This is a genomic window from Nonomuraea sp. B12E4, from assembly GCF_039871825.1.
In the GTDB taxonomy this organism is placed as follows: domain Bacteria; phylum Actinomycetota; class Actinomycetes; order Streptosporangiales; family Streptosporangiaceae; genus Nonomuraea.
The window spans coordinates 1-44,314 of sequence record NZ_JBDPME010000047.1; the positions used below are offsets into that span (position 1 = coordinate 1).

General features: G+C 70.5%; 51 protein-coding genes and 3 pseudogenes. 26 read left to right on the forward strand and 28 right to left on the reverse strand.

The genetic code is table 11. The annotated features are described in order from the left end of the window. The first annotated feature begins 175 nt into the window (after positions 1–175). Positions 176–1,474, forward strand: coding sequence for a Na+/H+ antiporter NhaA (nhaA, locus tag ABGB18_RS46500; RefSeq protein ID WP_347702128.1), 1,299 nt, complete (start codon positions 176–178; stop codon positions 1,472–1,474). 92 nt (positions 1,475–1,566) lie between these two features. Here the strand turns inward: nhaA and ABGB18_RS46505 are convergent, their stop codons facing one another. Further along, positions 1,567–2,085, reverse strand: a complete 519-nt coding sequence (locus tag ABGB18_RS46505) for an ABC transporter permease (protein ID WP_347702129.1) — start codon at positions 2,083–2,085, stop codon at positions 1,567–1,569. A gap of 18 nt (positions 2,086–2,103) precedes the next feature. Between ABGB18_RS46505 and ABGB18_RS46510 the strand changes: the two are divergent. Then, positions 2,104–2,211, forward strand: a pseudogene (locus ABGB18_RS46510) (IS5/IS1182 family transposase); the annotation flags it as partial. An 89-nt stretch (positions 2,212–2,300) separates the two neighbouring features. On the opposite strand, the gene ABGB18_RS46515 reads toward ABGB18_RS46510, so the two are convergent. The 5 genes from ABGB18_RS46515 to ABGB18_RS46535 form a co-directional block, all read right to left on the reverse strand. After that, positions 2,301–3,050, reverse strand: coding sequence for a fluoroquinolone transporter permease (locus ABGB18_RS46515; RefSeq protein ID WP_347702130.1), 750 nt, complete (start codon positions 3,048–3,050; stop codon positions 2,301–2,303). Continuing rightward, positions 3,047–3,907 carry an ABC transporter ATP-binding protein gene (locus ABGB18_RS46520; protein WP_347702131.1) on the reverse strand — a complete coding sequence of 287 codons (861 nt, stop codon included), beginning with the start codon at positions 3,905–3,907 and terminating at the stop codon, positions 3,047–3,049. The genes ABGB18_RS46515 and ABGB18_RS46520 overlap by 4 nt, the downstream gene beginning before the upstream one ends. Then, positions 3,880–4,413, reverse strand: coding sequence for a transcriptional regulator (locus ABGB18_RS46525; protein WP_347702132.1), 534 nt, complete (start codon positions 4,411–4,413; stop codon positions 3,880–3,882). The genes ABGB18_RS46520 and ABGB18_RS46525 overlap by 28 nt, the downstream gene beginning before the upstream one ends. Before the next feature lie 877 nt (positions 4,414–5,290). Next, complete coding sequence (locus ABGB18_RS46530; RefSeq protein WP_347702133.1) at positions 5,291–6,100, reverse strand: SAM-dependent methyltransferase; 810 nt, start codon at positions 6,098–6,100, stop codon at positions 5,291–5,293. Between the two features lie 3 nt (positions 6,101–6,103). Beyond that, the gene (locus ABGB18_RS46535) at positions 6,104–6,604 is read right to left on the reverse strand and encodes a transcriptional regulator (protein ID WP_347702134.1); all 501 of its coding nucleotides are present in this window, start codon (positions 6,602–6,604) and stop codon (positions 6,104–6,106) included. A gap of 155 nt (positions 6,605–6,759) precedes the next feature. On the opposite strand from ABGB18_RS46535, the gene ABGB18_RS46540 reads away from it, so the two are divergent. Next, complete coding sequence (locus ABGB18_RS46540) at positions 6,760–7,470, forward strand: DUF998 domain-containing protein (protein ID WP_347702135.1); 711 nt, start codon at positions 6,760–6,762, stop codon at positions 7,468–7,470. Positions 7,471–7,579: 109 nt separating this feature from the next. Here ABGB18_RS46540 and ABGB18_RS46545 read toward each other — a convergent pair whose 3' ends face one another. Then, the gene (locus ABGB18_RS46545; protein WP_347702136.1) at positions 7,580–8,062 is read right to left on the reverse strand and encodes a MarR family transcriptional regulator; all 483 of its coding nucleotides are present in this window, start codon (positions 8,060–8,062) and stop codon (positions 7,580–7,582) included. Between the two features lie 122 nt (positions 8,063–8,184). Here ABGB18_RS46545 and ABGB18_RS46550 point away from each other — a divergent pair, with 122 nt between their 5' ends. Further along, complete coding sequence (locus tag ABGB18_RS46550) at positions 8,185–8,658, forward strand: DUF6653 family protein (RefSeq protein ID WP_347702137.1); 474 nt, start codon at positions 8,185–8,187, stop codon at positions 8,656–8,658. A gap of 71 nt (positions 8,659–8,729) precedes the next feature. Continuing rightward, complete coding sequence (locus ABGB18_RS46555) at positions 8,730–10,238, forward strand: MFS transporter (protein ID WP_347702138.1); 1,509 nt, start codon at positions 8,730–8,732, stop codon at positions 10,236–10,238. 84 nt (positions 10,239–10,322) lie between these two features. Here the strand turns inward: ABGB18_RS46555 and ABGB18_RS46560 are convergent. Both ABGB18_RS46560 and ABGB18_RS46565 read right to left on the reverse strand, forming a co-directional pair. Beyond that, a pseudogene (locus ABGB18_RS46560) lies at positions 10,323–10,654 on the reverse strand (transposase); the annotation flags it as partial. A 73-nt stretch (positions 10,655–10,727) separates the two neighbouring features. Next, on the reverse strand, positions 10,728–13,205 hold the full coding sequence (locus tag ABGB18_RS46565) for a hypothetical protein (protein ID WP_347702139.1): 2,478 nt from the start codon (positions 13,203–13,205) through the stop codon (positions 10,728–10,730). Positions 13,206–13,571: 366 nt separating this feature from the next. Between ABGB18_RS46565 and ABGB18_RS46570 the strand changes: the two genes are divergently transcribed. Beyond that, a complete protein-coding gene (locus tag ABGB18_RS46570; RefSeq protein ID WP_347702177.1) occupies positions 13,572–14,690 on the forward strand; it encodes a winged helix DNA-binding domain-containing protein in 1,119 nt (372 codons plus the stop codon). Positions 14,691–14,777: 87 nt separating this feature from the next. Here the strand turns inward: ABGB18_RS46570 and ABGB18_RS46575 are convergent, their stop codons facing one another. The 3 genes from ABGB18_RS46575 to ABGB18_RS46585 all read right to left on the reverse strand — a co-directional run bounded on the left by ABGB18_RS46575 (position 14,778) and on the right by ABGB18_RS46585 (position 17,001). Beyond that, positions 14,778–15,167: a hypothetical protein gene (locus tag ABGB18_RS46575; protein ID WP_347702140.1), complete on the reverse strand. Its 390-nt coding sequence runs from the start codon at positions 15,165–15,167 to the stop codon at positions 14,778–14,780. A 159-nt stretch (positions 15,168–15,326) separates the two neighbouring features. Beyond that, complete coding sequence (locus tag ABGB18_RS46580) at positions 15,327–16,115, reverse strand: TetR/AcrR family transcriptional regulator C-terminal domain-containing protein (RefSeq protein WP_347702141.1); 789 nt, start codon at positions 16,113–16,115, stop codon at positions 15,327–15,329. Positions 16,116–16,158: 43 nt separating this feature from the next. Further along, entirely contained in the window at positions 16,159–17,001 is an 843-nt protein-coding gene (locus ABGB18_RS46585; protein WP_347702142.1) for an LLM class flavin-dependent oxidoreductase, read from the reverse strand. A 210-nt stretch (positions 17,002–17,211) separates the two neighbouring features. Between ABGB18_RS46585 and ABGB18_RS46590 the strand changes: the two genes are divergently transcribed. Then, on the forward strand, positions 17,212–17,469 hold the full coding sequence (locus ABGB18_RS46590; RefSeq protein WP_347702143.1) for a hypothetical protein: 258 nt from the start codon (positions 17,212–17,214) through the stop codon (positions 17,467–17,469). Between the two features lie 12 nt (positions 17,470–17,481). On the opposite strand, the gene ABGB18_RS46595 is transcribed toward ABGB18_RS46590, so the two are convergent. Beyond that, entirely contained in the window at positions 17,482–18,606 is a 1,125-nt protein-coding gene (locus ABGB18_RS46595) for a serine hydrolase domain-containing protein (RefSeq protein ID WP_347702144.1), read from the reverse strand. 216 nt (positions 18,607–18,822) lie between these two features. Here ABGB18_RS46595 and pdhA point away from each other — a divergent pair, with 216 nt between their 5' ends. Then, positions 18,823–19,902 carry a pyruvate dehydrogenase (acetyl-transferring) E1 component subunit alpha gene (pdhA, locus tag ABGB18_RS46600; protein ID WP_347702145.1) on the forward strand — a complete coding sequence of 360 codons (1,080 nt, stop codon included), beginning with the start codon at positions 18,823–18,825 and terminating at the stop codon, positions 19,900–19,902. Continuing rightward, complete coding sequence (locus ABGB18_RS46605; RefSeq protein WP_347702146.1) at positions 19,899–20,555, forward strand: 4'-phosphopantetheinyl transferase superfamily protein; 657 nt, start codon at positions 19,899–19,901, stop codon at positions 20,553–20,555. Before pdhA ends, ABGB18_RS46605 begins: the two co-directional genes overlap by 4 nt. 194 nt (positions 20,556–20,749) lie before the next feature. Here the strand turns inward: ABGB18_RS46605 and ABGB18_RS46610 are convergent, their stop codons facing one another. The 3 genes from ABGB18_RS46610 to ABGB18_RS46620 form a co-directional block, all read right to left on the reverse strand. Next, positions 20,750–21,442, reverse strand: coding sequence for a hypothetical protein (locus tag ABGB18_RS46610; protein ID WP_347702147.1), 693 nt, complete (start codon positions 21,440–21,442; stop codon positions 20,750–20,752). A 140-nt stretch (positions 21,443–21,582) separates the two neighbouring features. Next, positions 21,583–22,170 carry a hypothetical protein gene (locus ABGB18_RS46615; protein WP_347702148.1) on the reverse strand — a complete coding sequence of 196 codons (588 nt, stop codon included), beginning with the start codon at positions 22,168–22,170 and terminating at the stop codon, positions 21,583–21,585. A gap of 141 nt (positions 22,171–22,311) precedes the next feature. Beyond that, entirely contained in the window at positions 22,312–22,995 is a 684-nt protein-coding gene (locus tag ABGB18_RS46620) for a winged helix-turn-helix transcriptional regulator (protein WP_347702149.1), read from the reverse strand. A gap of 128 nt (positions 22,996–23,123) precedes the next feature. Between ABGB18_RS46620 and ABGB18_RS46625 the strand changes: the two genes are divergently transcribed. Continuing rightward, complete coding sequence (locus ABGB18_RS46625; RefSeq protein WP_347702150.1) at positions 23,124–23,531, forward strand: hypothetical protein; 408 nt, start codon at positions 23,124–23,126, stop codon at positions 23,529–23,531. Between the two features lie 80 nt (positions 23,532–23,611). On the opposite strand, the gene ABGB18_RS46630 is transcribed toward ABGB18_RS46625, so the two are convergent. Then, complete coding sequence (locus ABGB18_RS46630) at positions 23,612–24,262, reverse strand: SRPBCC family protein (protein WP_347702151.1); 651 nt, start codon at positions 24,260–24,262, stop codon at positions 23,612–23,614. Continuing rightward, positions 24,259–24,384: a hypothetical protein gene (locus tag ABGB18_RS46635; RefSeq protein ID WP_347702152.1), complete on the reverse strand. Its 126-nt coding sequence runs from the start codon at positions 24,382–24,384 to the stop codon at positions 24,259–24,261. Before ABGB18_RS46635 ends, ABGB18_RS46630 begins: the two co-directional genes overlap by 4 nt. 309 nt (positions 24,385–24,693) lie before the next feature. Between ABGB18_RS46635 and ABGB18_RS46640 the strand changes: the two genes are divergently transcribed. Next, positions 24,694–25,452 (forward strand): intradiol ring-cleavage dioxygenase, encoded by a 759-nt coding sequence (locus ABGB18_RS46640; RefSeq protein WP_347702153.1) that lies wholly within the window; start codon positions 24,694–24,696, stop codon positions 25,450–25,452. A gap of 7 nt (positions 25,453–25,459) precedes the next feature. Here the strand turns inward: ABGB18_RS46640 and ABGB18_RS46645 are convergent, their stop codons facing one another. Further along, positions 25,460–25,849: a nuclear transport factor 2 family protein gene (locus ABGB18_RS46645; protein WP_347702154.1), complete on the reverse strand. Its 390-nt coding sequence runs from the start codon at positions 25,847–25,849 to the stop codon at positions 25,460–25,462. 110 nt (positions 25,850–25,959) lie between these two features. On the opposite strand from ABGB18_RS46645, the gene ABGB18_RS46650 reads away from it, so the two are divergent. From ABGB18_RS46650 to ABGB18_RS46660, 3 genes are all read left to right on the forward strand, one after another. Beyond that, positions 25,960–26,361, forward strand: a complete 402-nt coding sequence (locus tag ABGB18_RS46650) for a hypothetical protein (RefSeq protein WP_347702155.1) — start codon at positions 25,960–25,962, stop codon at positions 26,359–26,361. Positions 26,362–26,505: 144 nt separating this feature from the next. Beyond that, the gene (locus ABGB18_RS46655; RefSeq protein ID WP_347702156.1) at positions 26,506–27,444 is read left to right on the forward strand and encodes a CHRD domain-containing protein; all 939 of its coding nucleotides are present in this window, start codon (positions 26,506–26,508) and stop codon (positions 27,442–27,444) included. A gap of 288 nt (positions 27,445–27,732) precedes the next feature. Further along, positions 27,733–28,995, forward strand: coding sequence for an AAA family ATPase (locus tag ABGB18_RS46660; protein WP_347702157.1), 1,263 nt, complete (start codon positions 27,733–27,735; stop codon positions 28,993–28,995). A gap of 43 nt (positions 28,996–29,038) precedes the next feature. Here ABGB18_RS46660 and ABGB18_RS46665 read toward each other — a convergent pair whose 3' ends face one another. Then, positions 29,039–30,145, reverse strand: a complete 1,107-nt coding sequence (locus tag ABGB18_RS46665) for an epoxide hydrolase family protein (protein ID WP_347702158.1) — start codon at positions 30,143–30,145, stop codon at positions 29,039–29,041. 87 nt (positions 30,146–30,232) lie between these two features. On the opposite strand from ABGB18_RS46665, the pseudogene ABGB18_RS46670 reads away from it, so the two are divergent. Further along, positions 30,233–30,372, forward strand: a pseudogene (locus ABGB18_RS46670) (helix-turn-helix domain-containing protein); the annotation flags it as partial. Positions 30,373–30,648: 276 nt separating this feature from the next. Continuing rightward, positions 30,649–31,539, forward strand: coding sequence for an oxidoreductase (locus ABGB18_RS46675; protein ID WP_347702159.1), 891 nt, complete (start codon positions 30,649–30,651; stop codon positions 31,537–31,539). Between the two features lie 24 nt (positions 31,540–31,563). Here the strand turns inward: ABGB18_RS46675 and ABGB18_RS46680 are convergent, their stop codons facing one another. The 3 genes from ABGB18_RS46680 to ABGB18_RS46690 all read right to left on the reverse strand — a co-directional run bounded on the left by ABGB18_RS46680 (position 31,564) and on the right by ABGB18_RS46690 (position 34,250). Then, positions 31,564–31,812 (reverse strand): DsrE family protein, encoded by a 249-nt coding sequence (locus ABGB18_RS46680; protein ID WP_347702160.1) that lies wholly within the window; start codon positions 31,810–31,812, stop codon positions 31,564–31,566. A gap of 164 nt (positions 31,813–31,976) precedes the next feature. Continuing rightward, positions 31,977–33,449, reverse strand: coding sequence for a protein kinase (locus tag ABGB18_RS46685; protein ID WP_347702161.1), 1,473 nt, complete (start codon positions 33,447–33,449; stop codon positions 31,977–31,979). 78 nt (positions 33,450–33,527) lie between these two features. Continuing rightward, complete coding sequence (locus tag ABGB18_RS46690) at positions 33,528–34,250, reverse strand: ABATE domain-containing protein (RefSeq protein WP_347702178.1); 723 nt, start codon at positions 34,248–34,250, stop codon at positions 33,528–33,530. Here ABGB18_RS46690 and ABGB18_RS46695 point away from each other — a divergent pair. The 3 genes from ABGB18_RS46695 to ABGB18_RS46705 all read left to right on the forward strand — a co-directional run bounded on the left by ABGB18_RS46695 (position 34,167) and on the right by ABGB18_RS46705 (position 35,425). Then, on the forward strand, positions 34,167–34,592 hold the full coding sequence (locus tag ABGB18_RS46695) for a VOC family protein (RefSeq protein WP_347702162.1): 426 nt from the start codon (positions 34,167–34,169) through the stop codon (positions 34,590–34,592). The genes ABGB18_RS46690 and ABGB18_RS46695 overlap by 84 nt on opposite strands. 26 nt (positions 34,593–34,618) lie before the next feature. Next, a complete protein-coding gene (locus ABGB18_RS46700) occupies positions 34,619–34,882 on the forward strand; it encodes a ferredoxin (protein WP_347702163.1) in 264 nt (87 codons plus the stop codon). A 177-nt stretch (positions 34,883–35,059) separates the two neighbouring features. Then, complete coding sequence (locus tag ABGB18_RS46705) at positions 35,060–35,425, forward strand: hypothetical protein (protein ID WP_347702164.1); 366 nt, start codon at positions 35,060–35,062, stop codon at positions 35,423–35,425. Here ABGB18_RS46705 and ABGB18_RS46710 read toward each other — a convergent pair. Beyond that, entirely contained in the window at positions 35,371–35,940 is a 570-nt protein-coding gene (locus tag ABGB18_RS46710; protein ID WP_347702165.1) for a TetR/AcrR family transcriptional regulator, read from the reverse strand. The two genes, ABGB18_RS46705 and ABGB18_RS46710, sit on opposite strands and share 55 nt — an antisense overlap. A gap of 80 nt (positions 35,941–36,020) precedes the next feature. Between ABGB18_RS46710 and ABGB18_RS46715 the strand changes: the two genes are divergently transcribed. From ABGB18_RS46715 to ABGB18_RS46735, 5 genes are all read left to right on the forward strand, one after another. Next, positions 36,021–37,220: an MFS transporter gene (locus ABGB18_RS46715; protein ID WP_347702166.1), complete on the forward strand. Its 1,200-nt coding sequence runs from the start codon at positions 36,021–36,023 to the stop codon at positions 37,218–37,220. Between the two features lie 54 nt (positions 37,221–37,274). Further along, positions 37,275–37,649: a nuclear transport factor 2 family protein gene (locus ABGB18_RS46720; RefSeq protein WP_347702167.1), complete on the forward strand. Its 375-nt coding sequence runs from the start codon at positions 37,275–37,277 to the stop codon at positions 37,647–37,649. A gap of 614 nt (positions 37,650–38,263) precedes the next feature. Further along, entirely contained in the window at positions 38,264–38,413 is a 150-nt protein-coding gene (locus tag ABGB18_RS46725; RefSeq protein WP_347702168.1) for a hypothetical protein, read from the forward strand. Positions 38,414–38,631: 218 nt separating this feature from the next. Next, positions 38,632–38,841 (forward strand): hypothetical protein, encoded by a 210-nt coding sequence (locus ABGB18_RS46730; protein WP_347702169.1) that lies wholly within the window; start codon positions 38,632–38,634, stop codon positions 38,839–38,841. Positions 38,842–38,893: 52 nt separating this feature from the next. Continuing rightward, positions 38,894–39,880: an alpha/beta hydrolase gene (locus ABGB18_RS46735; RefSeq protein ID WP_347702170.1), complete on the forward strand. Its 987-nt coding sequence runs from the start codon at positions 38,894–38,896 to the stop codon at positions 39,878–39,880. 131 nt (positions 39,881–40,011) lie between these two features. Here the strand turns inward: ABGB18_RS46735 and ABGB18_RS46740 are convergent, their stop codons facing one another. Both ABGB18_RS46740 and ABGB18_RS46745 read right to left on the reverse strand, forming a co-directional pair. After that, the gene (locus ABGB18_RS46740) at positions 40,012–40,143 is read right to left on the reverse strand and encodes a hypothetical protein (protein ID WP_347702171.1); all 132 of its coding nucleotides are present in this window, start codon (positions 40,141–40,143) and stop codon (positions 40,012–40,014) included. A 249-nt stretch (positions 40,144–40,392) separates the two neighbouring features. Further along, positions 40,393–40,836 carry a DUF2000 domain-containing protein gene (locus ABGB18_RS46745; protein WP_347702172.1) on the reverse strand — a complete coding sequence of 148 codons (444 nt, stop codon included), beginning with the start codon at positions 40,834–40,836 and terminating at the stop codon, positions 40,393–40,395. Between the two features lie 117 nt (positions 40,837–40,953). Between ABGB18_RS46745 and ABGB18_RS46750 the strand changes: the two genes are divergently transcribed. Beyond that, positions 40,954–41,448 carry an Lrp/AsnC family transcriptional regulator gene (locus tag ABGB18_RS46750; protein ID WP_347702173.1) on the forward strand — a complete coding sequence of 165 codons (495 nt, stop codon included), beginning with the start codon at positions 40,954–40,956 and terminating at the stop codon, positions 41,446–41,448. A gap of 333 nt (positions 41,449–41,781) precedes the next feature. On the opposite strand, the gene ABGB18_RS46755 is transcribed toward ABGB18_RS46750, so the two are convergent. After that, positions 41,782–42,195 (reverse strand): alpha/beta fold hydrolase, encoded by a 414-nt coding sequence (locus tag ABGB18_RS46755; RefSeq protein ID WP_347702174.1) that lies wholly within the window; start codon positions 42,193–42,195, stop codon positions 41,782–41,784. Positions 42,196–42,350: 155 nt separating this feature from the next. Next, on the reverse strand, positions 42,351–43,226 hold the full coding sequence (locus ABGB18_RS46760; protein ID WP_347702175.1) for an NAD(P)-binding domain-containing protein: 876 nt from the start codon (positions 43,224–43,226) through the stop codon (positions 42,351–42,353). Between the two features lie 111 nt (positions 43,227–43,337). Here ABGB18_RS46760 and ABGB18_RS46765 point away from each other — a divergent pair, with 111 nt between their 5' ends. Continuing rightward, positions 43,338–43,943: a TetR/AcrR family transcriptional regulator gene (locus ABGB18_RS46765; RefSeq protein WP_347702176.1), complete on the forward strand. Its 606-nt coding sequence runs from the start codon at positions 43,338–43,340 to the stop codon at positions 43,941–43,943. Positions 43,944–44,314: the final 371 nt, after the last annotated feature.

The window sequence follows — 44,314 nt, forward strand, 5'->3', positions numbered from 1 at the left end:
AGATCGCACAGGCGGGTTCCGGGCCGCCCGCTGCGTGCTCGCCCCGATCCGCCGACGCTGCCCGCGTTAAAATGCGTATGTTCGCTTGACACCGTTGCTGTTAGGGTGGCCGCGGTGCGCCGGGAAGCCTGGTCGGCAGGTGAGCGACCCGATCCCTGCCATAGAGCGGAGTTTCATGCCCGGCACCACCTTCCACCGCCGTCCTCGCCTGCTCAGCAGGGGTACCTGGCCAGAAGCGCGGCGGATCGCCGCCATCTTGCGCAAGGAGACCATCGGCGGGGCGTTGCTGCTGGTGGCCGCGCTCGCCGCGCTGGTGTGGGCCAACTCGCCGTGGGCGTACGCCTATGCCGACCTGCGGGCGATCCGGATCGGGCCCGCCGCGTTGCATCTGGATCTCGACTTGGCTACCTGGGCCGCCGACGGCCTGCTGGCCATCTTCTTCTTTGTCGCCGGGCTAGAGCTGAAACGCGAGTTCATCGCCGGGGACCTGCGTGATGTCCGGCAGGCGGCGGTGCCGGTGGCGGCAGCGGTCGGCGGGGTTATCGCGCCCGCCCTGCTGTATTTGGCGATCGCCGGCGGCGCGGGCGCAGCGCGAGGGTGGGCGATCCCCACCGCCACCGACATCGCCTTCGCCCTGGCCGTACTGGCCGTGATCGGCCGGTTCCTGCCCGCCGCGTTGCGGACGTTCCTGCTGACGCTGGCGGTGGTGGACGACTTGATCGCCATCGTCATCATCGCGGTCTTCTACACCACCCACCTTTCGGTGCTGCCGCTGCTCGGCGCCCTTGTACCACTGGTGGTCTTCGCGATGCTGGTCCGGCGGCGGGTGCGCTCGTGGTGGCTGCTGCTGCCGCTGGCCTTCGCCACCTGGGCGCTGGTGCACGCCTCGGGTGTGCACGCCACCGTGGCCGGGGTGGCGCTGGCCCTGACCGTGCCGGTGCTGCGCAGCCGGCGAGCGGGCGGACCCGAGGCCGGGGCGGGGCTGGCCGAGCATTTCGAGCACCGGTTCCGGCCGATCTCCGCCGGCCTCGCCGTCCCGGTCTTCGCCTTCTTCGCCGCCGGAGTGAGCATCGGCGGACCGGGCGGGCTGTCCGAAGCCCTGACAGACCCGGTCACGGTGGGCATCGTGATCGGCCTGCTGGCCGGCAAGCCGATCGGCATCCTGGCCGCGACCTGGCTGGTGGCCCGCTTCACCCGCGCCACGTTGGATGAAGGGCTGGCCTGGATCGACATGGCCGGGCTGTCGATCCTGGCCGGGATCGGGTTCACCGTCTCCCTGCTGATCGGGGAACTGGCTTTCGGCGCGGGCAGCGACGCCGATGCCCGGGTAAAGGTCGCCGTCCTGGCCGGCTCCCTGGCCGCCGCCGTGGTGGCCACGGTGATCCTGCGGCTGCGCGCCCGCCTCTACCGGCGCATCCACGAGGCCGAAGCCGCTGACCTTGACCGCGACGACATCCCCGACCTGTACCGGTAGCCGCCATCGGCCGATCATGGGCACCAGCCCCCGGTCCACACCCCTGCCCGCCGGGCAGGAAGACCCGCGTCTGCCCAGCGGGAGGCGTGTGGTCAGCGGCTCATGCGCCGGACCAAGACTCTGATCAGGCTGAGGGCGAGGACGGCGTTGTAGGCCACGCCGCCGGCGATGTAGGGCCAGAAGACGTCGCCGTCCATGGCCGACCAGAACGCGCGTACCGGCCAGTAGGGCGGCAAGATGCCGAAGGCGAGTTGCCAGGGCGAGCCGGGGATGAAGAACGGGATCATCGGCAGGATGAAAACGGCCAGGCCGATGACGCGCATGACCGCGAGCCCTTCGATCTTGTTGCGGCCGGCCGAGGCCATCACCAGTCCCAGGACCGGGGCCAGGAGTCCGGCGACGACGGCGACCGCGACGCTCAACGCCAGCGTGCGCGGGGGCACTTGTGCGGATAGGGCCAGGGAGGCGATCACCGTGATGGTGGTGAGGGCGGCGGTCACCGCCGCGCGGTAGGCGGGATAGGACGCCGGTGGCACCGGGGTGACGCGCAGCGCGGTCAGGGTGTGCTGGTCCTTGTCGTCCAGTAGTTGCAGCGCCATGACGGCGCCCATCAACAGCGGCGGGCCCAGCACGCAGAACCCGCTGATGATCGCCGAGTAGTAGGGCGTCAGGTCGAACCTCCACGCGGTGGCGGCGTAGCGGGTGAGCGGGGGCAGGAACCACAGGGACGCCGCGTACAGGAACGGCCCCAGCAGCACGACGATGAGCATGGTGTCCCGGCGGACGGTGATCAGGTCGTGGCGGCCGAACGCGGCCCAGGCGCCTTTCACTGTCCTCCTTCCCGGGTGATGACGTAGCGGTGGAAGACTCGCCGGGCCAGCAGGCAGCCCGCCGCGATCCAAAGGCTCGGGTAGCCGATGGCGTAGGCGATCTGCCAGCCGGGCAGATCCACCTGGTGGAAGGCCGAGCCCAGCAGCAGCAGCGGCCCCTCGGTGGGGACGAGGGAGAACAGCGGATGCCGATATAGGCCGGAATAGTCGACCAGCGGCACGTTGGCCACCGCGAGCAGCAGGGTGGAGGGCAGCAGCCATTCGCTGATTGAGGGGAACAGCGGTGCGGTGATGAACCCGGCCAGCACCATCAGCAGTGCCATGAACACCACGCCGCCCAGCAGGGCCGGGGGGTTGAAGCGCGGCCCGTAGTCGACCGCGACGACGACCGCGCAGGTGACCACGGCCAGCGCCGACATGGTGACCAGCTTGGCGGTCAGGTAGTGGCCGAACCGCAGCGGGGTGGTGGCCAGCGCGAACAACGTGCGCTCGTCCTTCTCGAAGAACACCGCGCCGGCGATGAAGAAGAGAAAGAATTGCAGGTCCGCCATCAGCAGGTAGGGCATCGCGGCACCCAGCAGGCTCTCCGGCACCAGCCGCAGCACGCCGATCCACAACACGATCACGAACGCGGTGGCGTACCAGAAGCCGTAGCGGCGCTGCAGGCGGAAATCCATCGCGATCGCGGCCCGCAACACCCCGTAGTGCGCTCCCGGTGCTGTGGCTCGGGCGCCGAGGGGGCTCATGCCAGGGACCTGCCGGTCACGTCGATGAAAACGTCTTCCAGGCTGGCTTCCTGGCTGTGCAGGGCCTCGATGTGGTGTTCGCGGGCCAGGGCGCGGAAGGTCTCGTCGTCGGCCAGGCCGTCCAGCGGGAAGTCCTTGGACTGCAAGGCGCTGGCGGTGCGGTAGGTGACCTTGACCACCCGCTGGCTGCGGCTCACTTTGTGCTCGGCCGGGGTGTCCAACGCGGCGATCTTCCCGTCGACGACGAACGCGACCCGGTCGCACAGTTCCTCGGCGGTGGCCATGTCGTGCGTGGTCAAGAAGACGGTCCGGCCCTCCTCGCGCATGCCGCGGATCCGGTCCTTGACCCGCCGGGCGTTGACCGGGTCCATGCCCGAGGTCGGCTCGTCCAGGAACAGCAGCTCCGGCCGGTGCGCCAGCGCCCGGACGAAGACCAGGCGCATCTGCATGCCCTTGGAGAACTTGCCCACCCGGGTGTGGGCGTCGCCGTCCAGGCCGACGGCCTCCAGCAGGGTCATCGGGTCCTCGGTGGGACCGGCGTACAGGGAGGCGAAGAACTGCAGGTTCTCCAGGGCGGTGAGCTTGTGATACAGGTTCGGCAGCTCGAACGACACGCCGATCCGCTGGTAGTAGGAGCTGCCCCACTCGGCCGGGTCCTTGCCCCATACGCCGACCCGGCCGCCGTGCCCGGTGAGCAGGCCGGTGAGGATCTTCTGGGTGGTGGACTTGCCGGCCCCGCTGGGCCCCAGGAACCCGAACACCTCGCCCCGGGCGACGGCGAAACTCATCCCCTTGACCGCGGGCTGGGCGGTCTTGGGGTAGGTGAACGTCAGGTCCTCGACCTCGACAACGCCCATGTCTCCTGCTTCTGTTGCATCGTGGCTTGCCGCTGCAGCCAGCGGTCCTTGATCTGGCTGTACTCCTGCTCCAGGAAGGCGTACATGTCGTGTGCCTCCTGCACCCGGCCGCGGGCCTGCTCGCTGTGGCCACTCATCAGTTCCAGGCCGCGTTCGGTGAGCTTGCGCCACTCGCGCGCCACCCGCGCCTTCTCCTCGGCCTCCCGCAGCCAAAACCCCGGGCGCAGCCGGTAGTAGACCCGGCGCGTGCCGGGGACCGTGTACCGCTCCACCGCGCCGTTGGCCTGCAGCATCCGCACTGCCATGCTGATCGCGCCGCGGCTGGCCTGCACCGCCCCGGCCAACTCGTCGGCCGACTGATGAGGTGGCTCGCACACCATCAGCCAGCCCAGGATCCGGCCGGGCATGCGCGGCAGCCCGTGATCCTCGAAGAACAAGCCGATCTCATCGGCGTACTCGTGCAGCACCGTCCTGTCCACGAACGGGAAGCCTACGCCCACCTTCATGATCTTTCAATACTTTCTGAAAGTACATGCTGCGATGGATGTGACCTCCCGAAGGTGGGCGCCGAGAGTGGCCATGCCACCGCCCGGGCGCGTGGAGGGTTGATGACGAGGCGGCCCGCCGGAGAGGTCCTGGCAGCCTTTCCGGCCGCCGGACGCGGCAGGTTGAGCGGACTGTTCGGGCTGATGCGTTCGGGCCGCGGTTTTGTCGCCGACATCCTGCCCGTGCCCCGACTGCGCTGCGCAGCTCAGCCAGCCGGCCCTGGTCATCGCCACCCACAACGACCGTTCGGTGTCTTTTGCCCACGCCGAGTCCCTGGCCGCGGCGATGCCGCTGGCCGAGTTGGTGGAAAGCCGCGCCGACAGCCACCTGATCTGGTTCGGCCGGACTATCCCGAGATCGCAGCAAAGATCAACGCTTTTCTCATCGCCGGATCGAACGCACCGCCCCCAGGCGGGCCGGGCATGACAGACGACTGGGGCTGCTGAATGTCATCACCACCGCTGTCGATGCGGTGGTGCCCGCGAGTCGGCGTCTCGCAGTGCTGTTGTTGCTCTTGCCGCCGAGGATGGTGTACGTTCGCGCGATCCGGGTCACCGGCACGCCCCCCGGGGACTCAGGTTGAACGCGTCGGCCCGCCATGTCCTCCTACCATCTGCCGCCGTGGTTGCTGCTGATCGGAGAGTTGGTTAGGCGCCGACGCAACGGTGAAAGTGCCATGTTTAGCGGTTCGCTGGCCGCCGTATGGTGGCCACGGTGATCTTGCGGCTGCGCGCCCGCGTCTACCGGCTGGTCTACCTGGCGAGACCGCCGACTCCGGCCAGACGGCATCCCCGACGCCTACCAAACCTGCTGACCTTCCCTCCTTCGCCCGCTGGGTTACTGTTTCTCGGCGTAGGCGAAGCGTTCCAGGTCCGACACCGGCAAGTCGCGGCCGGCCGGCCGCAGGTAACGGGACCGGTAGTCTTCGGCGCCGACCTGCTCCCGCTCCGTCCAGCCGTACTGTGCGAGCAGGGTGCCGACCTCGGCGGGCGCCAGCCCGAAGCGCCACACCCGCCGCTTGACCACGAAGTCCGGTACCCGCCCACCTCGGCGAGGAAGTCCTTGAGCAGGTAGGTGAACAGCAACCTGCTGCCCGCAGCGGCCCCGGACAAGAACGCCATGGTGGCGTGAACACCGTCGTCGGTCAGGTACTGGGTGACGGCCTCCCACACGAACATGGCCGGCTGGCCGGGCTGGAACCCGTGCCCGGCCAGCGCCGTGGCCAGGTCGTCGGGTCTCGAAGTCAATGCTGATCAGCCGTACCTGGCCCGGAACGGCGCTGTCCGGTGTCCGCAGCCGCCGCTGCTTGTCGGCGATGTTCGCCGACAGATCCAGCTCAAACGCCCGCGCCTCAGGCGGAGTCAGCCGATAGGCGCGGGTGTCCAGCCCCGCGCCCAACACCACCAGTTGCCTGATCCCGGCCTGGAAGGCTTCGGTGACCTTGTCGTCGGCGTACCGTTTGCGGCACAGCACCCCGCCCCAGATCCCCGGCGCTCGCTGCTCCGACGCGCTGATCATCCATGCGCGTACGGCTGGCCACCGGCATGCCTGGGTGGTATAGCGCAGGGCGGGAGGTAGGTGCCGCTCGATGGCGGCGATCGCCATGGGGCCGAGCGCGGTCTGCGCCGCCGGGGGCCGTCGCGTCATGCTTCATCCCTCCGATCGGGCCGGTGCCCGCGATGACGGCGTTTGTGGTGGTGGCGTTTGTGGTGGTGGCGGGGCGTCGTCGAACACCTTGGCCATCCATTCGAACGTGGTATGCGCCTGACCGAGCCGCTCGGCACGGCCCTCGTCCTGGCCTGCCAGCGCCAGCCCGTCCCGGGTGATGTCCAAGAACGCGGCGATGGAGGCGATCTGCCGGCGCACCACGACCGCCCAGGCGTCCTCGGCCATCCGGTAGTAGACCGTTCGCTCACCCGGCCGGGTCCGCCAGGCCAAGAAGCCCATGCCGGTCAGCAGTCGCAGGTTCGAGGTCAGCGACGCCCGACTGGCGCCGATGGCCTCGCTGATCTGCCCAGCCGACTGCTCGGGCGGGTCGCAGATCATCAGCCAGCCCAGCACTCGCCCGGCGATCGGTGGCACCCCATCGCGTGCCAGGTACATGGCGACCCGCTCGACCCACTCCACCAGCTGATCCTGCTCATTCGTCACCCACGGCTCCCTCTTGCAGTTGATTCAGTATGAGCTAAAGTCAATGTATCGATCAAGGATGCGCCTCACTGTTGCAGGCGCGCTACTGGGGAGCCGGGAAGTCTGGTCGGCCCGCGACGCCAGCCGTCACCGGAGAAACAGGAGGATTCCCCTCGATGACCACCCGCCTCCTCACGATGCTGCTCGGCAGCGGCGTCCTCGCTGGCGTACTGATGCCGGTCCTGCTGTGGGCCGATGGTGCCACCCGGCCTGGCTACAGCCTGTGGCACCACGGCGCCAGCCAGCTCGGCACTGGCGAGCGCGCCTGGCTGCAGACGCTCAACTTCGTGGTCGGCGGGCTGCTGCTGCTGGCCTTCGCGGCCGGGCTGCGCCAGGCCTTGCCCTCCGGCCGTGGCGCCACCTGGGGGCCGATCCTGCTCGGAACCGCCGCGGCCGGCCTGGTCGTGGCCGGGCTGGTGCCCACCGACCCCGCGCTGGGCTACCCGCCCGGGCAGCCGGCCGGCGTCACCACGAGCGGCCTCATCCACCAGGTGGCCGGCTTCGCGCTATTCGCCGGGCTCAGCGCCGCCGCGTTCGTCCTGGCCCGGCGGCTGGGAGCGGCAAGCCGCGGCTGGGCCGTCTCTTCCCGCCTGTCCGGCACTCTGATCATCGTCTTCGCGTTCGCCGCCGGCATCGCCTACCGCCTCGACACCCTCGGCCTCTGGCGGCCGGCCCCCGCCGGTCTGCTCGAACACCTCTCCCTGCTGACCGGCTTCTGCTGGCTCATCGCCGTAGGCGTACGTCTGCTGCGCGGGCACGTCCCGGAGGACTTGAGCACGGCGGCGGATGGCCAAGATTCCGGATCTGCCGCTCCTCAGGCGAGATAGCACGACACTGTGCCCCCGGGGCCCGCATCACAGGGTGGGCGCCACCGGCGGGGCCTCCACCCGTCCCGGTCACCTGTGTTCCAGGGCGGCGCGTGGTCGCCGCGGGCCCCTACCGGGACGTGCCAGCGTGCTGGGCGGCGTATCGCTCGCGCCAGCTGTCGATGAGGGGAATCAACTGCTCGGTCATGTAGGCGTAGAAGTCCTTCATCTCGTGTAGGCGCCGGCCGGTGACGCTGTCCTGACCCGCCGCGTCGAGTCCTTCCTGGGCGGCCGCGCCCATGGTGGCCAGCATCGCGTTCTGTTGTGACATCAGACTCGCCCAAGCGCCCTGACGGAAGCGGTAGTGGTCGCGGCGGCTGCCGGGGGCGGGGACCCGTTCGATCAGGCCGAGCGGGATCAGTTGTTTGACCGCGGTGGACACCGCTCCCGAGCTGATGGACAACTGCGCGCACAGGTCGGCGGCGGTCATCGCGTCTTGCCGCGTGTAGAGCAGGGCTGTCATCACCCGGGCGGTCGTCTTCTGCATGCCGCCCTGCGCCAGGGTCAGCGCCAGCTTCTCGGCGGCCTCGCGCAGCCGCTGGTCGGTGTCCATGCGGTGGAGGATACCAAAGACTTCAAGTTCTCAGAGAATTTACATATCTCTGAAGGCTCTATACGGTTTGAGGCGTCGAGATCGCGTTCCGGCGACCTCCCCGACGCCAAGGAGACCCAGCAATGAAGCCCACCAACGTGGTGGCCGGCGCCCACGGCATGACCGGCCAGGCCTGGAAGAAGCACGCCAACCCATGGAGCGTCTGGACCCGCTTCGCCGCGATCCCCGCCTTCGAACTGGCCGTCTGGAGCCGCGAGTGGATCGGCTGGTGGTCCCTGGCCGGCGTGGCCGCCGTCGCCGTGTGGCTGTGGCTGAACGTGCACCTATTCAGCCCGGTCGAACCGACCAGCTGGGCCGCGCGAGGCATCTACGGCGAGCAACTCCACGTCGAAGGCAAGGCACCGGCGGCGCACAAGACGGTGCTGCGGCTGCTCATCGTGGCCGGTCTGATCGGCTTCGCCTTCATCGCCTGGGGGCTCACCACCCTGCAGATCTGGCCCCTCGTGCTCGGCACCACGCTGACGGTGCTGGCCCAGTTGTGGCGAATCGACCGCTACGGACTGCTCTACGAACAGCACCAGAGCGACAACCTGTGACCCGGTACGGCCGGCGCACGACAGCGCCGGCCGTACCAGCACCAACACCGACCCCTGTCCCGGAGAGCCCTATGCACACCCCCGGCACCTCGCACCCGCGCCGCTGGTGGATCCTGGCAGCGCTCTGCCTGAGCCTGCTCGTCCTGGTGATCGACAACACCATCCTCAACCTGGCCATCCCCGCGCTGATGCGCGGACTCGGCGCCACCCCCGCCGACATCCAATGGATCATCAGCGCCTACACGCTCGCCTACGCCGGCCTGCTGCTGACCGCGGGCGGCCTGTCCGACCGCTATGGCCGCAAGCGGATACTGATCATCGGCTTGATGCTGTTCGGGGTTGCGTCGCTGGCCGCCGTCTTCGCCACCTCGCCGGAACAGCTGATCGCCGGGCGTGCGCTGATGGGCGTCGGTGGCTGCCTGGTCATGCCCAGCACCATGTCCCTCCTGATCACCGTCTTCGACGAGAGCGAGCGCCGCACCGCAATAGCCGCCTGGAGCAGCGTCTCCATCGCCGGAATCCTGGCCGGGCCGTCACTGGGCGGCTTTCTCCTGGATCACTTCTGGTGGGGGTCGGTCTTCCTGGTCAACGTGCCCGTCGCGGCCGTCGCGATCATCGCCGCCGTCGTGCTGATGCCGGATTCGAAGGCGCCGGCCAGACGCCCGGATGTGCCCGGCGCCATGCTGTGCACCCTCGGCATGGTGGCCCTGGTCTGGTCGATTATCACGGCGCCGCAGCGCGGCTGGGACAATCTCTGGACCGGCGGCGCCCTTGCCGCCGGTGTGGTGCTCCTGGCGGTGTTCGTGATCTGGGAGCTGCGCACCGCGCATCCCATGCTTCCGCTGCGCGTGTTCGCCGACCGCAACTTCTCCGGCGGCACCTTCTCGGTCATGCTGCTGGCCTTCGCCGCGGCCGGCATGATGCTGGCGCTCACCCAATACGTCCAGCTCGTCCTCGGCTACGGCGTCCTTCAGGCCGGGATGGCCCTGCTGCCGTTCGCCACCTCCTCCGCGCTGTTCAACATCCTGGGGGCGACGCTGGCCAAACGCCTCAGCAATCGCACCATGGTGACCGCCGGCATGCTGATCACCGCCACCGGATTCCTGCTGCTGTGGTCCATCGCGCCCAGCGACGGCTACCCGCTGCTGGCCACCGCGCTGGTGCTCATGGGCATGGGCAGCGGGCTGGCCGCCCCGGCCGCGGTCACCGCCCTGATGGGCGCCATCCCGCCCGAGCACGCCGGCGCTGGATCGGCCATGAACAGCACCATCTCCCAGGCGGGCAGCGCGCTCGGCATCGCCGCCCTGGGTAGCGTCCTGGCCGCCGGATACACCTCCCGCCTGCCTGGCGACGTGCCGGCCCAGGCCAAGCAGTCATTGACCGACGCCATCACCCTCAACGACCCAGGCGTAACGACGATCGCCCGTGCCGCCTTCGTCGACGCGATGGCCTTCGGCATGATCACTGGCGCCGTCCTGTCCACCGCGGCCGCCCTGCTGGCGTTCGCTCTGCTTCGCCCCAGACCGAACACGACCACGCCCAACACGCCCAGCGCGAATCCGATGGAAGTCGGCACGTAGCGGTCTCTGGCCCCACCGCGCTGATCACGCTCGCGGTCCAGCGCGGCCGCCATGGCCACCTTGTCATGGTCCACCGTTGGCCTTAGAGACGCCCAGCAGGTAGCTGGTCGCCACCACCGAGGTCAGCGCACGCTCGGCCCGGCGGCGCTTGTCCAGCAAGAGGCCCGGGAAGTAGCTGCCCTGGCGCAGCCGCGGAACGGCCGGCTCGATCGTCCCGGTCCGGGTGTCCCACTCGCGCTGCCGGTAGCCGTTGCGGGAGTTGACCCGCTCGCTGCTGACCTCGCCATAGCCGGCCCCGCACAGCTGCTCGACCTCGGCGTCATCCGCTGAGCGAACTCGCGGATCATCGTCCGGAGCAGGTCCGGGCTCGCCGCGGTCAGGGTCTCCTCGACGTGGGCGCCGACGGCGGGCACAATGTCGTTGACGGCCACTTCGTCCCCTTCGTGTCTGAATGTGCGAATCGAAGGATTGCGAAGTGGCCGTCTCTTGTCACATGGATCTCTCCCGCCACACCAGGGGGAAGATCACCCGTACACCACTTCCGTGGACGCCAACTCGCGTGTGTGCGTCGTCATCGCCCCGTTTCAGGCGATGATGCGCCAGGAGTCCTCTTCCTCCGCGGGCTCGTACACGCCCGAGGAGCAGCCCTTCACCCCGGTCAGGGGAGGAGACGCCCCGCTTTTTCATCGCCTTCTTCGGCTCCACCATGGAGTAGCCGGAGGAGTTGGTGGACAGCTTCGGCGCCGAAAGCTGAGCGGCCGTCATCTCGTCCACCCGCAGCCGCAACCGGGTCACGCCGTACTCGTCCGGCCGCAGCATCGCTCGGCCCGCGAGCCACATCTCATCCCTTTTCAGGTACGGGCGCAGCGTCGCCTCGTCCGGCTCGCGCTTCGGCGACTCCGACACGAGCACGGACACGATCTCCGCGCCGTGGATGCCCTCCCGCCCCCAGGCGGCGAGCCGCCCCGCCACGCCCCACCCGATGCCGTTGCCGTCGATCTTCACCCGCACCGGGTGGGTGCTGCCGAGGGCCTGCGCGAGCGCTTCGGCGCGGTGGATCTCCTTCAGGATGACACCGGCGACCGCGACCGGGTCGGCGTTCTCCGGCCCGCTGGAGGTGTGCTCGACCGTGGCCAGGTCCCCGAGGATGCGGGCGACCACGAGCTCATCACCACCATCGGCGGCGACGTCGACGCCGAGCCTCACCCACGCGCCCGGCGTGACCGCCCACTCGGCGTGCTCCCCTTCCAGGCAGAGGTCCCGCAGCCGGATCACCCCGCCGACAAGGTCGGGCTCATCCACGTCCACGGCGGCCTGCACCCAGTCCGCGGGGATGACCACGTTCGCGAGCCCCTTCGGGAACAGGGCGTGGATCTTCGCGCGGACGTAGTTGCTGTTCGGACCGTGGACGCGCGTCGTGCGGTCGATCCACTGCTTGTCCACCATGTGCTTGGCCGGGCTGTGCCCGCCGCCGGGGCACGACTGGCACTCGCCGAAATACTCCTTGGTCAGGTTCGGGGTGTCGAACGCGCTGATGGGGATCGTCTTGACGTCCTCGTCGCGGCACAGCTTCTCGAACCACGTGTTCACCTCATCGGTGGGCGGGTTCCCGATGGCGATCATCTTCGCGCCGTCACCCACGAGCAGACCGGCGAGGTTGTCGCCGATGGTGTGGGCGATGCCGCCCGCCTCCTCCACCACCAGGAGAAGCTGATTTGAGTGGATACCCTGGACGGCCGCCTCGTTATGGGGCGCGGCGGCGATCCCATAGGCGACCACCGTGTCCAGGCCGTTGGCGTCCGGGAGCTTGTACTGGGCCATGTCAATCACCCCGGGCAAGCCCGCCCGCGAATGGGCGCCGCGCACCTCTCGCCAGAGCTGCCGGACGACCAGGCGCCACAGCGGGGCGAGGCTGACCGTCACGCCCGTCCCGACTGGGTGCACGAGGCTGTGCCAGAGCACGAGCTGACCCGCCGAAAAGGTCTTGGAGCTGCTGAAACAGCTCGGAACAGCGACTTGCTTGTGCTCGGTGAGGGCGGTCATGAACTGGCGCGGCACCGACCACACCACCGCGCCCAGCACCTGCTCCACGAACCCGACCGGATCATCCGACCACAAGGCGAAGCTGGTGCCAGCGACGCGGTACGCGGCCGCGTACACCTGACGGGCCTTGGTTTCGGTTAGGTCCTCCAGGACCAGTCGCCGATCCTCCGGCGGGAGCGTCATCAGCTCGATGAACATGTCGTTCGCGAGGATCGAGCGGGCGTCCCCGGGCGGGTTGATCAGCACCAGCACGTCACCGTCGTAGTCGAGCAGCTCCCGCGAGGCCCCGGCCAGCACTCTCGGCAGGCCGAGCCGGCGCAGCGCCGGGAAGAGGGCGAGCGAGGCCCGCAGGACGAAGGCCGCCGCCTTGCTGAGCGCCAGCGGCCGGTCGCTGAGGCCGTCCAGCAGGTAGCGGCGGTGCCGGCGGGTCAGCCGCAGCCAGGCCCGCAACTCCCGCGTCACCTCCCGGGTCCCGAACTGCTGCAAATCCGCCTCGTGCAGCAACTCCGCCACGTCCCGGCAGGCCAGCCGCCGCATCCCGGTCAGCCCGGCGGCCACTTCGTCGGGCACCCGTCCCGGGTGGTAGTCGCCGCGGTTGGCGCCCCGCGCGCGTACGGCCGCCGTCGTGAAGGGCGTCTCGTACGGCCGCCCGGCCCGGTGCAGGAAGCCGACCCGCAGCGGCCCTGGGTCGGGGCGGAACCCGATGTGCAGGCCCGCGTCCGCGCACACGATCAGGCAGCACTCCACGAGCGCCCCCAGGCTGAGGCGCAGGTCGCGGCCCGTGGGGTCGCTGACGGGCAGCGACCTGGCCGGATCCCAGCCGACGGCGGCCTCCGTGGCGGTGTACCTGAGGGTCCACGGCTGGGTGTTGTGCGCGCTGGGCGCGCGCCAGAAGTCGGGCTCCAGCGCCCGTAACTCGTTCACGCGAGATCCTCGGCGTCCACGATCACACCGGATCGGGGGTGCCGGTCCTCCCGGCAGCGGCTCGCCTCGTCGTACGCACTGGTCAAGGACCAGCAGCGGCGGCCCCGGCACGGGCGTTGACGGACAGCGAGCAGACTGGGGGAAGGGTTGAGGGGGATCATGAAAGTCAGGATAGTAAACCCGATAAAGGCTCACTTTACGCCCGCTTTCATCCTCCCATCGCCCTCCCCCCGGGACCGGCCCCGGGACGGGCGGTCGTCGTGACGTTCCCTCGGACCGGCCCGGAGGCGTGTCAATGCGGCACCATCCTTTCCGCAATGCCCCCTACCGTGGGGTGGGCCGGATGAAGGAGAGCATGTGATTGAAATGTCGTGGCCACAGGTCAGTGCCAGGCGGCTGGAGCGGGCCGGGCTCGGGCGCCGGCCGGCGGACGGAGGGCCGGAGGAGGTCGTGGCGGCGATGTGCGGGGCGCACGCCCAGGTGATGGCGGCGGGCGAGGCGTCCGTCGCGTTACGGCTCGGCGGCCTCACCCGGACGCACGTACGGGAGGCGTTGTGGGGCGAGCGCAGCCTGGTCAAGACGCATGGCCCGCGGGGCACCGTGCACCTGCTGCCCGCCCGTGACCTGCCGATGTGGGTGAGCGCGATGTCGTCGCTGCCGCCCGGGCGGCGCGCCGGCGCCGTGTCCGCCCGGTTGACGCCCGAGCAGGATGAGCAGGTGGTGGCGGCGATCCGGGAGGTGCTGGCCGGGGCCGAGATGACGATCGACGAGCTGAGCGAGGCCGTGATCGCGGCCACCGGGCCGTGGGCGGGTGACCTGGTCATGCCCGCCTTCCAGGGCATGTGGCCGCGTTGGCGGCAGGCGATGGCGCTGGCCGCGCACCGGGGCGCGTTCGTGTTCGGGCCGGTCAGGGGCCGCAAGGTCACCTACACCGCCGCGCCGGCCGCCCCGCCCGTGCGGGACGGGCTGTCCGGCCTGGTCAGGAGCTATCTGAGGGCGTACGGGCCGGCCACGCCCGAGCAGTTCGCCCGGTGGGCCGGGGGACCCGTGCGGTGGGCGGCCGAGGCGTTCCGGGGAGTGCCGCTGGAGGAGGTGCTGCTGGAGGGGCGGCCCGCCTGGGTGCTCGCGGGCGACACGGCGGTGCCCGGGGACCCGCCGCGCGGGGTGCGGCTGTTGCCGTACTTCGACGCGTACGTGGTGGCGGGGCAGCCGCGTGAGCTGCTCTACCCGGGGCAGGCGGCAGGCCGGGCGCTGGCCGGCGGGCAGGCGGGGAACTTCCCGGTGCTGCTGGTGGACGGAGAGGTGAGCGGGGTGTGGCACCAGCGGCGGTCCGGCAACAAGATCGACGTCACGGTCGAGCCGCTCCATGACCTCACCCCGACCCGGTTGCGGGAGCTGGACGAGCAGGTGCAGCGGGTGGGAGAGGTGCTGGAAGGCCGCCCGCGACTGACGATCGGCACGGTGAAGGTGGGAGCGCACGCCTGAGTCGCGGTGACCTCACCGCCCGTACGGGTCCTGTGACGGGCGGGGGCATCCCCGTCGTCGAGGGAGCGGGTGAGCAGCCGGGCGAACCTACTCGGTGATCAGTGCGTTGACGGTGAGCGTCTCCTCGCCCGCGGGGCCGTCGAAACGGATCGACAGCTCCCAGACCCCCGGCATCGGGAACAGCCGGCCCTCGGCGACGAAGCGGCCGGGCTCCGGCTCGCGGGCGACGACCTCCGGCATGGCGTGGCCCATGTCCGGCATCACCGCCGCGAGCGCCACGCTGCCCGGATCGCCCGACCTCATCCGGACCTCCACCACGACGGGTTCCGTCGTCGGCCGGTCGATGAGGACGGTGGCCGCGTAGCGGGTGCCGGTGGTGGTCAGCTCAAGCGGCTCGGCCGCCGCGCCGCGGCCCACCACGAACAGCGCCACCGCGGCCGCCGCGAGGGCGACGGCGATCAGGACCCGGCGCCTCATCGGACGGACTCCTGGCCAGAACGGCCGGAATCCGGGGAGGCGACCAGCCCCACTGTCTATGGGGGGTTTAACCCCACCGTCCCCACCGCTCCCTTGCCGCCGTGCGCGAGGGCACCGTTGAGCAGGCTGCGGACCTCCTGGGCGCGCAGGTGCTGCGCATTATCGACCGGCCAGTACGGCCGCCTCGACCCCGTCGAGCAGCACCGACAGCCCCACCGTGAACGCCTCGCCCGGCGGGCGCCCGGAGGACGACCCCTCGGCGGCCGCCGCCGAGGGGTCGTCCTCCGACTCCACCCAGGTCACCATCGGGAACCGGGCGGCGAACCCCGGCGCCACCTCCTCCAGCAGCGACGAGCGCGCCTGCCACCATTCCTCGTCCGACACCCCCGTCGCCGAGGGCGCCAGCCGCGACTCCGCGACCGACGTGGCCGCCCCGCGCACGAAGTCGAACAGCAGCGACACCACACCCCGCAACCGGCCCGGCCGCAGCCCCGTCTCCCGCAGGATCGCGACCACGCTCTCCAGCACCGCGAACTCGTTGGGCCCCAGCACCGGCCGCGCCCGCGACACCTGCGGCACCCACGGGTGCCGCAGGTAGCAGGCCAGCGTGCGCTCGGCCCAGGAGGAGACCGCCGCCCGCCAGCCGGCGCTCGTGTCGTAGCCGGCGGGCAGCTCGCCGAGGGCCCGGTCGTACATCAGGTCGACGAGCTCGCCCTTGCTGGGCACGTATGTGTAGAGCGCCATCCCCGTGCGGCCGAGCCGCTGCCCGACCTTGCGCATGGACAGGGCCGCCATGCCCTCGCGGTCGGCCACCGCGATGGCGGCGTCGACGATGGCATCCACGCTCAGCCCCGGTTTGGGCCCCGGCCGCACCGCGTCCGGCTCGCCGGTGCGCCACAGCAGCGCCATCGAACGGCGAGCGTCACCCTGACCGGCGAAGACCACCACCGCGGAGACTCCCTACGACCTAACTCTTTACGGCATAAGGGTATCAGCGGGCGTTCCGGCGGCCGGCCACGGCGGCGAGCATCTCCCAGGACGACTCCGGGTGCAGGGTCTGGTCCGGGTCCTCGAGGAACGGGTCCAGCAGGACGCTCTCCGCGCCCATCAGGCGGAGCTGTTCGAGGTCGTCCATGATCTGGTCGAGGGTGCCCTCACCGGCCCGCCGGTCCGGCCCTGTCAGGGGTTCGTCGGTGACGTTCAGCACGATCCTGGGCGCGAGGGCGGGCGTGGGCCGGCCCTGCTCCTCGGCGAGGGCCGCGAGCAGCGGCATCGTCTCACGCATCCAGGCGACGGTGTGCCGGAGCGGATGCCACGCCTGCCCGAAGCGCGCCGCCCTGCGCAGCGCCGCGTCGCTGCTGCCGCCCACCCAGATCGGTACGCCGCCGGAGCGGTAGTCGCGCTCGTCGGCCCAGGCGTCGAGCATGGCGGCCAGGTGCTCGTCTGTCAGCCGCCCGCGCTGGTCGTGCGGCACCCCGAGGGCCTCGAACTCCTGCCGTGCCCAGCCGACCCCGACGCCCAGCACCAGCCGGCCGCCGCTGAGATCGTTGAGGTTGGCCGCCATGCGGGCGATGAGCAGCGGGTGCCGGTAGGGCACGACGACCACGGTGGTGCCGAGGCCGATCCGGGTGGTGACCCCGGCGAGCCAGGCCAGCGTGGTGAACGGCTCGAAGAACGGCGCGGGGTACTTCTCGGCGACGTCAGGGGTGATCGCCACGTGGTCGGAGACCATCAGCAGGTCGTAGCCGAGACCTTCGATCGTCAGCGCCCAGCGGCGCAGCATGTCGGGGTCCGTGCCGGGGCCGAAGTTGGGGACGTTCACGCCAAGTCGCATTGGATCATGCTATCCAGCGATCCTTTCGCGAACCGAGAGCGGCCTCGCACAGCGCGGTCCCGGCACCCGAACGCGGGCACCGGGACCGGACAGGTGGGAGATCAGCCGCCGACGCCGATGCCCGCGCGCGACGGCGTCAGGAAAGCGCTCCGGGCAGGAATGCGAAGAGTTTTTACATTTCCGGGAAATCGCTCTATGAAAAGAGGGTTCGTGGTTCCGGGACGTGCCGGAGAGGACGATTGTGCCCAGGCTTTCGCGAAGCGACTGGTACGACCTTTCGCGCGAGAGGCCGACAAGCACGACGAGCACCTCGACCCCGCCTGGGTGGCCGTGCTGGCCCGCCTCTACCTGCCGGCCCGCTTCGCCTTCCACGTCCTGCAGATGACGGCACCGGCCATCCCGCCGACGCCGGCGGTCGCCGCCGCGACCGGCGCCGCCGAGCGGTTCCGCGCGACCATCCTGGCCTGAAGAGCGGCCGGTTCACTTCTTGGGGCAGAGGACCGCTTCGGCCGCCTTCTTGATCTTCGAGTCGACGGCCGGGTCGCCGTTCCGGACGCCCAGGGTGGCGGACACGACGAACTGCAGCCGGCCGTCCCGCGAGCTGTAGGTGAGCGCGTTGAAGCCGGTCGAGCCGCCCTTCACCGGCGAGTACTCACCGCACGCGCGGGGGTCGGGCCGGGACGGTCCCGGTTCGGGATCCGGCTGGCCGGCGTTCAGCGCGTCCTTCTCCTCCTGCGACAGCAGCTCCTCCCCGTCCAGCGCCCGGTGGAAGGCGCTCAGGTCGTCCGTGGTGGAGATCACGCCGCCGGCGGCGTACCCGTAGCTCATGTTGAGGCGGTCGAAGTCGTGCAGCTCGCCGTCCTCATCGGGGTGGTAGCCGTGGCCGTGCGGGCCCTTGATCGCTCCGGGGAACTCGACCGGCAGGTACGTGTCGTCCATGTGCAGCGGCTCGAAGATGCGCCGCTCGAACTCGTCGGCGACCGAGTGGGTCGTGAGGTCCTCGACGATGAGCCCGAGAAGGAAGTAGTTCGTGTTGGAGTAGGAGAACTTCTCGCCGGGTTCCTGGGTGCGCGCGACGCCGCGGGACTTCGCCACCAGCTCCATGGGCGGGTAGTACGTGGTGAAGTCGAAGAAGTCGACCAGGTCGGCGGTGTACCAGTTGGGGATGCCGGAGGTGTGGTGGATGAGCTGCTCGACGGTGATCTCGTCGGCCCGCTCGACCAGGTCCTTCTCCACCACCTCGGGCAGCAGGTCGCTGAGCTTGTCGTCCAGGCTGAGCTTGTTCTCCCTGACCAGTTGCATGATGACCACCTGGGTCATGGACTTGGTCTGGGAGCCGATCCGGAAGCGGGCACCGGCCGGGATCCTGCCGCCCCCGTTCAGCAGGCGCGTGCCGGCCGAGCCCCGGTCGACCCGCTCGCCGTCCACGTAGACGGCGCCGATCGCGCCCACCACTTCGGGGCCTCTGGCCAGCTCGGTGAGGGCCTTCTGCACGCTCCCCAGCCGGTGCGCGTCCGTGGTGGCCGCGGCCGCGGGGGCCGTGACGCTCAGCGCGAGCACGGCGGAGGTCAGGGTGGCGACGCCGGTCACTTTCGAGAGATTCACGAAGAGGTCCCTTTCTCATCGCGGGAACGCCGGACGCGCGTCAAAGGCGTTGATCCGGCCATTGCCGACATGTCTAGACCCGTGGGGGTTTCCTGCCTGTTTCTGTGATCGATGTGGCAGCGGGGACCTGGCACCGCATTCGCCGGGGTGTTCCCGTACGATCACCTCGGTCTTCTTCTGTGCCCGCCCGGGCACGGCGGCAGAGAGGAGAAAGAGGTGCGGCACCAGGCCGGCGACGATGAGGTCGTCCAGCTTCTGACCCCGGACGGGGTGCGGGTGCGTCATCCGGAGTTCGACGTGGATCTGTCCAAGGGGCAGTATCGGGGCCTGTATCGCGACATGGCGCTCGTGCGCCGGATCGACCGCGAGGGGTTCAGCCTGCAACGACTCGGGGAGCTGGGCATGTGGATCCCGTGCCTGGGCCAGGAGGCCGCGCAGATCGGGTCAGGGCGCGCGCTGGAGCCGGCGGACCACGTGTTCCCCTCCTACCGCGAGCACGGGGTGGCCTGGTGCCGCGGGATCCCGCCGCTGGACTTGATGGGGATGGTCCGGGGCACCACCAACGGCGGCTGGGACCCCCGGGAGACGGGCTTCCACCTCTACACCATCGTGATCGGCTCGCAGACCCTGCACGCGGTGGGGTACGCGATGGGCATGCGCATGGACGGCGCCGAGTCCGCCGTCGTCGCCTACTTCGGCGACGGGGCGGCCAGCCAGGGAGACGTCAACGAGGCGCTCAACTTCGCGGCCGTGAACGACGCCCCGGTCGTGTTCTTCTGCCAGAACAACCAGTGGGCCATCTCCCAGCCGTCGGCCCGGCAGAGCGGGGCACCCCTCTACCGGCGCGCCCACGGGTTCGGCCTGCCCGGGATCCGGGTGGACGGCAACGACGTGCTGGCCTGCCTGGCGGTGACGCGGGCCGCGCTGGCCCACGCCAGGAGCGGGGCCGGACCGTACTTCATCGAGGCCGTCACCTACCGGATGGGACCGCACACCAGCTCCGACGATCCGGACCGCTACCGGCCGGTCGGCGAGCTGGACGCCTGGCGGCGCAAGGACCCCATCACGCGGATGGAGACCTACCTCCGCGACGAGGGCATGGCGGACGACGCCTTCTTCGCCGAGATCGAGGAGGAGGGGGACCGGCTCGTCGTCGAGCTGCGCCAGGGCGTCGCCGCCATGCCGGACCCTCCGGTCGACCATCTCTTCCGCCACGTCTACGCCGAGGAGCACGCGCCGCTGGAGCGGGAGCGGGCCTGGTACGCGGCCTACCTCGACCGGTTCGAGACCGCATGATCGAGGCCATCCTGCCCCCGTACGTCGTGGCCGCCGAGTGCCTCGGCGGGGAGCTCGACGGCCCTCTTCACCCCGAGGAGGAGGCGGCGATCGCGCGGGCGGTCAGCAAGCGGCGCAAGGAGTTCACCACCGGGCGGGTCTGCGCCAGGCAGGCTCTCGCCCGGCTCGGCCTCCCTCCCGGGCCCATCGCGTCGGGAGAGCGCGGCGAACCCCTGTGGCCGGACGGCGTTCTGGGCAGCATCACCCACTGCGCCGGTTACCGGGCCGCCGTGGTCGGCCGTGCCTCCGCCGCCGCGGTGATCGGCATCGACGCCGAGCCCGGCGCGCCCCTGCCGGACGGCGTGCTGGAGGTGGTCAGCCTGCCCGCCGAACGGCTCATGCTGGAACGGCTGCTACGGGATCATCCGGGCGTGTGCTGGGACCGGCTGCTCTTCTGCGCCAAGGAGGCCGTCTACAAGGCGTGGTATCCCCTGGAGGGCCGCTGGCTCGACTTCCACGAGGCCCAGGTCGTCCTCGACCCCACCGGTGCCTTCACGGCGCGGCTGCTCGTCCCCGCGCCGGGAATGGCCGCCCGGGGGCTGGACGGCTTCTCCGGCCGCTGGCTGGCGCGCCACGACCTGCTGCTCGCCTCCATCATCGCCCCCGCGCCATGACCCGCTGCTCGCCTCCATCGTCAGCCCCGCGCCCTGACCGGCTCAGATGGGGCTTGATCAATTGGGGTGGAGACTAGATCACCGCGGCGACAGAAAACCTGCTGCCCGCTCAGCGGGGTGTCCGGCCCATGCCCGCGCCAGGTCAGGAGACCGGCCGGACCTGGGGGAGCTCCGGCCGGTCCCCGCCGCGGCGGCTACGCCCGCCGCAGGTCGAACGAGACCGTGGCCCCGGCCGAGGACGTGTTGTGCACGCACGCCGACACCGCGAAGACCTCCGGCGGCAGCGTGACCGCCTGGTCGAAGGCCGTGCCGGTCACATCGAGAACCGTGCGGGACTGGTCGTCCTGGTCGACCCCGGTGATCTGGAACCGTACGGGCACGTCGGAGCTCGCCACGAACCGCAGCGGACCGGACATGAGCCCGCCGCAGAAGTTCCCGCCGCTCTCATGCCGTGTGAGCACCGCCCTGTGCGGCCCGATCCCGGCCTGCCCCGCCGGATCCCTGGTGACCATGTTGAACTTGACGACCATCCGGAACCGGTCGGTACGGGGATTCGTCGCGCACATCCGGTAGTAGCGGAAGCCCGGATTCGGATGCGTGATCGTCGGATGGTTGTCGATGTCGGCGGTGACCCGCCGGAAGATCTCCGTTTCCGCGCCGTCGGCTGTGGCGGCGGCCCGCACCGTCCACACCGCCGGCCCGTTGTTGTTGGTCGCGGAAATGACCACTCCGGTGCCCGATCCCGCCTGATCCGTGCAGACGGTGCTGCCCGGGGGGATCCAGCCCGCGTCGGCCTTCGCCGGCACGGCCAGCAGGGCCGCGCCGAAGAGCCCGGCCACCAGGGCCGGCGCCAGAGTCGTGATGCGCCTTCTCGCTGTTGTTCTCACTGTCGCTCCTCCTCGCACTCAAGAAGGGTCCAGCCACAGCGTCACGGGCGGGGCGGGGCACGCGGTAGATAAGCGCGACCAATCCAGCGGACCGGCGCCGGGGGCCGGACTGATCGCCTGCGGCGGGGCCCCCGAGCGGGTCATTCAGGCGCGGGCAGATCGACCGGCGGGCCGACCGGCGGGCCGACCGGGGGGCCGGCCGGGGGGTCGGTGGCCACGTTGAGCGCGGCGGCGAGGATGGTGAGGATCGGGATCACGGCCTGGGGCGAGACCTCGTAGTCGCCGCGCCGCCGCTGTATGACCAGCCTGGCGCTCTGCAGCGCCCGCAGGTGGTGGTAGAGCTGGCCGCTGGTGCTCTGCTCGCCGTCTCCGCCGAGGGCCTCCTGGAGGTCGGCGCGGGAGCACCGGCCCCGCCGGATGAGCGTGCGGAGCAGTGCCAGCCGCGGCAGGCTGCCGAGGGACTCCAGGAGGCCGATCACCGGCGCCCAGTCGGCCGACAGCAGGTCGCCGAGGGAATTCTCCCTGGCGTGGAGGTAGTCGCCGTGCAACAGCAGGGCTCCGGCATAGCCCACCGCCCCGAGCTCGTCCTTCTTCGCCGCTTCGCGGCGCATACCGGCGAGCACCCCCATGAGGGTGTGCGGGTCGGGTCGCGGCGGGTCGGCGGGGCCGATCCGCTCCTCCAGGCGGGCGATCCTGCGCTCGAGTTCGGCGAGTCTGTCCTCGCTCATCGCACTCTCCTACGCTATTCCGGAATTACGAAATAGCGTAGATCTCTCGGCAAGGAGGTGGCAACGCCATCAGCGAGGCCGCGCGGAAACGCGCGTCCGCCCCTCGTACGGGCGTCTGGCGGTCTCCTCGCGGAGTGGCGGTCACCCCGTTTTCGCGGCCGGGGGGAGAGGGGCCGGGTCAGGGCGGGGGAAGAGGCCGAGGAAGCGCCGGGCGGTGTCCAGGCTGCCGGTGACGTGCAGGTCGCCGGCCGCCGCCGCTTCGGCGAGGGGACGCTCGCCGCTCAGCAGTGCGGCGAGCGTGGCCGGGTCGGTGTCGATGACCAGGTCGGGGTGCTCGGCCGCGCCACGGGCGAGGTCGATCTCGCCGCCCGCCACCGTGACGCGGAACTCCTCGCCGGCCAGCCGCAGCCCGGCCGTGATCGTGACGTCGCCGGCCTGCCCGGGGTCGAACAGCGCTTTCAAGGACAGCATCAGCGAGTCGGCGCCGATCGGGGCGTGGCGCGGCAGCGAGGGGGAACTGCCCGCCCAGCGGCCGAGCCCGTTGACGATGGGTTCGAGCCGCATGCCCCAGTCGGTCAGCTCGTAGACCTGGGCACCGGCCGGCGGGGGAAGCCTGCGGTGGCGGACGATGCCGCTCTCCTGGAGCTGGCGCAGCCGCTGGGACAGCACGTCCGGGCTGGCGCCGGGCAGCCCGGCACGCAGGTCGGTGAACCGCTTGGGGCCGAGCAGCAACTCGCGCACGACCAGCAGAGCCCAGCGCTCCCCGACCAGGTCGAGACCGTGCGCCACCGCGCACCCGTCGTCGTACTTCCGCCTGCCCACCATGCGGTCGATTCTAGCCGCGCTGATCCGACAGTCCACTCGTTAAGTTGTTTTTTCCAATCATCTGGTTGTAGTTTCCAGCTCAACAGTCCTCGGCAAGTGAGGGCGCTGGACACGAAAGGTGGCTTGTCATGCCCCTGGTCTTTCTCGAAGGCCCGCAAGGAATCCGGCCCGACGCCAAGCAGAAGCTGATGCGGGAGGTCACCGACGCGCTCTCCGCCGCCTACCATTTCCCGGACGTGCGGATCTTCGTGCGCGAGTATCCGGCCGGCGACGTCGCCCAGGACGGGGTCGCCGGGGCCGAGCCCATCCGGCCGGTCTGCTTCCTGGAGGTGCCGGAACTGCGCGACCTCGACGTCAGGAGGACGCTCGTCGGGCGGGTCCAGGACGCCATCGCGACGGCGTACCAGGGCCTCGCCAACACCGACGAAACCCTCGTCATGGTCAACCATTACCCGCTGGAGAACGTCGGGTTCCACGGCCGGCTCCAGTCCGACGATCCCCAGATCGTCGGGTTGATCGAGCAGCTCAACCGCTAGGACGCGCGGCGGGGCCGGTCCGCCGGTCCCGCCGTACCGGGCGGGCCGTGCAAGCGCTCTTCGCCCGCTGGGAGACGCGGTCAGCCGTTGCCGCCTCCGGGGGCGTAGTGCTGTACGGCGAACGCGACGGCCGTGGCGAGATCGTCGTCGCCGGTGCCGTAGAAGGTCTGGACCGCGGGCCCCCAGGCGTGGCAGCAGGCGGCCGCGAACTCCTTCACCTCGGGCGTGTCCCCCGCGGTCGCGGGGTCGAAGGCGACGCCGCGCAGGAACAGGTCGAGGCCGGACAGCGCGAGGTCCCAGCCGGCGCCGATGCCGATCGTGCCGCCGGGGCCGTGCATGCGGACCATCTCATCGACGATCGCGGCGGGTGCGGCGTGCTCGAGTTCCAGGACGGTCCCGCCGTCGCCGCCGGGCGTGAGGCGCACTTCGAGCTCGGTGGGCATGCCCTCGCCGAAGGCCCAGGTCACCCTGATCAGATGGGGCCTCTCGCAGCGCTGGATCTCCCCGCCGGCGTTGTTCTTGAGCTGGTAGGTGCCGCCGAGGCGCAGGTCGCCCTCGATCGGGGCGAGCCATCGGCTGATCCGGTCGGGGCCGGTGCAGGCGCTCCACACGTCCTCGATCGAGGCGTCGTACGTGCGCCGCAGCAGCAGCGACCGCCCCGCGCCGCCGGCGAACGCCTGGCTGCCGATCTCCCGGTGGGTGGCGTTGACCTGGTTGACGATGTCGATCATTCCTCTTCCTCCTCGTTCATGGTGGCGGGTCGTTCGTCCGCTGACGGCGTCTCGCCACGCGGGCGGTGACGCGCCAGCTCGGCGCCCAGCGCGTCCAGGCGCAGGCTCCAGAACCGGCGCAAGCGCTCCAGCCAGATGCCGACCTCCCGGCGTGGGTGGGGAGCCGGCGCCGCACGGGCACCGGGCGTGCCGACCGCGCCGCCGACCCGCCGCCGACCGCGCCGCCGAGCACGTCCGGCGCGTGCACGTGGCCAACAATCTCACCCTTCGCTTATATAAGTCAATCCTGAATAAAGTTGCCCGGGTGAACGGACGGGCTTTACCTGCCACAAGCGCCGTGCCTCCGGTGAAATCCCTACATCTCATGAGAGGTTCGACTGGAGCGGAGGAGACGTCGGGGGCTCCTCCTGATCTGCCGGAGAACGATCCCAGTGACACACGATCATGAAGGGCAGCGCGTCAGCCGTCGGCGGCTGATCACGAATGTGGGCATCGGCTCGCTCGGGCTCGGCGGCCTTCTTGCCGCCCGCAGCGCCGGCGCCGCCGCGGTCACGCGCTCTGGGGACCTGCTCGCCGAGGCCCGCGTCTGCAAGGTCACGCCCACCGTGACCCAGGGGCCCTTCTATTTCGACGCGGACATGGTCCGCAGCGACATCCGCGACGGCAAGCCCGGCGTGCGCCTGCGCCTGGCCATCAAGGTGCAGAGCGGCGCCACGTGCCAGCCGCTGCCGGGCGCGCTGGTCGACCTCTGGCAGTGCGACGCCTCCGGGCTCTACTCCGGGGGCGAGCGCGGATCCATGATCGAGCACGTCGAGTCGCGCGAGATCACCCATGACAGGCCCTGGAACGACCTGATGCCCACCGACGGCAAGCGCTACCTGCGCGGCGCCCAGATGACGGACGCCGAGGGCGTCGTGGAGTTCACGACGATATGGCCGGGCTGGTACCCGGGGCGCACCGTGCACATCCATGCCATCGTGCACATCGGCGGCGCGCGGGTGCTGACGACGCAGTTGATGTTCGAGGAGGCGTTCAACTGGAAGGTGCTGGCCCAGCCGCCGTACGTCCAGCACCAGGGGCGGGACACGCTCAACGCCACCGATCGGTACTACCAGAACGGCCTGCTGCTGACGGTCGTCGAGGACGGCGACGGCTACTGGGGCGCCATCATCCTGTCCGTCAACTCGTGAGGGGCGGTCAGGTCTTGATCGTGGTGCCCTGGGCGGAGGCGAGACGCCAGGCGCCGTGAGGGCCTGCGGCGTAGACGTGGGTGTACCGGCTGGCGGCGCTGAACGTGCTGCCGTCGTCGTTCGTGAAGTTCATGCCGGTACGTCCCACGACGATGCCCACCTGTCCGATCACCCGGACGATCGCCTCGTCCGGGAACGACTCGATCCGGGGGAACCGGAGGGCACCGGACGCCATCAGGTCGAGGACGGCCTGCTTGGTGGCGACCGCCCCGTCCTCGACACCCACCAGGACGAAGTCGTCCGCCAGCAGCTCCGACAGGCGGCCGAGGTCGCGCGCCACCAGGGCGTCGAAGAAGCTCCGGTCGTGCTCGAGGAGGGTGGTGCGGTCCGTGCTCATGCGCGTCCGTTCGTCGGCGGTGGGGCGGCCCAAGGATAGACGTTGACGCCTGTGACAAGGTCAAGGAAATCGGATTGATCGGATTCTTCGTCCGATGTCACGATCCTCGGATGAGCGAAGAAGAACTCCGGCAGATCGAGGCCAACGTCCGCCTCGTCATCGACCAGCTCGGGCCGCTGAGCGGTATGGACTTCGGTCTCGGCCGGGAGTCCGTCGAGTGGGTCGAGGGCTTCATCGAGCGCTGGCGCTCCGCGGGCGCCGGCCTGGAGCAGATCGACGGGCTGGTGAGCACGCTCGGCTCGTACCTGGGCGCGTGCGTCATCGCCGCCACCGGCGGCCGCTGGGACAAGTCGGACGATCACGGGTGGGGCGTGCTCCTGCCCAACGGCGGCACGGCCTTCCCCTTCGCGAAGGTACGCAAGCAGCTTCGCGACGGGGTGGCGGAAGGCGAGTCGATCGCCGGTTTCTACCGGGTCGTGGTCGACTTCATCGCCACGGGGAAGATGCGCTGATCCCGATGGGCTGTGTTTAAAATTCAACGAATGTGCGTACTTGTACGTATTCGGGGATCGGGGCGCTGCGGCACTCTCGTCGCAACAGCCCCGGCTGTCGCCTGACAGCCCTCCGCGGGGCCAACGCACCCTGAGAGGTTTTCCATGTACAAGCGTGCCCTCGCAATGTCCGGCTCGTTGCTCGCCGTGGGAATGATCACCGCCGCCGTCGCGCCCGGCGCCGCCCAGGCGGATGCCGCCGCCACGAGTTCGGCCGCGCACTCCGCCCCGGTCTACCTCGCCGCCAAGCTGGTGGGCGAGAACGAGGTACCGGTCAAGGGCGGCCCGGCCGTGGGCGACAAGAACGGCAGCGCCTTCGCGGTCTTCGAGATCAACGGCGACCAGGTGTCGTACGCGGTCAAGTGGCAGGGCGTCGCGACCCCGACGATGTTCCACATCCACCAGGGGAAGAAGGGCAAGAACGGCGACGTCAAGATCGGTTTCTTCATGGACGGCCTGCCCAAGGGCACCACCGGCGTGTCCGGCACCGTACGGGTCACCGACAAGGCGCTGCTGGCCGGAATCACGAAGAACCCGGCGAACTGGTACGCCAACGTGCACACGGGTGAGTTCCCCGGCGGCGCGGTGCGGGCCCAGCTCTACCGGATCCGTCCGGTGAACCTGGGCTCGGTGCTGGCGATCGGCAACGGCCGCAGGCTGCACGCGAAGGCCGACGGCAAGCAGGAGGTCCCCGCTCCGGGCCAGAAGGTCGGCGACCGCAACGGTCACGCCGAGTGGCTGTTCGACATCCACGGCGGCAAGATCGACTACGCGACGCTGTTCCACGGGATCTCCGCGCCCACGATGGGCCACATCCACCAGGGCGCCAAGGGCAAGAACGGCCCGGTGGCCGTCCCCCTGTTCGAGGCCCCCAAGGGCCTGCCCAAGGGCGTGGACGGCCTGGCCGGCTCCGTATCGATCAAGAGTGGCACCGCCAAGGGCATCGCGAAGAACGCGAAGAACTGGTACGCCAACCTCCACACGGGCGAGTTCCCCGGCGGCGCGGTCCGCGGCCAGCTCTACTCCGCCAACGGCGGCTGGTAGGACGACTCCCCGGGGTCCGGCGGTTCGCCCCGAGGGGCGTCGGTTCTCGAGCCGCCGGACCAGGATCCGCTCCTCCGGCAGATCCGCTCCTCAGGCCCCGAGGCGATGACGCGGTGGTCGTCCGCCGCGAAGGCCCTCGCACGCACCTCCTCGGCGCGCTCGATCGAACGGCGTCTGCTTGGGCCTCGGCTTCGCGAACATCCACCAGCCCCCCGCAGTCGAGAACGGCGCATCGGTATGGCCCCGGTTGACGAGGCGCGAACGACAGGGTGATGGCAGAATGTGACGATGCGGCCACCCCGAGCGAGATACTTCAACACCACCGGCCCGTGCGGCCCGCAGCATCACTACATGGTGCCCCCCATGCAGCGGCTCCCGCAGGCGCGTGAGCTCATCGAGATGGACCGTTACTTCGTGCTGCACGCGCCCCGGCAGACCGGGAAGACGACCGCGCTACGAACCCTGGCGTCCGAGCTCACCGCTGAGGGCGACACCGCCGCCCTGATGCTCTCCTGCGAGCGCGCCAAGGCGGCCGGCGACGACTACGCCGCCGCGGAGGAGATCCTGCTGAAGTCCCTCCGCGAAGCCACCGCGCGGACGGGATGGCCAGAGGAACTGCTGCCGCCAGACCCCTGGCCACAGGCCCCGGCGGGCACCCGGTTCGGTACGGCGCTGACCGAGTGGTGCCGCCGCTGCCCGCGCCGGGTGGTGCTCTTTCTCGACGAGATCGACGCCCTGCAGGGCAACAGCATGATCAGCATCCTCAGCCAGCTTCGCGACGGTCACAACGCGCGGCACGAGCGGCACCCGTTCCCCGCCTCCGTGGTGCTGTGCGGGTTGCGCGACCTGCGTGACTACAAGGTCGCCTCGGGCGGCGAACCCGGCCGGTCCAACCCGGCCAGTCCGTTCAACATCGTCGCCGAGTCGCTGCGCCTGGGCGACTTCACCGCCGATCAGATCGCCGAGCTGTACGACCAGCACACGCAGGCGACCGGTCAGGAGTTCACCAAGGACGCGGTGGACCGGGTCTTCGAGCTGACCCAGGGACAGCCCTGGCTGGTCAACGCCCTCGCCCATGAGATCACCTTCAAGATGAGGGTGACCGGCTCCATCAGCGCCGGGCACGTGGAGGAGGCTGAAGAGCGGCTGATCAAGGCGCGCGCCACCCATCTGGACGCCCTGGTGGCGCGGCTGCGCGAGCCCCGGGTCAAGCGGGTGATCGAGCCCATCGTGGCCGGGGACTTCCCCGACGTCGACCTCACCTTCTCCGACGACCTGTCCTATGTCCACGATCTGGGCCTGGTCAAGGGGAAGCCCCCGCTGGAGGTGGCGAACCCGATCTACCGGGAGGTCATCCTGCGCGTGCTCGGCGACCCGGCGGAACAGTATGTGATGGCCGACCCGCACAGCTTCGTGCTGCCGGACGGCCGTTTCGACCTGCCCCGCCTGCTGGAGGAGTTCGTCGTGTTCTGGCGCGAGCACGGCGAGGTGCTCGTCCGGCAGGAGGGCTACCACGAGGCCGCCTGCCAGGTCACCGTTCTGCGCGTTTGACGGGTGCCGGCCGGCTGCACGCCGAGCATCGCGATCGTCCGGGTCACTTGAGCCCCGCGAAGAAGGTGCGCAGGTCGGTGGCCAGGACCTCGGGGGCCTCCATCGCGGGGAAGTGCCGGCCCCGCTCGTACTCCGCCCAGTACGCGCCGGCGGGCGGGTCGATCAGTCTGCGGGCCGTGGGATCGGCGCCGAACACGGCGAACCCCTGCGGGACGGCCGGTGGCGTCCCCCAGTCGGAGGAGTGCGCCTGCTCGTACAGGAAACGCGCTGCCGTGACGCCCGAGCCGGTGAACCAGTAGAGGGAGGCGATCGTGAGGAGTTGGTCCCGGTCGTAGGGCAGGTCGGTTGACCGCTCGAAGCTCTCCGTGATCCAGCCGAGTTGTCCGGCGGGGGAGTCGTTGAGCAGGTATCCGATGGTCTGGGGGCGGGTGTTCTGGGTCGCCAGGTAGCCGGCGCCGTCGGTGCGGAACTCGGCCATCCGTTCCAGGGCCTGCTTGTCCACCGGGTCCGCAGGGTCGAGCCGCTCGGCCATTCCGGGCAGGAACGTGGCGGTGGCGGCCGCCGTGTACGGGTCGGTCGCCACGTGAACGCCCACGACGTGCTCGGTGTCGAGGCCGGCCACCGCGCCGGAGACGCCCGCGCCGATGTCGCCGCCGTGCACGCCGTACCGGTCGTGGCCGAGGCGGCGCATCAGCTCGGCCCAGGCCCGGGCGGTGCGGCCCATCGCCCACCCGGGTTCGCGGACCGGGGTGGAGAAGCCGAAGCCGGGCAATGAGGGAACCACCAGGTGGAAGTCCTGCCGCAGGTGTTCGATCAGGGTGGTGAACTCGGCGAACGCGCTGGGGTAGCCGTGGGTGAGGACCAGCGGCAGGGCGCCGGGGTCGCCGGAGCGGATGTGCAGGAAGTGGATCGGCTGCCCGTCGATCTCGGTGGTGTACTGCGGGAGTTCGTTCAGCCGTGCTTCGGTGGCGCGCCAGTCGAACCCGTCGGCCCAGTAGGCGACCAGGTCCCTCAGGAACGCCAGCGGCACGCCGCGGCTCCACCCGGAGCCGGGCAGCTCATCGGGCCAGCGTGTCCTGGACAGCCGGTCGGCCAGGTCGTCGACGTCGGACTGCGGGATGGCAAGGGTGAACGGCCGGATCTTCTCCATCGGAGACGCTCCTTGAGCTTGGGGATGCCCCCACCGTAGGGACCATTCCGGAACATCTCTTTCCGGAATCCTCGGCAGACTTCAGGAATGTTGGAGACCGCGGCCCGCTGCTGGAACTGCTGTCCCTGCTCCAGGCCAGCCGCGACTGGACCGGCGACGAGCCGGCCGCCCGCCTGGAGGTGAGCACGCGTACCATCCGCAACGACATGGAGCGCCTGCGCGCCCTCACCCACCGGTTCCCGCGCGCCACCGGGACCGATGTCCACCCAGGGCCGTGACACACCACGGCGGAAGTACGCGCCCGCATCAGCGTTCGCGGACCGCGGGCAATGCGGGCGGGCGGAGCTGATAAAATCAGATCACTGATTGAGCCTTCTCAGCCGGAGTCACTCCGCGCGGGAAGGCTTTTTTTGTGCCCGGATCCGGGGCGCCGGGCCCCGATGACAGCGGCACTCACACACCTTTCTCCGGCAGATTCCCAAGGCAAGGACACACACCTGATCATGACCACGAACACCGCCGCGGCAGCGGGCACCTGGGACCTCGGTGACCTGACCGTCAATCGGATCGGGTTCGGAGCGATGCGCCTGACGGGCAGCGTCGCCTTCGGCCCCGGTGCCCCGGGCGACCGGGATCGTTCGGTCGGCGTGCTGCGGAAAGCGATCGAACTCGGGGTCAACCACATCGACACCGCCGCCTTCTACTTCTCGCCGCACTTGTCGGCCAACGAGCTGATCAACCGGGCGTTGACCCCGTACCCGAACGATCTCGTCATCACCACGAAGGTGTGGCCGGCGCGTGACCCGTCGGGGGCCTGGTGGTGGGCCACGCCGGAGCAGCTGCGCGGCCAGGTCGAGGAGAACCTGCGCCAGTTGGGGCGTGACCACCTCGACGTGGTGAACCTGCGCGTCCCCCCGAGCCGGAAGGACGGCTCGATCGCGGAGCATTTCGGCGCGCTGGCCGAGCTTCGCGACGCCGGGCTCATTCGCCACCTGGGGGTGTCCAACGTCACGCTGGAGCAGTTGGCCGAGGCTCAGGCCATCGCGCCGGTGGTGTGCGTACAGAACTCCTTCGGCATCAGCTCGCCGGCCGGCGAGCTGGAGCTGCTGCGCCGCTGCGGCGAGCAGGGCATCGCCTTTGTGCCGTTCTTCGCGATCGCGGGCGCCGGGCGGGAGGCGGGGGCGAACGCCACCGAGCACGAAGAGGTGCTCGCCATCGCCCGCGCGCACGGCGTGACGCCCGCGCAGGTCCGGCTGGCCTGGACGCTGCAACTGGGACCGCACGTGCTCGCCATTCCGGGCACCGGGAATCCGGACCACCTCGCCGAGAACGTGGCCGCCGGAGCGCTGCGGCTGTCCGACGAGGAGATGGGCCGGCTCCGGTCCATCTCCTGACCGGGATTCTCCGCCTTACGGTGGTCAGAAGGTGATGACGGTGGCGCCTTCCATGGCGAAGCGCAGGAAGGCGTCCCGGGCCACTTCGAGGTTGAATCCCCGTTCCAGCAGTTCCTCGTCGGCGCCGGTGGCCTTCGCGGCGTTGACGCAGGTCCCGACGGGGACGCCCGCCGCGATCAGCTCGTCGAGCCGGCGGTTGTAGACGGAACGAGCCTCGTCGCCGGGGGCTCCGGTCAGCCGCGCCTGCGCGGGACCGAAACAGAAGACCTCCACCTCGGCCTGCTTGTCGGCCGCGATCTCACGGATTCGCTCCGAGACCCGGGAGCCGAGCGTGATCGCTCGGTGCGGTCCACCAGGCCGGTGAGACTCGACTTGGCCGGGCCGGGCGGGTGATCCCCATCGAGGAGCAGGATCCGGGCAGGAGCAAGGCCGGCTGGTCACGACCGTTTGATCGTGAAGGTGGAGCAGCCGCCGCCCAGGACGCTGCCGCGGATGGTGGCGGGCCGGTCGCCGGTGAGGTCCGCGAGAAGGTCGACCATGATGTAGTCACCTGGCCGGTCGATCCAGCGTACGCCCTTCAGATCCAGGGCCCGCCCGGTCACCTCGCCGCTCATGGCGAAGGAACCCGAGGGTACGCCGGGATTGCTGGGGTCGGCCTCGAAGGCGAAGGTGGCCTTGAGCCGGCCGGGCGACGACTCGGTGATCGTGAGGTCGAGCGCGGTCTTGCCCTGGTTGCACACGTAGGTGCCGGTCCACCGGCCGGCCACCGAGGCGTTCGTGGGGGTCGGAGCCGTCGCTTTCGCGCTGGGGCTGGGGCTGGCGCCGGTGCTGGCGCTCTCGCCGGTGGTGGGGCCTGGGCTGGCATTCTCGCTGGGGCCCGGGTCGGGGCTTTCGCTGGGATCTGAGTCGGGGCTTTCGCTGGGGCCGGCGACCGTTACCGGCTCCTGCCGCTGCCGATCGAGAAGGAATGCCGCACCGGTCGCGGCCACCGCGAGAAAGACCACGAGCCCGGCGACCAGCCCGACCACCACGCCGCTGGAGTTCTTCGGCGGAGCGTAGGCGGGGGGCGGGCCGGAGGCCGTCCGGCTCGGGGCCTCTCCGTGCAGGAAAGCCAGCACCTGCTGGGCGGTCGGCCGGCGTGCCGGCTGCTTGGCCAGGCAGCGGTCCAGGATGGGCTGGAGGGGCGGGGGCAGCCGCGACAGGTCCGCCGGGGTGTTCAGCACCCGATGGGCCACCGCCGGAACGCTGTCCTCGCCGAAAGGGGGCACCCCGGTCGCGGCGTAGATCATGGTGGCCGCCCAGGAGAACAGGTCGGACGCCGGCCCCGCCGGATGCCCCGCCACCTGCTCCGGCGACAGGTAGGCGGGTATGGCCACCTGCTCCGGCGGCAGATAGGTGGGCACGACCGCCGGCTCGGGCGACAGGTACGCGGGTACGACCGCCTGCTCCGGCGGCCGCGCGATGCCGAAGTCGACGACCTTCGGCCCGTGGGCACCGAGCATCACGTTGGCCGGTTCGAAGGACAGGTGCGCGAGCCCCGCCCGGTGAATCGCCGCCAGCGCGGCAGCCGTGCTGGTCGCCAGCCAGTGCAGGTGGCTCGCGTCACGCGGGCCTTCCAGCCGGACCAGCTCCGCCAGGGACACGCCTTCCACGTATTCGCTGACCACGTACAGACGGGTGCCGTGCATTCCGGTCGCCAGCACCTGGGCGGCGGACGGCTCCGTAACCTGCTCCGCCGCCGCGGCCATCGCGCGCTGCGCCCCCACGTCACCCGCGGGCAGGAGCCTGATCGCCACCTGGCCGTACGCCGAGCGTCCCAGGTAGACGACTGATCGCTTTCCCCGGCCCAGCACGCCGAGGAGCGCGTACTCGCCCAGTTGTGCGGGATCCGCCTCCGTTAACGTCTGCATCCCGTGCATATGGCTACCGACCATAACGCCGTGAGGTCATCACGTGAAGGGCAGGCCGGTACGGCCGCGCCACGGAACTCACCCGGCGTTCCTTGCCCGCCGTCGACGAGGGGGCGATGGGGGCAGGGTGGGCGATGTCGCCACGGTGCGCTGGGAAGGCAACGGGTCCTCGGGTTGCCGGCTGGTGCTCGGCGCCCCGCTGTTCGGCGTCCTGCTCGCGACGAAGCCCAACCTCCTCTTCGCGGTGCTGTGGTCTCCGCACGGCCAGATTATCGTCTGGTCGGCGCGGGCCCGGTTGCCGCAGCCGGGTGAGCACCACTCGCGGCGCGGGGTGTCGCGGACGAAGTAGAGCACGCAGCCGGGGCCGTGGCAGGCGCGCAGCTCGTGGCGCAGCGGCCCGGCGAACAGGCCGACGGCCTCCTCGGCCAGTGCGGCGAGCGCCGCCTCGACGGGCCGCCCCGCGGCGCACACTGTCATGCGCGGCTCGGGGGCGGTGCGCAGCTCGCGCCACCGCGGGGTACGGCGCGCATGCCGGTTCAGGGTCGTGACCGCGTCCTGATCGGGGTCGCGGCCCTCCGTGGTGGTGGCGGCGAGGGCTCGGACGGCGTCCCGGAGCTCCCTGGCCAGGCGCAGATCATCGTCGGCCGTGCCCCGCAGGTCGGCATCGGTGAGGGTGACCCCGAGGCGCGGGCGCATGTCGCGCAGCCAGGCGGCCAGGTGCTCGACGCTCCGCAGGCCGTCCCTGACGCGGCCCCGTACCGCGTAGGTGGCGTTGCCGAGCTCGAGGTCCTCGGCGAGCAGGCCGACGGCGAGCGCAGGTTCGCCTTCCTCGGCCGCGACGGCACCCTGCTGGTCACGCTGTGGCAGCAGAGCGGCGGCGCGTTCGCCACGGACCGGCCCGGACTGCACCACCTCTCCTTCCAGGTGCCCGGCCTGGAGGCGGTCCGCCGGGCCGAGGCGACCCTGCGCGAACTCGGCGTTCAGCTCGTCTACGACGGGATCGTCCCGCACGGCGAGGGCGCGTCCTCCGGCGGCGTCTTCTTCACCGACCCGGACGGCATCCGCCTGGAGATCTACGCGCCGACCGGCGCCGGCGCCGCGGCGGCGCCCACCCAGGGCGCGCCGGCGTGCGGCTTCTTCTGACAGACCCACGACGAAAGGAATCGGCCATGCGTCATCAGGGCGAAGAGGCGGTACGGCACCGCGCCGGCCTGACTGCCGGCGACTCATTAGGAGCCCTGATGCGGGTCCGCGTCGACATGACCCTCTGCCAGACTCACGCCCAGTGCGTGTTCGCCGCCCCGGAGGTCTTCACCCTCAACGACGATGACGAACTGGAGTACGACGCCACGCCCGCCGACGCGTCCTGGCCGGCCATCGAGCAGGCCGCGCGCGCCTGCCCCGTACAGGCCATCGCCCTCGGCGAGGACTGAGCCGGGCGGCCGCAGATCGGCGTGACGACGGCCGCCCGCCGGGCGGCCGTCGTCACGAGGCGGGTTGTCAGAGCTTGTCGTATATGCCCACGGCCCACCAAGCGGTCTTCCCCCGCCGCCCGCGACCCCACATTCCCGCCCGGCCCCTGGGCGGGCCGCGGCGCCACGGTGTACGGCATGTGCAAGGCCGCCCTCGAACGCTTCACCACCGGCCTGGCCGCCGAACTCTACGCCGGCAACGTCGCCGTCAACGTCGCCGTCAACGCCCTCTCGCCGAACCGGGTCGTCCCCACCCCCGGCACCCTCTTCCACCACCTCACCGCCGAGGACGACCCTGACGCCGAGCCTCCCACGGTCATGGCGGACGCCGCCCTGGCCCTGTGCCACCGCCCCGCCGCGGAGCTCACCGGCCGCATCGCCTACTCACAGGACCTGCTCGCCGAGCTCCAGGCCGGGGGGATGAACGCGCCCCGATCGGGCGGCCGCGATCAGGGCGCGTGGGCGGCCACGGCGACGACGGCGTCGGTGAGCGCGGCGGCGTAGGCGTCGGTGAGCTTGCCGGTGTCGAACAGCAGCGCGTACCACATCGGGCCGAAGACCAGATCGATGAGCACCTCGTCATCGGGGTGGGCGACCTGCCCCCGGTCCCGCGCCCGGCTGAGGATCTGGCGGACGGCGTCGCGGCGTGCCACGATCAGCTCGGTGTTCACGCGCCGGGCGAAGGCGGGGGCCTGTAGCGCCTCGGCGGCCAGGGCCTGGTTGAGCGCGCCGGGCGCGCCGCGCTGGGCGGCGAAGGTGTTCTCCAGCAGGGTCAGCAGGTCCTCGCGCAGGTCGCCGGTGTCGGGCGTGGGCAGCCGGGCGCGGGCGTAGGCGGCCAGCACGTCCAAGATCACCTCACCCTTGCCCGCGTAGCGGCGGTAGACCGCCTGTTTGGACACGCCGCTGCGGGCCGCGATGCCCTCCATGCTCACCGCCCGGTAGCCCTGCTCGGTGATCAGATCCAGGGCGGCCTGGCGAATGGCGTCGTCGACGGCGGGGTCGCGGGGTCGTCCGGTCATGGTTCGCAGTCTATTTGACATACGCACCGGTGCGTATTTGAATAGCATACGCAACGTCTCGTATTGAAAGGAGAGGGAGGATGCGCTCCCGTTCCTCCACCCCCGCGCTCCTGTCGCTGGCCCTGGGCTACTTCGCGCTGGGCACCGCCTCACTGGCGGTGGTCGGTCTCAGCGGCCCGATCGCCGCCGACCTGCGGGTGCCGGCCGCCACCGTCGGCACCCTGGTCACCGTCTTCTCCCTGGTGTTCGCCCTGGCCGCCCCGATCGCGGCGATCACGCTGGGCCGCCTGGACCGCCGCCAGGTGCTGCTGCTGGGCCTGGCGCTGATGACGATCGGCGGCATCGCCGGCGCGCTGGCCCCCACCTTCGCGACCCTGGCCGCGGCCCGGGTGGCCGCCGGCCTGGGGGCGGCGATCTTCGGACCGGCCGCCTCGGCCACCGGCTCGATGATCGTGCCGGTCGAGCGGCGTCCCCGCGCGCTGGCGGTGGTGTTCGGCGGGATGACCGCCGCCACCGTGCTGGGCGTGCCACTGGCCTCGGCCGCGGGCGCCGCGATCGGCTGGCGGACCACGATGGCCGTGGTGGTGGCGCTGACCCTGGTGGCGGGCGGGCTGCTGGTGGTGGTGCTGCCGCCGGTGGCGCCGGGCCCGGCCCCCACCGCGCGGGCGTTCGCCGGGGTGTTGCGCACCCCGGGAGTCACATCGATGATCGCCACCACACTGCTGGTGCTGACCGCCCAGTTCACCGTCTACGGGGTCGCCGGGGCCTACCTGGCCACCCGGTTCGGCGCAGGTCCCGGTCTGGTGTCTCTGACCCTGCTGGTCTTCGGCGCCCTGGGCATGATGGGCAACGCCGCTGGGGCGCGCGTATACACCCGTCTGGGCGGCGGACGCACCATCGCCCTGGCGCTTGCCGGGCTGACCATCGCCTTCCTGGCCCTGAGCAGCGTGCCCGCCCTGCCCGCGGCCGGTGTCGCGGTGTTCGCCTTCTGGGCTGTCTTCAACACCTTGTTCATGGCCCCGCAGCAGGCCCGCCTGGTGGAGTTGCTGCCCGATCAGCGCGGCATCCTGCTGGCCCTGAACGCCTCGGCCCTGTACCTGGGCATGAGCCTGGGCAGCCTGCTGGGCAGCAGCCTGCTGCCCGCCCTGGGCGGCCGCTGGCTCCCGGCCCTGGCGCTGCTGCCGCTGGCCCTGGCCGCCGGGGCGCACGCCGCCTCGCTGCGCCCGCGCCCCACCCGCCCGACGGCCCCGGCCGCCACCCCCGCCCCAGCCCACCACTGACCCTCCCGCCCTGGCTCTCGCCCGCCCATCCATCACCGATCACAGGAGAACTTGATGTCCCAGCCCGCCGCCCGACTCGTGCGTGACTACTTCGAACTGGTGTGGAACCAGGGCCGCACCGAGCTGGCCGACCGGTTCCTTTCCGCCGGCCTGATCCAGCACAACCCCGGCCTGCCCGACGGCCGCCGGCCGCTGGCCGCGTTCATCGACGAGATGCGCGCCGAGCTGCCCCAGGCCCGCTTCGAGATCCGCCGCATGGCCGTGGACGGGGACCTGGTGTTCACCCACAGCCTGTTCACCGCCCACCCCGGCCACTCCGGCATCGCCGTGGTGGACGTGTTCCGCATCGCCGACGACCTGATCGCCGAACACTGGGACCTGCGCGAGGACGTCCCCGAGTCCACCGTCAGCGGCAACCCGATCGTCTGATGACCTGGCCGCCGGAGCGGAGAAGCTCGCTACCGCCGGCTTCCCTGGATCCTTCTCCGGCTGCCCCTACGGGCGTCAGTTCGCCTACCACCGCCTTGAATTCATTGGGGCGGACATCGAACTCGTCGATAAGGGGCAGCAAGTCGCGTTTCTGCAGACCTGGCACCCGGGTGGACTTCCTACGCGTCCCATCGAGGAGGCATAGGAAGAGCGACGTCTCCTGACCCGTCCCTTTGGGCCCGATGAGGCGTACGCCGGCGGCGCGGCCTGGGCGACGATCACTCTGGCCGTGCAAAAGGGCGTCCCCCACGCGTGGCGGCTACCTTTTTCGCTACCAGGCATGTGTTCACGGCTTTCCGCCCGGTCGAATCTGGGCGGCGTGATCGCCACCCGCGCCCCGGCCTGGTCCCAGGCCTCATTGAACAGCCCCTCGACACCGATTCCTCGACAGTCGTCCTCTCCGCTGATGCGCCCCCGGCTGATCGCCGAGCGGGCAGGCCGGGGAACCGGCCGCGGCCCTGGGCGACCTGCTGCGCCGGGCGATCGAGGACCTGAGCGAGGATCCGCGCTCGGCCAAGTCCCACCGGGCGCTCTCGGTCACGTTCCTGAGTGGCATGCCCACCCAGGAGCTGGCCGCCGAACGCCTCGGCCTGCCGTTCACCACCTACCGGCGCCACCTGACGGCCGGCATCGAACGCGTCTGCGCCGACCTGTGGCACCAGGAGCCGTACGGCACCGGAGCCCCCGCCCACCCGTCCACCTGAACACCTGTCGGCCAGGGATCGGCCTGTCAAGTGGACAGTCAGGGGCCCTAGGTTGCTCGGCCAGAAGTGAACGTCACGACACGGGGCGGGGAGTTTCCGTTGAGAACGAAGAACGCCGCTGTGCTGTCAGGGCTGCTGGCCCTCGGCACGGCGCTGGGCACCGGCGGGTGCGGCGCGGACAAGACCGAGGCCGGCGAAGCTCGCCCCCCTCCAGGCTCGTGCAGATCTCGCCCGGCAACACCGACCCAGTGCTGACCAGGGGCGCGAACTTCGCCACCGCGCCGAAGCGGCAGTACCCGAACTACTTCCGCGTCGTCGGCACCGACGACCTCCAGGGGCGTGGTCCCTGCAAGCGCGACGTCCGGGCCACGTCGCCGCGGGGGCACGGCGCCGGTGTGAGTTTGCTGGATCGGCAACGCCATTCGTGATCTTCTCCTCGTCCGCGCGATGATCGATGCGAGACCGAGCTCTGGAGGATCGATGTCGTTTCACGCTCCGGCCGGGGAGACCACGCATCGGCTGGTTCCCTCTCCCGCCGGCCGCGTCCACCTCGTGGAGCAGGGCTCCGGGCCGCTGGTGCTGCTGGTTCACGGGTTCCCCGAGTCCTGGTACTCCTGGCGGCATCAGCTGCCGGTGCTCGCGGCGGCCGGCTACCGGGCCGTCGCCGTGGACGTCCGTGGCTATGGCCGCTCCTCCAAGCCGGGGAGTGTGGCCGCGTACCGGATGCTGGAGCTGGTCGAGGACAACGTCGCCGTGGTGCGCGCGCTGGGCGAGGAGACGGCGGTGATCGTCGGCCACGACTGGGGCGCGACCATCGCCGCCGGCTCCGCTCTCGTCCGGCCCGAGGTGTTCACGGCCGTCGGGCTGCTGAGCGTGCCGTACGCCCCGCGCGGCGGGCCGCGGCCCAGCGAGGTCTTCGCGCGGATGGGCGGGGAGGAGGAGTTCTACGTCTCCTACTTCCAGCGGCCCCAGCGCGCCGAGGCCGAGATCGAGCCGGACGTCCGCGGCTGGCTCGCCGGCTTCTACGCCGCCCTGTCCGCCGACACCATGCCGGCCGCCGGCGCCCCCGACCCGCACTTCGTGTCCAGGGGCGGGACGCTGCGCGACCGTTTCCCCACCGGACGGCTGCCCGCGTGGCTCAGCGAAGACGATCTCGACGTCTACGCCGCCGAGTTCGAGCGGACGGGGATGAGCGGGGCGCTCAACCGCTACCGCAACATGGACCGGGACTGGGAGGACCTCGCCGGCTTCGACGGCATGCCGATCGAGCAGCCGTCAGTGTTCATTGGCGGCGCGCTGGACGCCTCCACCACCTGGATGGCCGGCGCCGTCCAGGCCTACCCCGTCACCCTGCCGGGCCTGGTCTCCTCGCACATCCTCGACGGCTGCGGCCACTGGATCCAGCAGGAGCGCCGCGAGGACGTCAACCGGATCCTGACCGGCTGGCTCTCCTCCCTGCCCGCCTGAGGCCGTGCGCACGGGCTACCGCCCGCCGGCGTGGCGGCCGGGAAGGACGCACGCCTGCCCGCCGCCCGCCAGGAAACCCGCGGCGGCCTGCCCGGAGGGAAGGCGTCGCCCGGGCTGGCTGTGGTGCCTGGTCAGGGCTCGATGACCACCTTGATGGCACCGGCCCCGCGGTCGGCCGCGACGCTGAACGCCTGCCTGGCCCCGTGGATCGGGAACCGGTGGGTGATGACCGTCCGCGCGATCTGGGGTGTCGCGGCCAGCATGGAGGCGGCCTCCTCGACTTCGCGGACCCCCTCGTGCCGGCCGTAGGCGATGCTGATGATGTAGGTCAGTTCCTTGGTCAGGCTCTTGGTCGCATATCCCCACGGCGGCCACCGAAAGCCGGCCCCCGGCCCCCGCCGGGCTCATCGACCTCGACGGTGCGGATGCCGTTCGTCGGTGTTCATCACGGCGCGCATTCCTACCCCTGTCCCTTTGTGCGTGGCCCTCCCACCCTCGGGCGCCGCAGGGCGTCAGCGCAGCAGCGGGAGCCGGCCGGTGAGGCGTTCCACGAGGGTGCGGGGGCCGAAGAGGCTGACCGCGTAATAGGAGGGCTCCTCGGTGCGGGCCAGCTCCGCCAGGTAGTCGTCGTAGACCCCGGCCCGCTGGGCGATGTCGGCCATGTCGGACACCACCAGGTCGGGTTCGGCAGCCGCGTCGTCGCGGATCCTGCGGATGATGGCCGCGGGGGCGGCCAGCACCGTGCATCCGGTCCAGGGCAGGCCGGCGTGGGTGCCTCCGGCGGCGTCGTGGCCGCCGGGGCCGACGATCGCGGGTACGGTCATCCCGACGGAGGCGGCCAGGCAGGCGGCGGCGTTGGCCTGCAGCCCCCGGGGTAGGTCGCGGTCCACCACGATCGCCCATTTGACGGTGAGTTGCTTGGTGGGCAGGTCGCTGCGCTGTTCGAGCGTGTCCATGCCTCGGCTCCTTCCCCTCCGAAGTTGTCTCAGAAGAATCGCCATTGACCCGAGTTTTCTTCAACTCGGAGCAGAGATTTCCGAAGATAGTTCGATAACTCGTGGGAGAATGCGTGCGTGGACGAACTTGATACGGCGATCCTCGGCGAGCTCCAGCGTGACGGCCGCCAGACCAACCGCGAGCTCGCCGAGCGCCTCGGCATCGCCCCCTCCACCTGCCTGGAGCGCGTACGCTCCCTGCGCGCCGACGGCGTGATCGCGGGATTCCACGCGGACGTGAGCCTCGACGCGGTCGGCCGTCCCGTCCAGGCGCTCATCAACGTACGGCTGCACCCCAAGATCCGCGAGGCCGTCGAGGGATTCCGCGACTACGTGACCGCCCTGCCCGAGACGCTGGCCGTGTTCGTGGTGTCCGGCGGGGACGACTTCATCATCCAGGTGGGCGTGCGCGACGCGGGCCACCTGCGCGACTTCGTCCTGGACCACGTAGCGCGGCACCGCAACATCGCCGACGTGCGCACCTCGCTGGTCTACGACCACATCCGCAAGACCTCGGTCGAGGTCCTGCCCCCGGCGCCGCCGTCCCGCCGCCGTACCACGCGCAAACGCTGAACGGGCCTCACCTCGCGAGCCGATGGTGGCGCCGAACGCGTGGATGAACGCGCTCGGCCCGGCGTTCCCGCAAGCTCTCCACGGCCTCTCCATGGGCCGTGGGTGGCCCGCTCCCTCTTGCCTCCCGGCACCATCGGCACCGGGAGGACGGCGTCGGCGTCCGCCTTCCCACGTTCCATGGTCTTCCCACGTTCCATGTAAGAGCCGCAGGCGAGGCGCCGAAGGGCCAGACCTTCATCTCCCGCACAGCACCGCGTCCAGCAAGGTCACCCACACGACAACCTCACCTTCCGCGCTCATGGCGCACTTGACATTTAGCTCAGAAATGCGTGGTCAAGCTGCCAGGAACCTGAGGATCCTCTGGTTCACCTCATCGGGCTTCTCCAGGAACGGGAAATGCCCCACTCCTTCCAGGAGGGTGCCGTCTGAGCCCCACGTGGCGAAGCCGCCCCAGTCGTGTCCGACGATGACCGCGTTGGTGTCTCCCCCCAACTCCTCGTGCAGGCAGTTGGCGTCAGCGATCAGGTCGGTGATGCGCATGCTGCCGTCCGGTGGGATCTGTGTTGGGGCGAAGCCGCGTAGGGCCGGGGCGACGGCCCGGTAACCCGCTTCGGCGAGCACGGGCGTGAGGTGCCGGTACATGCTGGGGGCCTCCGGAAATCCGTGTAGCAGCAGCGCCAAGGGTCCCTCTCCCTCCTCTAGATAGGCGAAGTCGATCCCATTGGCGACGATGCGCTTGTGTCGCATGGCTACTGCTCCCTGTTGAAACCGCTGTCGGGGGCAAGGTGATTGGTCAGCCCGCTTTGTGAACGGGCCGGGCGCCGCGCGTGTGAAGGTCGCTCCGTTGGCCGGACTGCTCACGCCTGGGCGAACGGATGCCGCGGGGTGACGCGAACTCCTTTTCAGCCCGCTGGCTTCTTCATCAGCTCCACGAGGCTGGAGAAGCTGTCGGCCGCGTGGCCCGTGTCCATTCCGCGCCGGAACAGATCGACGACGGCGGCCGGTAGAGCCGTGTCCACGCTGGCGTCGGCGTTGGTGTGCAGGACGTGCTCGACGCTGGCCATGCCCATGGCCAGGCGGTCCACGTCACCGCCGTGCTCGCCGGCGTCGATGCGCTGTGCGTAGAAGGACAGGAAGTTCGGCATCGAGGCCATGGTCTCGATGGCGTGCGGCAGGATGTCGGCCGCGGTGAGGCCGTTGGCGTCGGCCAGGGCGATGGCCTGCCAGTAGCTGAGCATTGACGTCCAGAACATGACCATGCCGATCTGGTAGAACAGCGCGGCCAGCCCGGGGTCCTCTCCCCGGTAGTCGGTGCCGGTCAATGCTTCGAGGGTGGGCCGGTGGGCTTCGAAAGCGGCGCGGGGGCCGCTGTAGAAGGTGTACGACTCGGGCTTGCCGATGCCTGATGGCGGCACGGTGACGCCGCCGGAGAGCTGGACCCCGCCGTGCCCGGCGACCCACCGCGCTCCCGCGCGGGTCTTCTCCGGGGTGTCGGAGCTGAGGTTGACCAGCACGCGGCCGGACAGGGCGTGGGCCGCGGGTTCCAGCACGGCGTACATCGTGTCGTAGTCGGTGAGGCTCAAGATCACCAGTTCGCCGGCGGCCAGCGCCTTCTCCACGCTGCCGGCGCGTACGGCTCCCTGCTCGACCAGCGCGTCCGCGCGGGACGCGGTGCGGTTCCAGACGGTGACAGGGTGGCCCTTGCTGAGAAATGTACGGGCCATGGCCTGGCCCATCGGACCCAGGCCGATGACGGTCACGGGCTGCTTGCTGCTCACGATGGAGACCTCCGTAGGGGACATGCCGGACTAGAACGAACGCTCTATTTAGAGCACGGATGTAAGGTAGCACATCTCTAAAACGAGCGTTCTAACTAGTAAGCTGTGGGGATGGCCCAGACCAGCACACGGGACCGAATCGTCATCGCCGCCGCGCGCCTCCTGCAGCGCCAGGGCTATGTCGGCACGGGTATCAAGCAGATCGCCAGGGAGGCGCAGGCCACCCTCGGCTCCGTCTACCACTTCTTCCCCGAGGGCAAGCAAGCCGTCGCCGTCGCCGCCATCAAGCACGGTGACCAGGAGTTCTCGGCTCTCCTGCGGGCAGCGCTGGAGAGTGAGGAGAGCCCGAGCGCCGCGGTGCACGCCTGCGCCCGCCAACTCGCCGAAGCACTACGTGAGTCGGGCTGGGTCGATGGCTGCCCGATCACCGCGGCGGCGCTGGAGACGCTGGGCACCGATTCCGACATCCAGCGCGTTTGCGCGGCCGCGCTGCGCGACTGGGAGCAACTGGTCTACGACAAACTGCTGGGCTCGGGCATCGACACCGAGGACGCGAGGGATCTGGCGACCACGATCATCAGCACGCTGGAAGGCGCCGAAGTGACGGCTCAGGTCAACCGCAGCGAAGAGCCTTTGTGGGCGGCGGGTCGGCAGTTGGCTCGGCTGGTCGGCTCTTACGAAACAGCTCCTGGCGCGCGTTCCGGACAATCTGGTTGAGGCTTCTCCGGTGAGCCGGTGGCGAGAACGTCGGTGCCAGGCAGGAAGCACAGTGGTCTTGTCAGTCTGCTCATCGGCGACCTCTCGGGGCGGCCGTGGCGGCCGCCCCGAGAATGCCGATCAGACCGATGATCTCGGACTCTCCGAGTCATCAACGCGGGTCAGCGCATCGCGAAAACACCGGAACCCGCGTTCTCCCTAGTAGAAGCGGCGGTAGCGGTAGCGGTAACGACGGCGGGGATAGTGAGGTTTTCTCTGCGACTTTCACATGATCCGTCCGTGCTCGAAGTGGGTGAGAACCAGCGCTGCTCGGGCCACATCGCCAATTCGTGAGGGGCTGAGCGTCAAATGCTGAAGGGTGCGCCAGCGCT

Bases quoted from the DNA above. Each gene is read 5' to 3' on its own strand.
- nhaA (WP_347702128.1), top strand. From the start codon at position 176: ATGCCCGGCACCACCTTCCACCGCCGTCCTCGCCTGCTCAGCAGGGGT.
- ABGB18_RS46505 (WP_347702129.1), bottom strand. From the start codon at position 2,085: ATGGGCGCCGTCATGGCGCTGCAACTACTGGACGACAAGGACCAGCAC.
- ABGB18_RS46515 (WP_347702130.1), bottom strand. From the start codon at position 3,050: ATGAGCCCCCTCGGCGCCCGAGCCACAGCACCGGGAGCGCACTACGGG.
- ABGB18_RS46520 (WP_347702131.1), bottom strand. From the start codon at position 3,907: ATGGGCGTTGTCGAGGTCGAGGACCTGACGTTCACCTACCCCAAGACC.
- ABGB18_RS46525 (WP_347702132.1), bottom strand. From the start codon at position 4,413: ATGAAGGTGGGCGTAGGCTTCCCGTTCGTGGACAGGACGGTGCTGCAC.
- ABGB18_RS46530 (WP_347702133.1), bottom strand. From the start codon at position 6,100: ATGACGCGACGGCCCCCGGCGGCGCAGACCGCGCTCGGCCCCATGGCG.
- ABGB18_RS46540 (WP_347702135.1), top strand. From the start codon at position 6,760: ATGACCACCCGCCTCCTCACGATGCTGCTCGGCAGCGGCGTCCTCGCT.
- ABGB18_RS46545 (WP_347702136.1), bottom strand. From the start codon at position 8,062: ATGGACACCGACCAGCGGCTGCGCGAGGCCGCCGAGAAGCTGGCGCTG.
- ABGB18_RS46550 (WP_347702137.1), top strand. From the start codon at position 8,185: ATGAAGCCCACCAACGTGGTGGCCGGCGCCCACGGCATGACCGGCCAG.
- ABGB18_RS46555 (WP_347702138.1), top strand. From the start codon at position 8,730: ATGCACACCCCCGGCACCTCGCACCCGCGCCGCTGGTGGATCCTGGCA.
- ABGB18_RS46570 (WP_347702177.1), top strand. From the start codon at position 13,572: ATGTCGTGGCCACAGGTCAGTGCCAGGCGGCTGGAGCGGGCCGGGCTC.
- ABGB18_RS46575 (WP_347702140.1), bottom strand. From the start codon at position 15,167: ATGAGGCGCCGGGTCCTGATCGCCGTCGCCCTCGCGGCGGCCGCGGTG.
- ABGB18_RS46585 (WP_347702142.1), bottom strand. From the start codon at position 17,001: ATGCGACTTGGCGTGAACGTCCCCAACTTCGGCCCCGGCACGGACCCC.
- ABGB18_RS46605 (WP_347702146.1), top strand. From the start codon at position 19,899: ATGATCGAGGCCATCCTGCCCCCGTACGTCGTGGCCGCCGAGTGCCTC.
- ABGB18_RS46615 (WP_347702148.1), bottom strand. From the start codon at position 22,170: ATGAGCGAGGACAGACTCGCCGAACTCGAGCGCAGGATCGCCCGCCTG.
- ABGB18_RS46620 (WP_347702149.1), bottom strand. From the start codon at position 22,995: ATGGTGGGCAGGCGGAAGTACGACGACGGGTGCGCGGTGGCGCACGGT.
- ABGB18_RS46625 (WP_347702150.1), top strand. From the start codon at position 23,124: ATGCCCCTGGTCTTTCTCGAAGGCCCGCAAGGAATCCGGCCCGACGCC.
- ABGB18_RS46630 (WP_347702151.1), bottom strand. From the start codon at position 24,262: ATGATCGACATCGTCAACCAGGTCAACGCCACCCACCGGGAGATCGGC.
- ABGB18_RS46645 (WP_347702154.1), bottom strand. From the start codon at position 25,849: ATGAGCACGGACCGCACCACCCTCCTCGAGCACGACCGGAGCTTCTTC.
- ABGB18_RS46650 (WP_347702155.1), top strand. From the start codon at position 25,960: ATGAGCGAAGAAGAACTCCGGCAGATCGAGGCCAACGTCCGCCTCGTC.
- ABGB18_RS46655 (WP_347702156.1), top strand. From the start codon at position 26,506: ATGTACAAGCGTGCCCTCGCAATGTCCGGCTCGTTGCTCGCCGTGGGA.
- ABGB18_RS46660 (WP_347702157.1), top strand. From the start codon at position 27,733: ATGCGGCCACCCCGAGCGAGATACTTCAACACCACCGGCCCGTGCGGC.
- ABGB18_RS46665 (WP_347702158.1), bottom strand. From the start codon at position 30,145: ATGGAGAAGATCCGGCCGTTCACCCTTGCCATCCCGCAGTCCGACGTC.
- ABGB18_RS46675 (WP_347702159.1), top strand. From the start codon at position 30,649: ATGACCACGAACACCGCCGCGGCAGCGGGCACCTGGGACCTCGGTGAC.
- ABGB18_RS46685 (WP_347702161.1), bottom strand. From the start codon at position 33,449: ATGCAGACGTTAACGGAGGCGGATCCCGCACAACTGGGCGAGTACGCG.
- ABGB18_RS46700 (WP_347702163.1), top strand. From the start codon at position 34,619: ATGCGTCATCAGGGCGAAGAGGCGGTACGGCACCGCGCCGGCCTGACT.
- ABGB18_RS46705 (WP_347702164.1), top strand. From the start codon at position 35,060: ATGTGCAAGGCCGCCCTCGAACGCTTCACCACCGGCCTGGCCGCCGAA.
- ABGB18_RS46710 (WP_347702165.1), bottom strand. From the start codon at position 35,940: ATGACCGGACGACCCCGCGACCCCGCCGTCGACGACGCCATTCGCCAG.
- ABGB18_RS46715 (WP_347702166.1), top strand. From the start codon at position 36,021: ATGCGCTCCCGTTCCTCCACCCCCGCGCTCCTGTCGCTGGCCCTGGGC.
- ABGB18_RS46720 (WP_347702167.1), top strand. From the start codon at position 37,275: ATGTCCCAGCCCGCCGCCCGACTCGTGCGTGACTACTTCGAACTGGTG.
- ABGB18_RS46725 (WP_347702168.1), top strand. From the start codon at position 38,264: ATGCCCACCCAGGAGCTGGCCGCCGAACGCCTCGGCCTGCCGTTCACC.
- ABGB18_RS46735 (WP_347702170.1), top strand. From the start codon at position 38,894: ATGTCGTTTCACGCTCCGGCCGGGGAGACCACGCATCGGCTGGTTCCC.
- ABGB18_RS46740 (WP_347702171.1), bottom strand. From the start codon at position 40,143: ATGCTGGCCGCGACACCCCAGATCGCGCGGACGGTCATCACCCACCGG.
- ABGB18_RS46745 (WP_347702172.1), bottom strand. From the start codon at position 40,836: ATGGACACGCTCGAACAGCGCAGCGACCTGCCCACCAAGCAACTCACC.
- ABGB18_RS46755 (WP_347702174.1), bottom strand. From the start codon at position 42,195: ATGCGACACAAGCGCATCGTCGCCAATGGGATCGACTTCGCCTATCTA.
- ABGB18_RS46765 (WP_347702176.1), top strand. From the start codon at position 43,338: ATGGCCCAGACCAGCACACGGGACCGAATCGTCATCGCCGCCGCGCGC.